Raw genomic sequence first — 41,941 nt, 5'->3', positions numbered from 1 at the left:
ACCCTGCCGATGACGGTTATCTGACGGCAGCGGAAGCGACGGGAATGGACCTGGAGGGAACGGAACTGGTGGTGCTGTCGGCGTGCGAGACGGGGCTGGGTGATGTGCGCAGCGGCGAGGGTGTGTACGGATTGCAGCGGGCGTTCACGGTGGCGGGGAGCCGGGCGACGCTGCTGAGCCTGTGGAAGGTGGATGACGCGGCGACGGCGGCGTTCATGGCGGCGTATTACGGGCGTCTGCGGCAGGGAGAAGGAAGGGCGGAGGCGCTGCGCGCGACGCAGGCGGACTTCCGCCGCCATGTGGATCCGCTGTACCGGGATGCCTATGTGTGGGGAGCGTTCCAGCTGACGGGGGACTGGCGTCCGGTTGAGCGGCTGGGCTCTGTAAGGGGAAGGAAGTAAGTGTGGTCGGTTGCGGCCATAGTGGGGAGCGGACAATGCGGGTTCTCAGTGTTGGCGTCCCGGGCAATGCGTGAACGAGCGGTCTCAGGGGGGATCGCTTCGCTGGCACTTGCGGCCTGCGGCCTTGGCCTCCCCCCCTTGGCCACCAGGGTCCACGCCGCGGATCTCGCCTCCGACGTGCAGCGCACCGCCCGGCAGCTACGCCAGAGCTGGAGCGCCGATCCCGCCACCGCCTCCCTGCCCTTTCCCAGCATCGAGCTGCTGCCGGCGGGCGTCGGACTCCAGAAAGCCTGCGGCGGCACGGCCCCGGTGGAGGTGCCTGGACGCGTCAGCGCCTGGTGCCGAGGCAGCAATCGTGTGGTTCTGGATCCCTCTCTGCTGGCGTTGCGTGTCAAGACCCATGGCGACTGGGCCCTGGCCTACTGGATCGGCACGGCGCTTGCCGAAAGCGTTCTCAGCCGCCAGAACGGCGCTGCGGCGCTGTCTCCCGCCGCTGCCAATCTCCAGGCCAATTGTGTGGGAGGCGTGTTGATCGCTGCCGTTCCAGGGAGGAAGCCCCCGGCTCAGGAGGAGAAACCGCTTGGCCCCGCCCTGGTGGCCTACGGAGCTTCCCAGACGACGCGCATGGGTACCCGACCCCAGCGGGCCTATGCGTTGCTCACCGGTTTCGGAGCCACCGGCGCCTCCTGCTCGGATGGCGACATGACTGCGCTGGCGAACGGGACTGTTCCCGATCCCGCCACCCTGGCCCAGCTGGAGCAGATGAGGGATGAGCGCGCCAGCAGCAGCCTGATGGCCGTCATCGGCAGCCGTTGCCGGCCCCGCGCCAACGCCCCCTGCCCCCGCCGGATCGGTGCCTTCAACGCAGCCTCCCCAGGCATTCCGAAGCCCTCCACCCGAACCCGATGAACTGATGCCGGGGCCTTCAGAGGGATTACCCAGAGCAGGAGCCAGCAAGGGATTCCTGCGATTCCGCCGTTGGATGCGGTCGGAGCAGACCCACGATTGGATTCGCTCCGGGGGCATTGTGGTGGCCTTCGTGTGGGGGATCTATACCTTTTATTGGCAGAGCGTCCTGGTTCCGTCCTGGGCCCCGGCCCACATCAACCTCGGCATCTCCCTGACGCCGGGCGAGGGGCGTGGTAGCAGCGCAGGTAGCCGGGAGATGACGCTGAAGCTGACGGCCACCAACCCCAGCACCCGCAAGATCTATCTGCTCACCAATGCCTGGCAGCTGTCGGCGATTGATCGACGCCAGGGCCTGCAGCCGGCTTTTCTTGAAGATGCCAACGGTGTCCTGCTCGGAAAGGCTCTGCTTCAATCAGAGAAGTACATCATTGACGACCAATATGCAACACTGGCCGCCGGGCGGATGTTCGATGACGACATGATCCACCCAGGAGAAACGATCGAACGTTCGGTTCTTGTGCGTATCCCTGATACGTACACGGCGGCGGAAGTCAGCCTGGTCGTCCCGGTGCTCACCCGACCTCCCGATCGCCACCTTCTCGACGGGAAGCGCATGATGTGGCAGTTGAACAGCAATGAAGATATGGTGCCGATCCTTTGCCATGTTGTCCCCCAGCCCGACATATCGTTTCTTGAATCAGAGATCTCATGCGAGAAGCCAGAGGAGCTCTCCTCCAAAGAGCTTGATCAGCGATTGCGCAAGTTTGACCCGCTGATGCGGGTCTTTTCCGATAGCGATCAGATCAATCTCTCAAAACCCTAGGACCTCAACTTCTCCACAGCCCTTTCCCGTCGCCGTTCTACGTTGGCCGGCGTGGGAGTGGTGGGCAGTTTGCTCAATAAAAGCCATCCACCACAGACTCAAGTCCTTGTCAGCTTCGTTCTCAACTGGTTGCGCGAAACGGAGTCAGATCAGAACCCCCTTTCTCAGCAGCGCGACCCATCCCAGATCCCTAACCATTCCTTTGCCTTGAGGCCTCATTTCTGCATCAGATCGATGGCTCATCGCTCCGTTGTTGACACGGCAGCAAGCGGTGTTTACCTTGAAATTCTGAGGGAGAACCTGGATTTGATGTCATCCACACATGCTGGAGGAGAAAGGCTGTTGTTCGAGCGTCGAAGCTCGCTCCGACAGGCTCTGCCGTCAGGGGTTCCCGCGAGCCTCCATCTGCCCTCCGGGCGCACAGGATTCGTTACCTTGGGCGACATCAGCAGGGCCGGCGCTTGCATTGTTCGACGGGGATCTCTTGACGTTCAGACCAATGACCACGTTTTCCTCAATATCAGCGATTATGGTCTTTTCCAGAGTGTCTACCTCTCCGCTTGTGTGAAGTGGATGAACATCTTGAGTCATCAAATCCTTGTCGGCCTTGCGTTCACCGATGGGCCATTGCTCCCTGGAACAATTCTCGATCAATACTTCGACAAAGCCCTCTTGGCGCCTGAATCCCTTGACGTCTGACTGCCGTTCGCAGGCGTGAGGTGTTGATCCAGAGTCGTTGCGGAACAAGTCGATGTCTCCATGCTGGACCCTGGCGAGAGGGACAGTTGAGCCCTCGTGGATGGATGTCGCGTCGCTCAGCAGGATGGGGCTTCCGCACTGGCGCCGACGTCGGGGGGGGCCGGATGGGGGGGAATCCTTCATGCTGGAAGACTTGCAGTTTCAGCGGTCACGGAGGCTTTCTCGCCCCCTGGGGACGTCGAGCCCTTGCCGTGTCGGGCTTTCCGTCACGGCAGGCCCACGCGCTCGGTCGTGGACTAAGGTGGAGGTAACGGGGCGTGGCGCAGCTTGGTAGCGCGGGTGCTTTGGGAGCACTAGGTCGCAGGTTCGAATCCTGTCGCCCCGACTGACTTTTCAGGGATTGGCCAACGACCGCGTACGACGGTGGTACGACGGGAGAGGTCTTTCCTGTCTCCGTCGTAAATCCTGGGTAGCCGTGCCTAATCCAGAAGGTCGCTCCAAATCCTTCGCCCGACAAATTGCACCCTGCTTCGGTATACCCGCTGGTTACTCCATCCGGGTTTTGGAGCAGCGATGGGGGATCAGCCGGAACAGCCTCAAGGCCCGAGCCCGCGCTCTACGGATCGATCTGATCCGCGTATCCTCCACTCTCACCACCTGGCCCGAGCTTTTGTCGAGCTCGGGGAGAGGCTCTACGACCATCTCCAGTTAGGGCAGCCCATGGGCACCTTCCCTGGCCTGAAGCCGGCGGGGAGTGATGGCTGTCCGACGGCAGTGACACCTACGGACTCCATGGCGATCGTGAAGGCCCCTGGCGGCGACCTGGCGGTGCTTGTGGCGGCCATCCGGGAGGCGGCCTCAGCCCCGCTGCGGATCCCCCTTCTGAGGGCTCGGGGGCTGGCGGAGTGGTCCTCACCACCACCGATCTGGGGGCCCTCCTGGGTCAGGGAGCGACGTCCTGGCGCAGCGGACATGAAGGCTTATGGCCATCGCTTTGAGCGACACCACTAGGGCCGGCAGGTGCTGTGGACGGTCGCCCGCGCCATTACTCCAAGCCCCCCAGCTGGAATGCGTTCCCTGTCAGGAGTCCATCCAACCACCAGCAGTGAGCGGCGTGTCGGATTCGCGGCCGAGGCGTTTAGCGATGTGCCATGGCGGATGGCAGATCCGACGGAGACGCGGCTGTTCCAGCAGAACCGCATCAGGTGAGTGGGGGGGGGATGAGGAGAGGGCATACCTAGGGAGTGCCGGGCTTGCTCCGCAGGAGTCCTCCCCTGTTCATGAACGGGTCACCCCGACTCAGTCGAACCTCGCCCACGGGTCCTCACCCGTCTCGTCCGTGAGTCTCACGTCCTCGGGGGATGCCGGGATGATGGTCTCCTCGCCATCGCGCTCCACCCATGTCTTCACCTCCGGAACCGGGACTCCAGACTCCCTCACGCGGGGTGCGGAGGGGTCTGCGTCAGAAATGGGTTCGCCCTCGGGATCCATTGCTGTGACTGACGCGGGAATACTGACGCACCCCGCGTCAGTATTCAGGTCGTGGAGCTTCACGTCAGTATTCAGGTCGTCCTCGGGGGGAAGGGTCGTAATACTGACGCGACCCTCCGGATTTCGAATACTGACGCGATTCTCATACCCTCGCGTCAGAAATGCCAAGACCTGTGGTGGCCATGAGTCTTGGTTGTCCAAGTCAATAAAGACGCGATCTCCCCCTCCCCCCGCACACGCGAGGCTGTACGCCTTCGGAGGCTGTCCCCTTCCCCCCGAGCCCTGCACCTGTTCCACCCGGACCATCCCGTTCACGATCCACCCGTGGAGGTACTTCCTGATCGCCGTCCTCTTCGGGATCTTGTCGTGCCCCTCGGCCTGGATGTACTCCTTGACCTTCTCCCGCACTTCCTCCTCCTTCAGCGGCTGCTCCGCAGCCCGCAGCACCTCCAGCACCACCCCCGCCGGATCGAGGTCCCCATTCCGGTTCACCCCCATCCGGTGCAGCGTCGGCGTCAGATCCTTGATCTCGTAGTTGAGGTTGTGGTCCCTGGTCACCAGCAGCCTGTCCCCAGACCGATCAAACCGGCTCTTCCCAATGGTCAGGATCCGGCTGTTGACCCCGTGCTCAGCCTCTTCTTCTTCCGTGAGCTCCCTGAGCCCCCATGTCTCCTCCACCGCATTCAGCAGCCGATCCGTCCCCCTGAAGTCAGACCCATCCTTCTTGTTGTGATGGATCCAGATGATGGCTGCAGCCGGGAACCCGTCCTCCATATCCACCGCCCCGTTCCTCCGAGAGATGTCGTAGAGCGGCGCTGCATAGGCCCCCTCGTTCTCCCCCGCATCCCCGAGGTCGGAAACACTCCCAAGAGAGTCCACCACGATCAGCGAAGGCTGCACCGCCTTCACGATCTTGTTGAACTCATCAGGAAGGTCGATCCTCCAATCAGAGACAAGATGAAACCAAGGGTCTGTGCTGTGAGACTCGATCCCCATCCGCATCAACTGAGCATTGAGGCGGATTTCGCTCTGGTCCCCTGAGATCCACAACACGTTCCCCTTCTGACACTGCACTGGGATCCCCCGGATCTTCATAACCTCCCCCCGGCCTATAGCTTTCGCCAGGGCCATCACCGACTCCGTCTTCCCCACCCCACCCCTGGAGTGAATCAAGATCTGCGACGGCTTCCTCAGGAATCCAGGGATGATGTACTCCTCTTCAGCCACCTTCGTCTGCCAGTTCTTCGGCCTCAGCAGCGTGTTGTCCTTGTTCCTCTGAAACTCATTGTCTCTCGCGACGAGAGCCCTGATATCCGAAGCCTTGTACTTGAACCTCCCACAGCGTTCCGCCAGATCTAGCAACTCAATAGACTGCTCAGCCGGGTTCGTGAAGTCCTTGATAATCCTCCTACAGCGTTCCAAGAACTCCCTGGAACTGACCTCCTCCCTTGGCGCCTCCATCGCCTTCTGCGTCTCCCGCAGAGCCTCCGGATACTTGAACCCCAGCTTCTCCGCTATCTCACTGACATACGTCTCCAGACTCTCTGGATCCGGCCTCCCGGCATACATATCCCCCGTCCTGATCTTATGGATGAAGTCCAGTTCATCCCCCGAGACCTTGCAAGCCTTGCAGTCCCACACCCCCACATTCTTCGCATACTGAAAAGCCGTCCCTGAACTGCTCTTATGCCAGGGGCACCCATTCTGCATCTGCGGGTTTTCCCCACTCCCCTCCACCCAGGTGTAGTTATCAAACTCCGGATGGTTGAATACCAACTCCTGCAGGCGGGGCATCAAAGCCCTCCGCACATCCTCATTCTTAAAGAACCACCCCCTTATCTGCTTCGGCGGAACCTTCGTCTTCGCAGTTTCATGCTGGATATCCTTAAGATCATCCTCATCCAGGAACTTCGACCCACTAGTCACCTTCGACCCACTAGTCGCCTTCGACTTCATGACGTCGATCAGCCATTGCGGAGCCTCCGCAGGCAGCCCTCCGTTGTAGTTCAAGAACCTATACCTCTTCTTCGTATCTGGATGGATACTCCCCGGCAAAACACTCATGCAACTGTTGTACCGAATAACAAACTCTTCATCAAGCTTCGTGTCCTTAATGAACGCTGGGTTGAAATACCCTTCATCCAAAAAGCCTCCCCTTTTAGCAAATGCCAGAGACTTGATCTCCGCAAACAACGGCAGCAGATACTCCGGCACCCTATACAGCAACTGCCTCCTCCCCTCTCTACCCGACGTCCACGCCATCGTCTTCTCCTCTCCATACGGCTCATACGCCTCCCCCGCCGTCTTCTTATATGCCTCATCAGCGATCCAGCCATCCAGGTCAATCGCCACCAATCCCCCCGAGAACGACCCCGTCACCACCCCCATCCCGGTGGCATATCCCGGATTCGTCAGCACATCGCAGATTGCGTCAACCTGTCTCTTCGGCTCCGAGTTCCACTTCTTCTTGAAGGCATCCTTCCCCTTCACCCCCAGCAGGTTCCACTCCTTCGGGAAGACCCCCTGCTGCGCCATCTGCACAGCCCTCAGCTTCCGCCACCCCTCCGGCAGCACCTTTCCTTCGGCGTTCGTCTCCGGGGCTGCCGCGTCCTGCGTCTCATGAGCCGCGTTTGCGGTCGAGTTCTCCTGGGATGTCGCTACGTCCTCTTCAGCTGCTCCAATCAATGGAGTCGACGCAGCTGCATCTATGTCGTTGGCTGTGGCGGTCGTCTGCATGATGGGGTGCTCGGGATGTTGTTCTGAAGGCTGAACCGGCGATGTAGTCGTCATGATCAGAGATGTACGGGGAATGGGGGAGACGGGCATAGTTGCTGATCAGTCTTGGACTACATAGTGGTGATGCATCAGGACTTCTTTGTTCTTCAACCCGAAGCAGATGAGATTCCTGGCCAGACGAGACTTGCTGCAGCCGAGAACGACGCAGAGCCGCTCCAGCGCCTGCAGTTCGGTTCTTCCAAGACGGACCCCAAGCATTGGTCGGCGGCCAGAGGGAGTGGCATAGGAGGACACCTTGTCAAAGGAATGGTTGAGTAGTCCTTCGGACGGAGTCATGGCGGGAGGGCTCACTGCCCCGAAAAGCTACTGACGGTGGTTAACCATCCCTGTTAGACCTCATCTTCGTCGGATTGGGGTCAGAGTGGACATGGTTATTGGCATCTTCTGTCATCACTTATTGCATATCCGATCTGCGATATGCAGTGGTTCTTCTGCCATGAAGTCCCTGTTCAGTGCTGGTCTTCATCCCTCCTGGGCTTCTTGCATGGACAAAGATCCATGAGACAACATCCAGCACAAGTGCCTAGATATTTCCCTTTAGATGCGGTCTATAGGCGTCGCTCGCTCAGCCAGTCAAAACTCATGTCGTTTGACCGCTGAAACCCTTGACTTGGATGAGAATGCGCCGGTCTGTCATGCAGTACAGATGCTGTCTGTCTCTCTGCATTGACTTGGTCGCCAATGTTTCCCCCGAGAGCTAAGCCACAGAACAGTGGTCTCCAACTCCTGTCCTGAGCAAGGCAATCATCATTTTTGGGCTGCTAGGCCGGGGGTATCCTTTGATTGTCAGATTCTGTCGCGAAGCTTGAGCCGCGGTCCCTCGGATCTGTTGCATGCCATCAGCGACCCGTTCACTGAGCTAGTCAATAGCAAATGCGATCAGTTTGCTGAGGCTGAAGAGGTGAGTCGTATTCGCGAGACTCTGATCTCCACTCGGCATATACCATGGCTTAGAAAAACGGTAACGTTGGCGATTTCTATTTCAAACTGACGATTCTATGACCTCAGCAGCCCTGAAGCCCAGGCAACGGAAGGCCGTCATGATGACGGCGCAGGGGATGCAGATGCGCCAGATCGCGCAAGAGCTGAGCATTGGCTACACGACGCTTCTGTCATGGGGACGCAACCCTGACTATGTCCGCGCGGTCGATGAAGCCCTGCAGCAACTGGAGTCGGAGGCAACTAAGGAGTTGCAGCAGGGCTACGGCGATGCGGTTCGAAAAGCCAGAGAGCTGCTGAGCTCGCAGTCCGAGTCGATCGCCTTAGGCGCAGCCAAACTGATCATCAACACTATGAACCATGTGGTTGAGCGGCGTGAGTCGGCAGCCCGCTGGGCAGAAATGTCGGAGCAGATGGAGGTCCTGGAGAAGCGTCTCGCCCTCATCGAGGTCATGCCCTCTGCGGTCGATATCGATTAGACCCAAGGGGGATAGAAGCGAGCCGCACTACCAAACGGGTCTTGGAGGCTGTTTTCCTGTGCTTCTACCGGGCTCAGCCGCAATAAATCTGAGTTCATTCACTTTTGGATAGTACTTCGCCATGGGATGGCTTGCTCCAACCTTTTGCCCCGAGTCCTGTGGTGCTTTCATTGATCGAGTTCATGAGACAAGAAGCCTGAGCATGAGAGGTCGTGGCATCCTCCATCAAGCTTTCTCACCAATGTGAACTCTCATCTATTCCGTGATAAGCGCCTTCACTCGATATACATATACTACTGTGTGTATATCTAGTCTTGCGTTGTAGTCATCATTCAAGCCCTCGAACACTGCCTAGTCCACAGTCACCCAGCCCTCCTCAATCGCTTGACTTCTCCACCACCTACCCCCTATGTTGCTTTCAACCGATGAGACAGGACTGCGCCGCAGTCGCTCACCCTCACCGGTCAGGCTCACAGCCTTGACGCTTAGAGCCGAATAGCCTAATCCCTCTCACTACATCAGCGCTACTTGCGCACCATGCCTATGCAGGATTGCTAGCGGCCGATTGTGCTGCGCCAAAACATAGAAACGCTAACCCGAGGTCGTACGGATCCGCAGTCTTCACCGGCTGCCGTGACGTCAACCGGTAGGTGCAAACGAGACGCCTGACGGTATCCAATCCGCTCAGCGCAGGGCATGCGGCCCAGTAGAGACACTCGTTCGGCCAAACGACGGAGGGGTTTAGCGGGAGGACGAGGGCAGCAGATGCCCGAGGACGGATCGAGCCGGTGCGCACCTTTGTGCGGGTCAACAGGCTTCCCGTGTCTAAGTCTCCCCAGCGTTGCGCCAAAACTCAACAGGCGCCCATAGATGCGCAGGACAGTATCAATAGACGCTAAGTCTTCCTCCTGCGGGGCCTTGCGGCCCTGACGCGCTACGCCCTTCCTATGCCCATTGGGGCCCGGTGTAGTCGTCGCAGCGAGATCGAGCACGATCTCCATCCCTCTCCCCATCTCTACAGATGATGGTTAACCAGGGATGCGGTGCAAAACCGGCTTCCAGTCTCCGGATGGGACTGATAAGAAGGGCAAGAACACCCGACGAAATCCATCCAAATCCCCAATCCACCTGCATGCATTCCAGACCTCTTGGAGGTCTCTGCATCGCAGGCAAGGCGCAGTGAGTGCCCACCAGTGTCCCTACCGGTGGGCCTTCTCTGTATGGCGGTTCAAGTCCGCCTGGATTGGTTCGCCCCGCCCCGTGCGGGGTTTTTTTTATGTCCTCTGACGCTGTGACTTCCATGCCTTCCCCCAGCCTCTACCTGCCAGATCCCCCCCTTTCTCCCCCCGAGCCCGTCTTCCTGACAAAGGCCGAGCGGGATGCCCGCCATCCCTCCCTGGTCAGCTATCTCCTGCCCACCCACTGGGCCTGCTACTTCATCAACGACGACTCCTCCGGTCTGGAGGACGATGAGATTGCTGCTGCCGATGACTGGTGGCAGGAGACCTTCTCTCACCAGAGCGCCAGTTGCGTCGACGCCGATGAGGAGTACGGCTTCACCAGGTATCACGACGCTGCCGGCTACTGCCTGGCGACCGACTGCACGGTCTACCGCTTCCTCCTGTCGGCTGCGCCGGCTTCCCCCGTTGGGGCTCCCTCGCCGCAGGCGAAGCCATGAGCGGCTTCTGCAAGATCCGGTTTCGCTGTGCCCGCAGCGGCAATGCCACCGCCGGCCTGGTCCTCCCGGCTGATCGCCTCCGTGGCGCCTCCTACTCCAGCCTTTCGCGCTACTTCCCGGCCGGTGCCTTCGCCCGCATCCGCTCCCCCTGGCTGGATGTCTCCCCTCCATTTGAGGAAGCCGCTGAGGCTCTGCGGTTCTGCTTCCCCGAGAACGGGCCCGGGCCCTCGGCCTCCTGACGGCTCTTCTGGCCAGCCGGCCGACTGCCTCTGGGCTGGTTAACCACCTGCCTCCCCTGCAATCCCCTCCACCGCCTGCACCGCAGGCTTTTTTCATGAATTTCCGCAGTGAGATCACCGTCCGCATGCCCGACGGTGTGTTCCTCCCCCCATTCGTTCTGCTGCACCAGGACACCGAGATCTTTTCCGCCGTTATGTTCCTGCAAACCATGGGCAATCAGATCGCCTGGCATCAAAACGGCAACCTCTACGGGCTGCAGCTCTTGATCGCCCCCATCCCCGAGCACGCCAGCGGCGGCCAAGCCACCCCCGTGGCCGACATGAACCGCCCAGCAGGCCCTCTCGATCCGGTCAGCGTGCCGCCCCCGAGCCCTGAGGACCTGGAAGAAGTCTTCTCCTTCCTCGATTCCCCTGCCTGCTGCCCCAACGGAGCCCACAAGCCGTGAATGTCACCGTGCTTACTGGGACCGCCCCCCTGCCGGTTCAACTCACCTTCTTTGACTGCGGAGCGATCCGCGCTGAGGTCCTTCTCCAGGTGCCAGGCGTCACCCCCCGCTGGGACGAAGAATCCGCCGGTGGCTTCTCGGTGCTGATCGAAGTCTGGGGGAAGCAGGCCCAGGAACTCTCAGACAACGCCACCCCCGGCATGCGCCTGGCGGCCTCAGGGCGTCTGTGCGGCAACCACTGCGGGGTGCGCCTGGTAGCCGATCGCCTGCAGCTGTTGACCCCAAAACCCTCTACCAGCTGATCCGTTCAACCGGGCCGGCGGGTGGAAGCCCCGCCCCAGCGCTCGCCGGTCTCTCCCCGAGGCCGGCTTTTTTGTCCTCTCTGGCGGCGGCCTACCGGCCGCTGCAATTTTCCATGTCTCATCAATTCAGCTCCGGTGTCTTCCTCCATAACCAGCCCGCCTGGCACCGCCTGGGCCTGGTCCTCGATGGCACCCTCCCGGCCCGTGAGGCGTTCCGCCTCGGTGGCGCCGACTTCCGTCTCGCCGGCCTGCCCGTCTACGACGCCGACATGCGGCCGATTGAGGGCTACCAGGCCATCACCCGGACCGACTCTGGCGCCACCCTGTCCGTGATGAACAGCACCTACGAGGTGGTGCAGAACGAGCAGCTGATCCGGGTCGCTGAAGCCCTCCATAGCGACGCGGTGATGGATGCCGTCTGCGTCCTGGCCGGCGGCAAGAAGGTGACCTTCACGGCCCGAGTGCGCCAATCAGAAGGGGAGGTCCTGCCGGGTGATCCGGTTAACCAGTACCTGGTGGGCTGCACCAGCCATGACGGGACGATCGCTTTCTCCGTTTTCTTCTCGCCGATTCGGGTGGTGTGCCAAAACACCTTGTCTGCTGCCCTGGGGCTTGCATCAGCGAGAAGCCGCCGCCAGCAGGGCTGCCGCATCCGCCATACCAGGAACGCAAATGCCCTGATCGACCGCCTCCCTGAGCTGATCGACATGCAGCGGCAGCAGTTCACCGGCGGGCTGGCAGAACTCCGCGCCATGGCCGCCGCCCCCTGCACGGCGTCGCAGTTCCGCCAGTACGTGGAAACCCTCTTCTCTGATCAGCTGCGAGGCAGCATCAACGACCGCCGGGGTGATGCTTCCACAAGCCGGCCACGGCGGCTGGAGGATCTCCCCGCCTGGGAGGGCCTCTCCGCCAAGTTCGAAGGCCAGGCCATCGGCAGCGACATCCCCGGCGTGCAGGGCTCGATGTGGGGCGCCTACCAGGCCGTGACGGAGCATCTGTCCCATGACGCCGGCCGGGCCCGGGATCCGGTCGAGGCCGCCCGCCAACGACTGGAGGGGCTGTGGTTCGGTAAAGCTGCCACCACCCTCACCCAAGCCCATGAGCTGGCGCTGGCGGCTACCCGCAGCTGATGGGGCCTACGGCCAAGAGGGGGGGGCCTACGGCCGGGGGTGTGGTGAAGACGGAAGAGGAAAGGGGCAAGGGCTCTGACCTCCTTGCCCGGCTTTGTCCACACCAGCGGGCTGTGACGACCGCCGAGGCCCCCCAATGGTGTCATGCATTCCGGTGGGCTTTTGCTTGGCCAGAAGGCTTTGCGCAGAGGGGGCGGATCTGGAGGTTTGTTCCCCTCGGTCCTGCCCATGCGGCCGAGCTGGTGCTGCCGCTATTCCCCCGAGCCCGTAGCTCCTGGCGCTCTGGCGCTGGTCAACCACCTGAGTCGTGCTGGCTTGCAAGCGAAGCCCCCAGAGCCCGAAAGCAGCGGATCCGATCCGTTGAGTCCAGTCCTTTCCGACCATTTCCAACACCTTCCGCACCTGATCGGTGCCAATCATTCCTATGACTTCCTACGAACCCAACTTCTGGAGCACCATCGCCACCTTCTGCCGTGAGCTGGCTCCGGTCAGTGGCGCGCTGCTCGATTCGATCGGCCAGACCGCTGCGGCAATCGATCGAGCCGGGTACGAGTCCTGCTCACTCAGACCAGAACTGGAAATGGAGAACCAGCAAAGTCTAACACCCGAGAACGAAGGATCAAAACGTGAGAGGCATAGTCGCAGGGATACTCACAGTGAATGAAGTAGTGGTAAGTAGAGGAAAGGTCTTCTAGGATGTGGCTGCACTAACATGCTAAATTGATGACCGGTGGAATTGATCAGCCCTACCGGCCTGATTTAGCAAGAAGAGTGCTCCTATAGGAGTGCGAGTATGAACTTCTAAGGTTGTGATGATCGCCATAGTTGCGTGCACATAAGAAGGCATTCTTGCGGATCTGATCAGCCCGAGTGGATTCTAATTGCCGAGAGAGGCAGGGTGCAGCTATTCAATGAAACCGTTCTTCAGAAAAATGGTAGACACCACGGGAAGAAGTATTCGCTCAGAACTTCGGCCGCGAAGTTCATGCATGGTTCAGCGACGATCCCCTTATGTATCCGATCTTACAAGTAGTACATGGGTCCGCATGGGAAGGTTTGCTCCGCGATGTGCCTCACAAAACTGTGCTATGAACGGAGTCCTCACTCGTTGGACTGCAAGGCTTGGTAGCTTGTGCGGGCCGATCAGTAACTGAGGAGCTCGATGCCGGACCAGCCTAAATTCTGTTCTACGCACTTGATTGTTCGCCAAAGCTCAAAACATGATTCTCAATCAGAAGACTCTTGAAAAGTTGAGGCAACTGATCAATGAAGAGACTGAGTATAGGACAGGGCAGAAGCTTGTGCAATTCTTCAACAACCTTGGATTCAGTGACAGCTATGGTCATGGTTTTCCATCACGATGGGCATACACTGATGAAAAGCTTGCTAGGCTCAACGGAACTCCTGGGATTGAAAAATGCTTACGGAATCTATTCTCACCGGTTAACTTTGTAGGCCAGTTTGATAATCTTGATAAGCTCCTAGACGAGTTCAATCAATATCTGGCTTTTGACACCTGGGAAGTCGTAAGAGAAGGTGCCGATCTGCGGTTTGCACGTGTTGATAAGAATCAGATTGCGGCCACTATGGTCAAGCCTGAGCTTGGCGAAGAGGATCAGTTTCTCAAACGAGAGTTTTCTGATTTATCCATTGATGCACTTGGACTTGAGGGGAGTTTAGTTGATGTGCTTAATCAGAGAGTAAATGAGATTGAGCAATGCTTCCAAGCAGGTGCTTACCTATCTGTACTAATACTAGCTGGAAGCACCTTAGAAGGTCTGTTGCTTGGAATTGCTGGAAAGCATCCACGACATTTCAATCAAGCTCAAGCATCCCCCAAGGGCTCGGATGGAAAGCCTATGAAGTTTCATAAGTGGAACCTGGAAGCTCTGATCGACGTGGCAGCTGAACTAAGGTTAGTTGAGCATGATACAAAGAAGTTTAGCCACACACTGCGCGACTTTCGAAACTACATCCATCCGTTTGAGCAGATGAGCAGTGGATTCACCCCTAGGGAGGGCACGGCAAAGATATCATTGCAAGTCTTAAAGTCTGCAATTCATGACATTAGAAAAGGTATCAGCATGCTGGCTGTATAGTATTTTAACTTATCCACGCCCCCTCCGCAGGGTCTTCTTGTGCAGCTGACACTCAATGCGGCTAGATAATGGCAAGCGATACACACCCAATATAGAAATGGAGCCGTGAAATGCCCTTGTACAGAGTTAACTTAGAAGAACTTAAAGAAATTCTGAATCCACTTGATGGCGAAATGTGGAAATGCGGAGCCATTCCTGAAAGTCAAATATTACAGGCTTTTTCCAGCAACGTCACAGAGCATAGATCTTGGGAGGGTGACAGAGTTGTAGCAGAGGTTATGACTCTGGAAGAGGCGCGAAGATACCACGTAAATCGTATTGCCACGCTGATGAGGCAGGAATCCCAGTTTGATCGAATCGTGTTAATGCTTGAGAATCATACCGAAAACATAAAGGCAACTCTCAACGATGGAAACCACCGGCTTGCAGCCGCTTATGTTCGTGGAGATGATTCAATTCAAGCGATAATTGCAGCCTCAAATCCAACAGGGATATTTACAATTCTTCCGAGATCGGTTCGTATAGATAACGAAGATGCGGCATCCTGAAATAAGGATAGATCGCGCGTAGCCACGATGTATCCGGTGTTGGACAAGCCCTTTGAAGCTTTTTAGCAGCCACATACGGAAGATACGTCTCGCCAGAATCCAGGTCTTGATCGGATTCCCCAGTCTGGAGAATGTTAGGCAGTTGGGTTTCACAAGTGCTGCTCTTATCTGTTGATCTTCCACAGCCACAATAGACCAGCGACTGTGACTGCTGACGTTGGTCACAATCGAAATAAAGCACAAGAGATGCTTTCAGGCTCTCAATCTACGGATATGATCAGCTTCTCATGATGAAGGCGGTATCTTCTATGCAGGCTTTCTCGATCGTGCAGCCTATCCCCCCCCCCCCCTAACCCTCGGACAGGCCGGACACCCCGGACAGGGGGGGGGGGCTGCCCCTCTCATAGTTTGCTGCTCTGCAGGAGAGAGGGGGATCTCATCTAAATGACTTGATTGGGGGGTGTCCACCCTGTCCGGGGTGTCCGGGGTGATGTGTGGACTGAAAAGAGTGAGCATGCGCTGCCCTGTTCGACCCTTGTCCGGGATCCACTTCGCCATGTCCGCTCGATGCCTGCATGGGTAAGCGCTCGGGAGCCTCTGTTGGCATGTGGCCACCAGCCTCGGCAATCTGCTGCTTGGCTGATCGATGGCACAAAGGCGATCACCCCCGTCAGCAGCATCAACACGCAAATGGTCGCCTACGCCGAGAGCGTCCTGGCGGAGTTCCCCCGAGGACGCCTCCCTCAAAGGACCGATGCAGCTGCTGGCCAGTCTGAACCGCTCCGGCATGGGGCCCGCCCAGATCGTGGCGGTGGAGAACCTGGAGGCCAGTTCCCGTGACGGACGCCCCCGAGCCCTCATCCAGATGGCATCCTGAAGGCTCAGACCTGCGCTCCCCGTTGACCCACGCCGCTGAAAACCCACAGAGCGACGCTGACGCCGACGAGGAGATTCACGACGAGTTCATCGGGTCTCTGGAGGCCCTGGGCGGCCGAGCGGCTAATGGCAGGCTTCGTGAACTGCTCGGCTGGGACGAGGCCGTCTATGACGCAGTCAAAAAGAAGTTGGTGAGCAAGGGGAGAGTGGTCCCTGGCCGTGGTCGAGGCGGCTCAGTCGCCATCGCCTCCGTAGCCGGCACAGGGGTTGGGGTGGCATCTTCTGGAGGCCCCCCCTCAACGTCGCCGCGTCCTGTGGTCAGTGCCCCGCCCCTCGGCCCCCAGCCCACCGGCAAGCAGAACCTCTCGGCCTTCATCTGGTCGGTCGCCGACCTGCTCAGAGGCGACTACAAGCAGAGCGACTACGGCAAGGTGATCCTGCCGTTCACGGTGCTGCGGCGGCTGGACTGCGTGCTGGAGCCCACAAAAGCTGCCGTGCTGGAGGAGAAGACCCTGCGCGAAGGCCAGGGCCTGGACCCCGAGCCCTTCCTGCTGCGCAAGTCAGGACAGAACTTCTGCAACACCTCGCCGATGGACATGAAGGTCCTGATGGGGGACCAGGACAACATCGGCGAGAACCTGCGGGCCTACATCCAGGCGTTCACCCCGGCGGTGCGGGACATCTTCGAGAGCTTTGAGTTCCACCTGCAGGTGGACCGGCTGGAGAAGGCAGGGCTCCTGTACATGGTCTCCGAGAAGTTCGCCCAGATCGACCTCCACCCCGACAAGGTCAGCAACGCCGAGATGGGGCTGGTGTTCGAGGAGCTGATCCGCAAGTTCGCGGAACTCTCCAACGAGACCGCCGGGGAGCACTTCACCCCTCGGGAAGTGATCCGGCTGATGGTGAACCTGATCTTCATCGAAGACGACGACGCCCTGACACAGCCCGGTATCGTACGAAGCCTCTATGATCCAGCCGCGGGCACCGGCGGGATGCTGAGCGTCGCTGAAGAGCACCTCACAAGTCATAACCCCACGGCCCGGCTGGTGTTGTCAGGTCAGGAGCTGAACCCCGAGTCCTACGCCATCTGCAAGGCGGACATGCTGATCAAGGGGCAGGACATCAACAACATCTGCTTTGGCAACACGCTGTCCGACGACCAGCTGCCGGAAGCGAAGTACGACTACATGCTCTCCAATCCGCCGTTCGGGGTGGAGTGGAAGAAGATCCAGAAGGAGATCCAGCGGGAAGCGGAGCTGATTGGCTTCAGCGGTCGTTTTGGCCCTGGTCTGCCCAGGGTCAGCGATGGCTCGCTGCTGTTCCTGATGCACCTGATCAGCAAGATGCGTCCTGCCATGGAGGGTGGCAGCCGCTTCGGGATCGTCCTCAACGGCTCGCCGCTGTTCACTGGTGGGGCGGGATCCGGGGAAAGCGAGATCCGCCGCTATGTGCTGGAGAACGACCTGGTGGAGGCGATCATCGCCCTGCCCACTGACATGTTCTACAACACGGGCATCAGTACCTACATCTGGATCCTCACCAACCGCAAGCCAGAGGCGCGCAAGGGCAAGGTGCAGCTGATCGATGCCAGCAGCTACTGGCAGAAGATGCGCAAGAGCCTGGGCAGCAAGCGCAAGGAGCTGGGCCCCGAGCACATCGAGGCGATCACCCAGCTGTTCGGCGCCTTCGAGGAAGCGGAGAAGGATGGTAAGCCGATCAGCAAGATCTTCCCCAACGAAGCCTTCGGCTACCGCACGATCACGGTGGAGCGCCCCCTTCGGGATGAGGCTGGCAAGGTGGTGATGGGACAGAAAGGCAAGGCGAAGGGCAAGCCGCAGGCTGACAGCAACCTTAGGGACACCGAGAACGTCCCGCTCTCCGAAGACGTGGAGACCTACTTCGAACGGGAAGTACTGCCCCATGTGCCGGACGCCTGGATCGACCACGACAAGACCAAGGTGGGCTACGAGATCCCCTTCAACAGGCACTTCTATGTGTTCACCCCACCTAGGCCACTGGAGGTGATCGACGCCGAGCTCAAGCAGGTGACGGATCGGATCTTGGAGATGATCGGGGGGCTGACGGCGTGAGCTTTCCGAGGTATCCGGCGCATAAAGACAGTGGGGTGGAGTGTCTGGGGGAAGTGCCGAAACATTGGGATGTCAAACCGCTTAAGCGACTTGCGGACATTCAGACTGGACTAGCCAAGGGCAAAAAGGTTGAACCCGAGGGCAGCATGGAGGTGCCATTTCTGAGGGTGGCAAATGTTCAGGACGGCTTCTTAGATCTGAATGACATTCACACAATCCAAATTCCGGAGACGGCTCTTGACAGATATCTTTTACGGCCAGGTGATGTACTGATGAATGAAGGAGGAGACTTTGACAAGCTGGGGCGTGGCTGCATTTGGAACGGCGAGATCAGACCTTGTATACATCAGAACCATGTTTTCGCGGTTCGCCCCCATTCGATTTCTTCCGCTTGGTTGAACGTCTACACCTCCTCCAAGCAGGCCAACTCGTATTTCATTGGCCGCTCCAAGCAAAGCACAAATCTGGCATCCATCTCTTCTTCAAATCTGATGGATCTTCCAGTCCCCGTTGCTCCGATTGTTGAGTCCACCCAGATCCTCAGCTTCCTCGACCACGAAACCGCCAAGATCGACACCCTGATCACCAAGCAGCAGCGGCTGATCGAGCTGCTCCAGGAAAAGCGCCAAGCAGTCATCTCCCATGCCGTCACCAAGGGGCTGAACCCTGATGCGCCGATGAAGGACTCAGGCGTGGAGTGGCTGGGGCAGGTGCCGGCGCATTGGGAGCTGAAACGACTCAAGCATATCTCGCCTAGCTTGACTGTGGGAATCGTCGTAGACCCAAGTTCGTATGTCACTGATGACGGCCTGCCGTTCATCTATGGCGGCGACATACGTGAAGGAGTAATCGACTGGGAGAACTCCAGACGTATATCATCCGAGTCAAGTACTAAGCAGTCTAAGACACAACTCCGCGCGGGAGACTTGCTCATGGTACGCGTCGGTGCACCTGGTGTAACAGCAGTAGTTCCCGCTCAATGTCAAGGCGGCAATTGCGCATCTGTCATGCTCATCCGACAGGGACTGTTTTCATCGCAATGGCTTTGCTGCGTGCTGAACACGCGTATTGTACGTTTTCAAGTCGAGGTTGTGCAATACGGGGCCGCCCAAGAGCAGTTCAATATCAGCCATGCGGTGAACTTCTGGGTTCCAATGCCACCCCGCGAGGAACAGGATCTAATTGCTGCAGCGTTAGCCCCCGAGTTGAAAAGAACTGATTCCTTGATGGGCAAAGCCCAACACGCCATCGACCTCCTCCAAGAACGCCGCTCTGCCCTGATCTCTGCCGCCGTCACCGGCCAGATCGACGTGCGGGGCCTGGTCGACATGACCGAGGCTAGAAACTAGAATGGCTCGCATGGACTTCATGGAATGCCTTCCGGCGGACTGCCCGCCTCCGAAAGCGGAAAGGCTCATCTCTGAGAAGGTTGTATATAGGATTGTCAATGAGTGCCCGCCAACTATCGATGACTTTCGTTCGCAGCGACAAGAAAGGCCACGTGCAAGATTTAATCTGCCTGAATGCTTGGTCTGCGGGGTGTCTGTTTTCGCAGATCAGAGTCGCGCAATGGAAACTGCAAAACTGCCTAAATTCAGGTCCAAAGGGATGCGTGTTGCAAAGGTAAAGCTTATGCCTGACTCTGGCTACATCCTAAAAACAGGTAGCGTAAGTCATTATACATTCTGGCCGTTTGCGAGTTTCAAGCCACTTGCAGTTGCCGAAGAGGTTTCATCATGAAAGCCATTGAGTTTACAAAGGTTCTGCTCTATTGTGATGGGCCTCAGATTGTAGAGGCTCAAGATGAGATTGGCGGCAGCTATATTGCATTGCTGGTCGATGACGTTGATGGCTTTGACAGGTACTTAGTATGTGGCGTTCATCCTCACCGCCTCAGAGGTTTTAGAATAGGGAGCCTTGATCTTAGGAGCTTGCTTCTTGAGAGCTCAGGTGTGGAATGGGGATTGGTCACGGTTACAGATGACATGGTGGGATCTTTTCTTCGCCCTGAAACTCGCACTGGTCGGATATGTGATGAATTCTTGCCGGACGAAGGCTTCTATTTGCACGAAGCCCATATTGTTGACGAAGCAACTGCTAAAGCACATGAACGAAATAACTTGGTTCTTGAGATTGGTGTTGAGCCGCCAGAGTCTGCAATTGGACATCGAATTCATGCTGAGACATTAGCGGGTCTGTTAATCAACTTTCAGACGCTTATCAAGCACTCGTACAGAAGAGTTATGCGGGATCTCCCAGGCGGCCTGCGCTCATCTCTTTCTCAACCGAATGGGCATGTTATGGACGTGTTTGTACCTGCTGCTGCTGGTTCTTTTGCTATTTGGCTTGAATCTTCTGACTCAGAAGGTGCATGTAGCTTTACCAATCTGTTTGAAGAAAGCCCACTGCACCAAGCACTAGATATAGTGCATGAATTCTTTTCTCATAGCGATAACATTGTTGAGACTATCAAGCTTGCGCGATCGTACAAAGGCCATCTCTCCGGGTCGTATCTTCGACTTCTCAACTTCCTGAAAGATAGCAATACTGGATTGGAGTATTCCTGGGCCACCCCGCGTTCAAGTACATCAAAGGTTGGCAAAATAAGCATTGATCAAGTTGCTCATTTGGTAGCCGCGCTTTCTGGTGTTTCAAATCTTGGCACTGAAGAGATTGAGCTAAGAGGTCAGGTTGATAAGGCAGATTCTACTGGGAGGAGTTGGCGACTTAGAGATGGCTCTATTATCTACTCTGGCTCTGTTAGAGATGATGGCCCAGATCTTGACGGAATCGTGATCGGCGAGCGATACTTGTTTCGATGCCTAGAAAAGATCGAGGCGATTGAAGGCACGGGACAAGAACAACGAAGTCTTTACCTGGTAGAGCGAGAAAGGTTAGACCAAGCAGCTGAAGCGTGACTCATGGATTTGCATTCACTTCACAACTCAACAATCCTGGGCTCCGTATCTTCTCGCATAGAGCGATATCTGTGACACTCCACAAGGAAATCAACTTTGAGGTGGAGATTACCCAGTACTTGGGCGCCAACGGCTGGCTCTGTGCCGAGGGCGACGCAGCCCACTACGACCGCAAGCTGGCCCTCTTCCCCCCAGACCTAATCGCCTGGGTCCAGGAGACCCAGCCCAAAGCCTGGGAGACGTTGCAGAAGAACCACGGCTCCAAGGCTGCAGACACTCTGCTGCAGCGGGTCCGCAGCCAGCTGGATCTGATCGGCACGCTTGATGTGCTTCGCAATGGCGTCGAACTGCTGGGTCTGAGCAAGGCCCTCAAGCTGGCCGAGTTCAAACCAGCCCTGGGGCTCAACCCCGAGATCCTGGCCCGCTACAAGGCCAACCGCCTGCGGGTCGCCAGGCAGGTTCGCTACTCCCTCCACAACGAGAACAGCATCGACCTGGTGCTGTTCCTCAACGGCATCCCAGTAGCAACCGTCGAACTCAAGACCGACAACAACCAGTCGATAGAAGACGCGATCTGGCAGTACAAGAAGGACCGCAATCCCAGGCCGCCGGGGCACACCCCCGAGCCCTTGCTCACCTTTCCCAGTGGCGCGTTGGTGCACTTCGCCGTCAGCAACCGCGAAGTCCGCATGACCACCAGGCTTTCGGGCTTTGGCACCGTGTTCCTGCCGTTCAACAAGGGCAGCGAACCCGGTGGCAAGAACTGCGGTGCCGGCAACCCCCTCACCAACGGCCACCGGACCGCCTACCTCTGGGAGGAGGTCTGGCAGCGGGAGAGCTGGCTGGAGATCCTGGGCCGCTATTGCATCGCCGAGCGCAACAAGAAGAAGCAGATCTCCCGGGTCCTCTTCCCCCGCTACCACCAACTGGTCGTCACCCGAATGCTCCAGGAGGCGGTGCTGGCCGAAGGGCCTGGCCAGAAGTACCTGATACAGCACTCCGCCGGCTCTGGCAAGACCAACTCGATCGCCTGGACCGCTCACTTCTTTTCCGAGCTGCACGACGCCAGCGAGCAGAAGGTCTTCGATTCGGTGCTGGTGGTGAGCGACCGCAACGTGATCGATACCCAGCTGCAGGAGGCCCTGGAGTCCTTCCAGCGCAAGAAGGGGGTTGTCGCTTCCGTCACCAGTGACGACGGCAGCAAGAGCACCAAGCTCGCCGAAGCCCTCAGTGGCGACAAGAAGGTGGTGGTCTGCACGATTCAGACCTTCCCGTTTGCCCTGCAGGCTGTGCGCGATCTGGCAGCCACCGGTGGCAAGCGCTTTGCCGTGATCGCCGATGAGGCCCACAGCTCCCAGAGCGGGGAAACCGCCAACAAGCTCAAGGAGGTGCTCTCCGCCGCCGAAGTGGCCGACTTGGAAGACGGCGGTGAGGTCTCGATCGACGATCTCCTGGCTGCCCAGATGGCATCGCGGGCCAGGGAGAGCGGCATCACCTACGTGGCCTTCACCGCCACGCCCAAGGCCAAGACCCTCGAACTCTTCGGTAGACGCCCCAACCCCAGCGAGCCCGCTGGTGAGGGCAACCTCCCCGAGCCCTTCCACGTCTATTCCATGCGGCAGGCGATCGAGGAGGGCTTCATCCTCGACGTGCTGCAGAACTACACCAGCTACAAGCTGGCTTTCCAGTTGGCCCAGCAGGGGCAGGTCATCTCTGATGAAGAGGTGGAGCGCAGTGCGGCCCTCAAGAAGCTAATGGGGTGGGTCAAGCTCCACCCCCACAACATCGCCCAGAAGGTGGCGATCATCGTGGAGCACTTCCGCCAGTTCGTCTGGCCCCTGCTGGACGGCAAGGCAAAGGCCATGGTCGTGGTCGGCAGCCGCAAGGAGGCGGTGCGCTGGAAACTGACCATCGACAAGTACATCACCGAGAAGGGCTATGCCCTCGGCACCTTGGTGGCCTTCAGCGGCGAGGTCACTGACCCCGAGAGCGGTCCCGATGGCTTCACCGAACGCAGCCAGACCCTCAACCCAGGGCTCAAGAGCGACATCCGCGAAGCGTTCAAGGGTGTGGACTACCAGATCCTGCTGGTGGCCAACAAGTTCCAGACCGGCTTCGATCAGCCCCTGCTCTGCGGCATGTACATCGACCGCCGGCTGGCTGGACTCCAGGCGGTGCAGACGCTTTCCCGCCTCAACCGCTGCTACCCAGAGAAGGAAACCACCTTCGTGGTCGACTTCGTCAACGACCCCAACGACATCCTGACGGCGTTCAAGACCTACTACTCCACAGCCGAGCTGGCTTCAGCGACAGACCCTGCTCTGATCCTTGACCTCAAGACAAAGCTCGACGTTCAGGGCCACTACGACGAGTTCGAGATCGAGCGCGTCGTGAAGGTGCTCCTGGATCCAGCCAGCAAGCAGAGTCAGCTGCAAGGAGCCCTGGAGCCTGTGGCCCAGCGGTTGATGAACGCCTACAAGGAGGCCCGCCTGGCCTTCAGGCAGGCCGAGGAGATCAACGACGCCGATGGGCTCAAGGCCGCCAAGGATGAGCTGGCCGCGCTGGCGCTGTTCCGCAGCGACATGGGCACCTACGTGCGCCTCTACACCTTCCTCTCCCAGATCTTCGACTACGCAAACACGGGACTGGAGAAGCGGGAGATGTTCTACAAAAGACTCTTGCCGCTATTGGAGTTCGAGCGGGAGGTCAACACGGTGGATCTCTCCAAGGTGGTGCTCACGCATCACCACCTGCGCGACCTCGGTCAGAAGAAGCTGGATCTGGAGCAAGGGGAAGCCGTGCCCATCCCTGGCATCGCCCCTGGTGGTGGGTCGGTACAGGACAAGCAGAAGGCTCTTCTCTCGGAGATCATCGCCAAACTGAACGATCTGTTCACCGGTGACCTGAGCGACGACGACAAGGTCATCTATGTGGGTACGGTGATTCGAAGCAAACTTCTGGAATCCAAAACTCTCCAGCAACAGGCGGCTAGCAACAGCAAGGAGCAGTTCGCCAATTCACCTGATCTGGCAAGGGCGCATCAGGACGCGTTAATTGATGCGCTCGATGCTCACCAGACTATGAGCACCCAGGCACTAAACAACCCTGATCTTCAGCGGCGGATGCTGGAGTTGCTGCTAGGCAGCTTTGGGCTGTGGGAGGAGCTAAGGGAAAAGAGTTCTGGGAAGACATGAGGCTTGACCACCCTCTGAGAGGATCACTCACCGGTGACTGTGACGATGCGTTCGAGGGGCCAGCCATCGGCATCGAAGTGCCAGAGTTAGCGGATCATGGTGGAGGAGGGGCTGGTTACAGGGCTCCCGGCGGCGTACAGGGCAAGCGTTGACGTCCGGTCCTGCCACTCACCCTCCCCCCCCCCGAGCACGCGACCCCGCTGACTCAGTCGCTGGAGGTGTTGATTACCGGCTGAACCGGACTGGGCGGACAGGGTCCGGACAGGGTATCGCCGCCCCGCTCTCCCCAGTTCCAAGCTCACTACGGACTTGCCGGACAAGGCGGACACCCCATTATCTGATATTTGATGAATCCTCCCGCCCTCTTGTAGATCCGAAAGCATTGAGAGGGGGGCAGTGCCCCTGACCGGGGAGTCCGGGCGGTCCGTCTCGGGTAGGAGGCGCCCCATTGTGACAGCAGGTGGTGGAGTTTCACCCCGAGCGGGAGCCAGTGCAGCCTCCAACGGCATCGGCCCAGACCAAGTTGCGTAGGATCGGCAATCAACCTTGCTCGGATAAGAGAATCAGATCAATGGGTATTTAGAGCTTGCTCCGCAAGGCGCTGGCCAATATCCTATTGACTATTGCTAGTCCGAGTTCCCCTCATTGGATCATTTAGCCTCTTCGGGGGCAGCATGTAACGTTCTGAGCCATAGATCTACTTACGTGCCTGCACTGACGGTCTAGAGGCAATAATTGGCCTCGCCCGCTACTTCCGGATGCCAAGCAATGTAATACCTTTCAGCGCATTGAGAGGCTGCGTCCCACTTAGGTTCTACATTAAACTGAACTCTGCTCCTCTTGGACTCATCAGTGATATCAAGCGCCCAGTCAATCCAAGAAAGCCATTAGATTCTCATTCCTAAAGGGACTTGGAGGACTCACGCCAAGGTCGTGAACGATCACAACGATCGCTGATCCTTGACATTTTGTTGCGGCAGATTCCTGCAGGTGACTCCCGATCAACCCATGGTCTGCAGAAGCCATTATCTTGGATTGGTTCCGTGTAGGAATAGACCCTACTCGGACATTCTGAGATGCTGATCAGGAGGTTGTGCTTAGGCAAAGACTTGTGCGGCCAGAGTAGAGTGCAGGTATTATCCCACGAAACCCTGCAGTAACTGCTGGTACTCATGGGAAGTCCTGGCCCAAGCAACGAGTTTTCAATGAGTGCCGCCGACGCTGCTAAGAGGATCGTGGAAGGGAGTGGAAATTCATTCCATGCCAGAGTGGCTCGGAGGCTGCAAAATAACGATTGGTTCGTTCTAATTAGCCCATACTACATGGATCAAGCGCAGAGCAAGGCCCGCGAGATTGATCTAATCGCTGAAAAGTCGGTTTCAATCAGAGATCACTTCGGGAAGCTAATGGGGAATGGAGTTGTACGACTTTGCATCGAGTGCAAGTTTATCGCCGCAACCTCCGTATTCTGGTTTACGGACAAGGACACAGTCTCCGCTCAAGAACTTGTTTGCCGCAGCGGCAAGTCCCTACGAGATAGCGCCTATACCAATAATCACCACTATTTGTCGACGTGCCAGTCGGTCGCGAAGATCTTTCAAACAGAGTCAAAGTCGCAAGAGCAAGAACCAATATACAAGGCTCTGAATCAAGTCTTAAGTGCTCATGTTAACATGAGGAAACGACCTCTTGCTGATCCAAGTCTTCGCACAAGTAGTGGCGGCATCAGATTTCTCCTGAACTATCCTGTTGTTGTTTGTAGCGACTTCTCAAGACTATATCGTACTGAATTCTTCGAGGATGCGGAGCCTGTCACTATTTCGGACAACTTTCAACTAGAGGTTCAGTATGCCTTTGCGGAATCAACTGGCAGTGTAAAGGACGAGTACTTCCTGATTGACTTCGTGGCATTCGAGCTCCTAGACGACTTCCTAGAAAAAGTCATCCATAATGCTGAGGTCTTGGCATCTATTCTCAAGTACAGGCCCTAATTCTTATGTGCTCACTGTGACCGAAGGCTCATGACCATTGTCGCCCGCATCGATGCACCTGAGATGGCGCAGTCGCCCTATGGGCAGTAGGCCCAACACGCCTTCCAGGCTCTCCTCCCTGTCGGCTCCACGGTGACGCTGAAGACCCAGACCAAAGACCGTTATGGCCGGACCGTCGCCGAGGTCTTCACCGCTGACGGGCTGAACGCCGGCCTGACCCTGGTTCAGCAGGGCAACGCCTTCGCCTACCGGCAGTACCTGAAGCAGTGCGATGAATGGGCCTACCTCGATCGGGAGAAACTGGCAGAGCGCTACCGGCTCGGCGTTTGGAGATCAGCAAGCGGCATCGAACGCCCATGGGGTTTCAGGGCTGCAAGGCGGGGTGGCCAGAGCCAGCCGGCGCCAAGACCTCAGCGCCCGGTGAACCTCACGATCATCAACGGTGCGCCTGCCTCAGCGCCAAGCTCAGGACGGCGTTGGTACTGCAGGAATGTTGGGTCATGGGAACGATCTCAGCAGCTGCTGAGAGAGGGGCATACGTATTTGGATGGTGACGGGGATGGTGAGGCTTGCGAAGCACTGAGGTGATTGGCACTAAGACAGCTACAGGTGGTCTTGTGGTCGTTCGGTGAGGACGAAGAAACCAACAGCCATCCACCTCACACCATCCTGCGGATGAAGCCATGGCACCGCTGCCCAGCTGACATTTGGTATTTTTGTAAGCAGATGGTTCTTAGATCGAAGCAGGGACTAGATTGATCCTATATGTTAGATGATTTCACCATGAGTGGCATGTTGGATCCTGGCGGATTAAGCCAAAGCCGTGAAATCAACGAAGCAGTGCGCAGATATAAGCAACCCTTTGCTATGGAGATTGTCAAATGCCATAAGCGATACCTTGCTGGCGATCACGAACAGCTCGACGAATTCGGCCGAAGCCATTACGCGACCAGTATTGGCACCATTGTCTTTTCTTTGCCTAAAGCCCCGCCATGGTTTGCAGTAGTTCAGCTACCGCAGGAACTGTAACTGACAAAAGTCTTTGCTTGATGAAGAAATGAAGTCTAATCGTATTACTGATTCAAGTAAGCCTTGAGAGGAATGTACATCTGCAGCTTAGATCCTGAGCTCACCTAGTCTCTATGTCAAGAAACCCGGTGAGTAATTCTCTAGTGGCTTTTCCTCAGGAGTGAAGTTTTATTGGCTGCTACTGCCTTGCAATGGCTGCTTGAGGGGAAACCCTATTCCTACCCAATGCTGATGGTTGCAGCACAGCTTCATACTTCTGAGAATGTGTTCTTTGCGAAGCGCCCGGCCCACAAAAAAGTTATACCTCCATTCGGTAGTGGGCTCCTCCTTGATGGTCCAGGAAATCTGCGAATGGGAAATTGACAGCCCGACGCCGCTAAGGCAGTGTCATGAGGGGCGTACCCGAGCGATACTCACAGCCTAAAGAAGGAAGTCGAGCTTACCCAAGATATTGGCGGCACTAGTATTATCTTTGATGGAACCTATGAAGCCCTTATCGCATAGCTGATCAAAACTGGAAACATTTCCTTGTTATTTAGAATGTCTTGGTGGTTGCTCATGAATGCGTGCGGCCTCTTGATTGCAAATAGATCTATTCAAGATCATCTCTTCTACATCGAAGCGTAATGGCTGTGGTAGGACTTTTTGAGTCGAGCATTCAGAGACAAGTGTGTTCTTCTGCTTTCGACTGCCGTTGACATTGCACTACAGTGACCCCAACACCCGTCTTACCTTATCTCATGAACATCTTACTAAGTGAATCTGCGGTTCGGGCTTATGCAGATGAATACATTGACTTCATCAAGGATTGTTTGCAGAGGTTTGAAGTCTTTTGCGCCTTGCGTTTAGGGAAGAGTCACAAAGAGTATGAAGACCGGCTAGGTGTTCTTGAACTCGGTTACCAGCAGCTGACTCGCGATACTCCTTCGCTTGGGAATAGGGTTTTGAGTATTTTAATCCGACAGATCTCCGAGCTTATCGAGTTGGGTGAGGCTTTAGATATAACTGCCGGTAGATGTGAAGTCTTAATCAGATGGTTTCTTACGGTTGACGAGAGCCTATTCCGTAGAGACTATCTTGACTGCAGAGCAAGAAGCTTGGCTAGAACTACGTACTCAGATCCTCTTTTTCTCGAGATCGACAAGTTGATTGAGGACGCAAACTATGACTCGGCGATTGTTGAGGTGTTCAAGATCCTTGAATGTAATTTGAGGCACTTAGTGCAACCTGCTTCTCAATTGCATGGTCAGAACCTACTGCGGAAGGCGTTTTCAGGTGAAGAGGGGACCTTGAAGGTTGCAGGGAATCTAGGTGAGCAAAAGGCGCTTGCAGATCTTGCTGCGGGTGTATATGGGCACTTCAGAAATCCATCAGCTCATAGGCATGTCTTTAGCCCGGATCTTGGAACACTTGTAAATATGATAATCTCCCATGACAAGCCTTTGACCTACCATGATGAAGTGACGGCTCAGACTGTTATAGCTGTTGCAGCCCTTTTGATTAAGTCATCAACAATACTCGCCATCCAGAATAACTTAGTCAATGAAGATGGACGTAGCATGCTTCCATTTGGATCTGTATAGCTATGTCCACTAACCGCGCTGAATGAGCTTAGCTGATTTGGGTGTACCGTTAGGATAAACCATTAACCTCTGGAGGGAGGGAATGCCCCTTACCTGGATGATCATGCACAGCGTAAAGTGCCCGACTCAATGCCTAGAGTCCAAGTCCAAAGTAGCAGTGTTGGCGTTTGGTGGCGTCAAGACGGTCCGGAGACTGCCATCAACCATGCGGCTGACACTCTCCAATTGGACCTGTGGATGAAGATGCATTACGCGCAAGCTAGCGCCACAACCAGGAAGGCAAGGCGAAGGCCAAATCGGCAGTGCTGTGGAAGCCTGGGGGCGACGAACAGCTCCGGTGGTTAACCACTGAGGCCAACCATGCCCCTCCCTGGACCTCCAGTCAGCACCATTCTCGCCACCACCCCACCGAGCACGAATGCGGATGTCCTTGAGGTCCATCACCGTTTGCCAGGCCCAGACCTTCGGATAAATTCCCCGAGCGCTCCCTCTCCGCGACCCGGCTCACCCAGTGCAAGATGGTTCTTCTGGCGACTGTCATTCTCTAGAGACATCGTTCTCGAGGCAGCAACAGCTACGCATACTCTTGGAAGATCGTAATCGTAGGGACGGACATCTGCTCGAACACCTCAGGCTTGCGCCGATTACCAAGGACGTTACCTTGCCTCTATTGATGCCCTTGAATCATGGCCCTCACTGGATCTGATCTCCTCGCCAAAGTCAAAGAGCTGGGAGACGCCTCGAAATCCGATCTCGTTCGAGCCGCTGGTTACCTCAGCATCAAGAAGGACGGCAGCGAACGGCTGAACTTCACTGCTTTCTACGAGGCCCTGCTGGAGGCCAAAGGCGTCAGCCTTGGCGAAGGTGGTGGCAATGGCAAGGGGAAGGGTGGCCGGCGTCTGAGCTACGTCGCCACGGTGCAGGGCAACGGCAACCTGCTGGTGGGCAAGGCGTACACCGCCATGCTTGATCTCAGGCCAGGCGATGAGTTCGAGATCAAGCTTGGCCGCAAGCAGATCCGCCTGATTCCAGTCGGCGGAGCCGATGAGGACGAGTGAGACGCGGCCGATGAGGTTTCAGGTCCACATGGAGGGTGTCAATTCATCACCGTCATGGTGACTCACCACTCTGATCCGATGATGAGCGCCTAATCCCTACAGTGTCTCCTTGACCACCAAAGTCCCACTCCACCCCCGAGACCTTGGGGATGGAGCAGGCAATTGGGCGCCCCCCATCCTGGTGGCCACGCCTCTCATCAGGCCCGCCAGTGAACAAGAGGACGTGTTGGCCTGGCTCTCTGTTGATTCGTTAGAGGTGCCAGCCAGCTGCGTCGAGGTGCCAGAGGAAGCGGGGCATGGTGGTGGAGAGGCTGCTTACAGGATTCCCAGGGGCGGACAGGGCCATGGATTTCTTCCAGTCCTCCTCCTCGCCCCCCCCAGCACCCGAACCTGTCGACCCAATTGCTTGGTTGTCGATCGGCGGCAGGCTCGGACATGGTGGACTGGGAGTTGCCCCGGTCTGGATAACTTCGCACTTACGCTTACTCTCCTCCTCCCAGCTGCACATCTGCCATGGATATCTGATTCAAACAGGATCTAGACTAGAATCTAATCTGGCCTTTGTGGATATAGCCGAGACTGCCACAGTAATCAGTTTTGTACCAATCACCTTCTCTACCCTGAATAGGGATTGTGCCACGTGAAGTGACAGAGCAAAGAATACTGCCGTTCGGGGTTGATCGGATGTTGCTTGGAGGGTCAAAGACCACTGCTGCCCCAGAGGAGGAGACCGTGGGTGCATCTCCACTCGATATATCCCTGCAGACACGGGTGATCATGTTTCTGGTTGCCGCGGACTTGGGTCTGTGCGTTTTCATCTCAGGAAGGGTGACCCAGGTGCCCTCCGAGCAATTTGCGATCGATGAGATTCTCTCGTTTCCAAGGTAGTAAGCAAACTCGGCTTCTCCTCTCTTCGAGATCTGTCGAATTGTAGACAGATCTACACTTACCGTTTGTCCATCTATTGCAGTTCCTGCTTCATACAGACTAGAAGACGATGTGACCGACCTTGCTGGAGGTGCTTCTGATTCTGGCAGGGGCGGTGGAACTGAGGCCGGTTGGCGGATTACTTTGGCCTCCTCTGACGATTTATCTACTACTGAAGAATACGCATAAAAGATACCAAGATAAAAACCGTTGATTGCGATTGCGCAGGGAATACCAAGAATGAACCAGGGTGTCCATTTCCCCTGAACGCCACGGATTGCTGCCCAGGAAGCCAATGCACCGAGAGGGCCTGCCGTAAAAAGTCCTGCCAAGGCAGCAATGCCTTGCTCTAACCCTGTGACGGATCCCCGGACCAGAGTGGGAAACTGTTTCTCATCTATGGGGGAATTGATCCTTGACATAAAGAGATACTTGATTCTGACTACAACTTACCACGACCGGGAACGAGGTCTAATCAGGTATTTCTCTACTCCTGAATTAAGCCCATTGTTAGCTGTGTAGTGCCACCAGGTTGTTCCGGCTGACAAAGGGGTGTGAGGCCGACAGGGTTGTGGTGCGACCCAACAGCCCAAGACCTCACAACCCATGCATACACACCCCAATGCCCGCCTTACACAGATCGGTCGGGAACGCCTGATCCGGCAGCATCTCGATGAGGGCAGGAGCCTCGCTCAGCTAGCCGCAGACCACGGGATCAATGAGCGCTCCGCCCGCAAGTGGCTGGCGCGTTTCCGTTCAGGTGGGCCATCGGCCCTGGTGAATCGACGCAGCGTGCGACGGAGCCAGCGGCGGACGCTCGATCCGGAGCAACTGCAGGAGGCCGTGGAGCTCAAGCACCAGCGCTGCACCCTTCCGGATGATCGCTCGGCTGCTGCTGGTGCCGATCAGCACCATGGACCGGGCGATGCGGTGCCTAGGGCTGAACCGGCTGCGGAACCTCGACCTAAACCGCCGGTGCAGCGATACCAGTGGGAGCAACCGGGCGACACAATCCATGCCGACTTCAAACGGCTGGCCCGGTTTCACCGTGTTGGACACCGGAACGCCGGTGATCCACCCGAAGAAAGCTCCTCCGGCGGGGCTACGAGAAGGTGCAGTTTGCAGTGGATGACGCCACCTGCCTGTCTTACGTCAAGGTCTTAGCTGACGAGTAGGCTCCGACCACGGTGGGCTTCTTGAGTGAATTGGTGGCTTGGTTCGACAGACTGGGAATCGATTGCCGACGGGTGCTCAGCTAAAGCGGCCCTGTCTAAAGGGCCCAACGCAGTCTCCAGACTTGTCAATTTGACTTGCCTTGTGTAAGTTGACGAATCTTGACAAGTCTGTCTCTGGATCACCTGCATGAACCGAAGACCATGAGCCTTGCTGACAAGATTGCTAACAAGCTGTTCACATCTGCATTGTATGGAACGAAGCATGGAATCAATAAGCTACTCCATGGGAAGGAAAGGGCGGATGAAATCCGACTCAAGAAATACTTAGAGAGATTGCATTTTAACCGTAAGTTTTCCAGATACTTTGCATTCGCCATCACTTTGCCTTTTGCTCTTTTGGGGCTTTTCTCTTCCAGGCCTTGGTTCTTTCTAGCATTGCCAGTGGTCTGGGGGCTAGCGTATTCGCTTGCACGTGTTCACTGCAAAAATCCCTATAAGTAGATTCTGAGTTTCTTGCTGTCTAGTTGACTAGTCTCAGTATGTTGTTTGCTAACACGAGGATATTGGTCGCTACAGGGGTTGACTGGTATTGCTGGACCGCCCAAGTCGAGATTCTCTGAGATTGCTCACCACCCTTGAAGAGGTCCTGCAACTGAAAAGGAAGAGCCGGATCCACTGCCGCGAGTTCAAGGCCAGACTTGCCTTGTAAGCTCTCGGTTGTCGAATGAAGCCCTAGGACATCGTCGCCAATGGCGCGAAGTGGCTGGTTCAGTTGAGCCAGAGGAAGAAGCAGACGATTGAAGCATCGCCTCCACGCCCTCGGGGGGCCCGCAGGGTTGGTCAACCACGGAGGCCGGCCCGGCCCTTCCTTCCACATCCCCCACACAGCCTCGCCAGACCCACTCCACCCCCGAGACCTTGGGAATTGAGCAGGCCTTTGAGCAACCGCCGTCCTGAGGTTGGATCGACTCCTCAGGACTCCCAGTGAAGACCAGGACGTTCTCACCCTTGAGGGTGTCGATCCTTTCGATGGGTCAGCCCTCGGGGGCGAGGTGCCAGAAGTAGCGGGTCATGGTGATCGAGAGGCTGTCTACAGGGTTCCCATTGGTAGACAGGTCCAGCGACTATGGGCTGTAACCCATCCCCCCGAGCACGCGAACCTGTTGAATCATTGGCCTGGGCGTCTATCGCCTGCAGACTCGGACAGGGCGGACAGGTTGTCATCAAGGACCGGACACGGCAGGGCATCGTGCCTCTTCCCAGTCGCCTCCTCACTCCGGACTGCCCGGACAGGGCGGACACCCTCATCACAAGCCAATTAATGTGATCCCTCCCTCCCGTCTCCAGCAGACATACATAAGAGGGGCAAGCCCCCCCCCGTCCGGGGTGTCCGGGTGTCCGGCTCAGAGATGGGCGGGAAGCTCCGATCCCTGGCACCCGTGGATGGAACGTCTCCCCCCCCCCGAGGGCGGGATATTTCAACCACCATCTGCACCAGTTCTGGGCAAGAACCCTATCGGTACAGCCCAGGGAGTTCCGCTTGAAGCCGGGCCACCTTTGGCTTGTCGTGAAACACCACGTAGGGATGGGTGGGGTTGCGGGCCACGAAGTCCTGGTGGTAAGCCTCGGCGGGGGTAAAGCCTCTCGAGGTCTCCACCGTGGTGACGATCGGCTTCGTGAAGACCCCGGAACGGTTCAACTGGGCGATGTAGCCCGTAGCCACCCGCCGTTGCTCGGGGTTGGTGGGGAAGATCGCCGAGCGGTACTGGCTGCCCACGTCAGGCCCCTGGCGATTCAGCTGTGTGGGGTCGTGGGCCACCGCGAAGAACACCTTCAGCAGCTGGCCGTAGCTCACCCGGGCGGGGTCGTAGGTGATGCGGATGCCTTCGGCGTGGCCGGCAGCGCCTGAAGCAGTGCGATGAGTAGGCCTACCTCGATCGGGAGACGCTCGCCGAGCGCTACCGGGTTGGTATTTGGAGCTGGACGCTCAGCATTAGGCCTTGGCCAACCCCAAGCCATTGGCTCCAGCGGTGGCGATTCCTTGGCCTGCAACCCTCGACCTGCTCGAACAGTGGCTCTGAGTGCGGTCAATCAGGCGTGCCAAAACCTTCCGGTTGTCAAAGAAGGGCAACACATGCGCTCTCCAGCCGAACTGCTGTTAAATCTTAAATGAAATGGAAGACTCTGACGCTTTAACTGATCGTGGTAAAGTCTGGAAATTGCTTCAAAGGTCTCCTTTGCAAGAGCGTGTACGAAGACTTAATTTCAAAGTTAGAACGTGCTAGATCTTCAGAGATTCGGGCCAACGAACAGGTAAGGCAACTTGACAGTCAAGCTTCAGATTGGGAAGAAAGGGCTAGGCGCGCTTTGGCGCTTGGTGAGGAGGATCTGGCGAGGGTGGCTATAGCACAGCGATTGAAGTATCTGCAGGTCAGAGAAGAGCTTGTAGCTAAGCTTCCCGAGATTCAGTCTCTAAAAATCGAGTGTGAGGAAAACCTTAGAAGGGCCATCGAAGGCGATTCGAGAGAGACCGTAGTGAAAGTTGCCGGAGAGATTGAGAAATTGCTGGAAAAGCTGCAGGCCGCTAGGGCTTTTGGTGATGACCTTCTTGTTTTCATCATAGAGGAGAAGATCGAGGCTCATTTAAAGCTTGGTAGACAGGCATGGGAAGTCGCTTTCCCCGACAGTCCGTCTCGGCAGCAGTCTCCTAGGAACAGCGAATCAGGCCTGTTTGGTAGACAAGTGGTGGATTCTTCCAACAAGGAGATCGACCAAGCGCTTGAGCAATTGAAAAGACAGACTGACTCGCTATAGGAGGTGAGTCTGGCTACTTCACTTGCTAAAGGCCTGAGGTGGTCTGGCTGTCCTGGTTAGGGTCCATAGTTAACCTGTGAGTCGGGGCCCTGCCCCTGAGAAGGGTCCACCTCCCTTGAGCAATCCCCACACCCACCGCCCTGAGTTCAAGGCCAGGAACGCCATGGAGTCGATCAGTGGTCGCAAGACACCCCAAGAGATAGCCGCTGACCATGCGGTGCACCTGATCCAGGTGGCCCTGGGTAAGTTGCCGCCCGCTGAGGCAATATCGCAACGGCTTCGGGGAGGTGGACCGCATAGTTGGTCAACCACGGAGATCGGGTCGACCCAGCCCCTTCCTTGGCATCCCGTCCGCAGTCAGCCACGCCTGCCTCTTCCCCCTGAAGAACAGACTACAAAGAGAGGTGCCCAATCCGCCTCTCCAGCGTGTCCAGTCTGTTCGGTTCTTGGGAGGGTACATATGTCGGTAGGCCGACCCCTCATCACATGTGTCCAACTTTGGCGATAATCGGTCCACTTCCCAGCCTAGTGTCGGTTCTTTTGAAATCCAGCCACGTTGTGTCTCTCTTTATGGGTTTCCTCGATTGACATGTTTTGGGCGAGCTCCGCTGTTGCATCAACTGGATCTGCAGCATGGGGGACCAAAGAATGGTCGGCCAAGGCAATCGATGCCTGCACATGAAGCAGAAGGGCATCAAGCCAATGTACTTCGCGCAGTGGAATGAAACTCAAGTTAGAGTGAAGATCATTGAAGAGGCTTCGCCATGGGTTGCCTCGATGTGATCATGTCTGCCAGTCAAGAACTTACGATACTCCGCGCTTGCTGAAGATATTTATGTGTATATGGCAAGAGCAAATGATCACTTAGTAACCTGTACCGACTATTCGGATATGGTAATGACAACACCGTCTCCACCGCCCCTGTCCGGTAAGAGTCAATTCTGAACCTGCAAGCCGATCGTGAAGATGACACAGCGGAGTCTTCCTTGGTACTCGTTGGCTTCCCGAGGACGCGCCGCAAGCCATCCCGCGGTAGGGCACCGATCGAAACAATCAGCTTGGGGCTCAACTCCGCCAGAAGATCAGACCAAAGATTGTCACACCAGCTGAGCATAAGCTTGTAGTGAGGGTTCTGCTTCAGCTTCGCTTCCCCTTCGGAACGAAACGGCACGAAGTTTGAGATCGCGGCGGTACGGATGTCCAGCCCCGCTGTTTTAAATAACTCCGGCACCGGATCCTTGACCTGTGAGTTAGAACCCCACTGCTCAACCATGTAGGCGCAGCCTCCTTCCTGACTATAAACTCCATGGTTGGAGTTGTGGGCGCTCCCGCCAGGGTTGATTCCAAGAAAGAGCACCTGTGGACTTTTCTCGAGTACTGATATCGGGTGGTACCAAAGTCGCCATCCCTTGTCGAAACCGTACTCTGTATACTTAAGCTGAATCTGTTGTTGGAGGTAAGTGTGGTTCATTGGAGGACTATGGGAAGTTGCAGTCGTTTTGTTGTTGCAGGCCAAGAGGCCTTGGCAGCTGAGCACCCTGCTTGAACCGTTTTTCAATCTTGTCAATCGAACGACAATCCGACGGGGTCATTGGAGTGACAACAATCTGGTGGTTGGCTCTGTGCTCCCAAACCATGTGGCGCTTGCAGCGCTTTAGTCGATAGTCATACTGCTTGGCTAATTGTTCAATTGTCGTTTGGCGGCGCATGGCAATGCTTGGATGGAGGAGAGGTAAAGCCCGGCCGAGTTCCATTCGGACTATCCACGGTTCTCATCAAATCCCCGTTGAGGATTCTTTGATGAACGACTCGCTTCTCTCTGTTCGAGTGTTGGATAGCCCGTACCCCAGACTAGATAGGTCTTGAGAGCATCTTCTCCAAGAAGAGAGCCAAGCTTTTCGTCTAGCACGATTTTAATGATACGCATGAGATCTGCGTCGTCCCATGGGCGAACATCAGGAAAGTCCTCGTCAAGACTTTCCCTGTTGGCCCAGATTGAATGAGAGAATACCGAACAGGTTTGGTCGTCGAAAATCGGCCCTTTGTTTTCTGTCCCAAGGCACGTATCGCATAGGCAATCCATAAGCTCTTGTGGCTCAATATCCTTTACTTCATTTAGCTGTAGATGGCAGTAGAGCTTAAAGACCAGCATGTCATGATCTTGAATAGCCTTATCAATGAGATGGTCCACAAGGTCTTGGGCGGCCTTGACCAAGACAGCAAAGTCTTCTCTGTAAAAGGCCTTTGCTCTCTCAAGAAGTGCTGTGGCTTTCGTTTTATCTTCCTTGGGGCTCAGAAGTTCGGCTAGTTCTGCCTCGAGTGATTTTTGCATGATTGCGGAGAGTGAGAGTTGGTCTTTGAATGGTTCGATCCGTTGAGCAAGCTCGTCAGGAAGCGAGATGGTGAACCGTTTGGCCATGAGACCGGCTTACGTACGGCTTGCATAAGCGTACAGCTAGCTTGCATACGCGGTAAGTAAGCCTTGTGACGCTTCACAAACTGTTATGCATGCCTTATGCAAGCCTTGGCCTCCTTTGGCTATGGGACGTCCTTGACGGCAGTGGGCTCTACGAGACGCTGATCCGAGTGCCCAAGACCATGTGTCGCTGAGACCAGCTGGGCTGGTGGGCTACTCGCGGCGTATGCCCCTCTCCCCCGAGCACTCGACGCTGGCCCCAAACAGCCAGGGGGGCCTCTACTACCTCCTCATCGGAAATGGCCGGACAGAGCCCGACGTAGGCGGCCAGGGTTCGGACAGAACGGCAGAATCCCCTTTCTCCGCAGTCCCCACCTCACCCCGGACTATCCGGACAGGGCGGACACCCCCCTCATCAGACAATTGATGGGATCCCTCCCTCCCTTCTCCAGTAGACAAACATGAGAAGGGCAAGCACCCCAGTCCGGGGTGTCCGGGTAGTCCGGCTTTCGGAGGGGGGGGGGCCCCTCCAGCGAGCATTCGTCGATAGGGGGAGTGACACCAACCCCGAGAGCGACCCTGACCCTCTCCCGCAACCCTCGGTTGAGCATCAGATCCACACGCTGCCCCCTCTCCCTCGTCCATAGGCCGCCAAGATCTCGTCACTCCCAGCCCCCCCCCCCGAGCCCTGATGCGGGTCGTCCCATTCCTCTCCTTCCAGGGCCTGGCTCTGCTCCTCCCTCTGCTCACCTCCCTGTCAGCCTCAGCCGCCACGGTGATCTCAGTCGGTGATGGCGACACGCTCCGCGTTCTCGATGGCGGGAAGAAGCTCACGATCCGCGTGGCCTGCATCGATGCGCCCGAGATAGCGCAGTCGCCCTACGGGCAGCAGGCAAGGCAGGCCCTCCAGCAGCTGCTACCGCTCGGTTCCACGGTGACGCTGAAGTCTCAGACCAGCGACCGCTACGGCCGAACCGTCGCCGAGGTCTTCACCGCTGACGGGCTGAACGCCGGCCTGACCCTGGTTCAGCAGGGCAACGCCTTCGCCTACCGGCAGTACCTGAAGCAGTGCGATGAATGGGCCTACCTCGATCGGGAGAAACTGGCAGAGCGCTACCGGCTCGGCGTTTGGAGATCAGCAAGCGGCATCGAACGCCCATGGGGTTTCAGGGCTGCAAGGCGGGGTGGCCAGAGCCAGCCGGCCCCAAGACCCCAGCGACCGGTGAACCTCACGATCATCAATGGCGGAGTCCCCCCGAGCTCTGGGCGGCGGTGGTACTGCCGGAACGTGGGGTCTTGGGAGCACGCCCAGCAGCTACTGCGGGAGGGGCACACCTACCTCGATGGCGATGGGGACGGTGAAGCCTGCGAGGCGCTGCGCTGAAACGATGCCAGAACCGGATCCACGCCGTATTCGTCTCGCCGAGCTTCGGCAGCAACTTGCCGAGCTGGCACGAAGGGGCAAGGCGGCGCCTCTTGGCTCGCAGCAGCGTGATTCCCTCGCGGAGCAGTACGGGCAGGTGCTGGCGGGGGTGCTCGCCCTAGCCGAGGAGCTTGAGGGCTGAAGGTTATCTGTTACTGATACTCGACAGTCTGAGCCACGTTCTGCCGGTGGGGAGGCCCCATCCGCCGACGGACATCAGATTGTACGGCTTCGCGTTATGTACGCATCGATCGGTTCGATCAGGCCCACTGGTGGTGGGAATTGTCGGGATGGAGAGGCGTCATCTCTCCTGGCAGAGGGTGTGGATCAACAAGCCGCCACAAGAGCTGTAGAAAACTCCGGCTTTATCATTGCCTTAGGCCGCTTGAAGAGCAGCTGAGGAGTAACAATTTGCCTGAATGTCAACGCCTACCCAGCCAATCATATGAATCCTAAATTCAGGCCATGCTTCACAGACTATACTGCGCGTACATGTTCATGTCCTACATATAATATAACCTACTTAATTCGGTCAGCGCCACGTGGCATCAAGAGGAGCGTCTTCATTATCAACTAGCCCTATCACTTCATGACTTGCTTCATACAGTGACTTAACATGCAAAATCTCCTCCACTAGGATTCGAACAGTATTCTCATTGAGAAAAACAGACATCGGGTATGCCTTAATTGCTCCTATTTGGATGCTTGTTCCAGGCACCTTGAATGTGCGAGACGCCGTAAATGTGAAACTTATTTCGTTTAGCTTATTCTTTAGCAGCACGAACGTCGCGAACTTGATATTATAGTTTCTAATCTCCATGATGTCCTCTTTGGGCAGTTTTAGTATTTCATCCAAGGAGAGACACATATAATTCTTTGGCTTAATAATGAAAAGTGTAGCTATACCCTCAGTTCTCTGATTAATCACTAAAAGGGAGTTACTCTGTGCCAGCAAGGATCTCAGCAGGTCTGTCATTGCTACGAGGTTTCCGATTAGAGTCTGATACCCTTCAATTCCTAGACTCCTCAGAGTGGCTAAAGCCGAAATGGACCCAGAAGCACTCCTTGAATATTCGAGTGAAGTTTCAAATGGACTATAGCTACCAAATTGCATTTCCTGTAGTGAGACTGCGCTCTTCTTGCCAAGCAGGAAATAGTCGTTCCTATTCTTGACAATGAATAGGCTTGATATATATGGACAAAACCCAGTTTTATGAAAGTCTGCTCCAAATGAGTCTGCATACCTTAGCTCAGAGACTCTCCTAGTCATATTCTTTATCTTTGCCAGGGATGCGTCAGGCAACTTTAGTGGGTTTGCTTCAAAGTCATAAGATGTAAAAAAGAGCCATGCCCATCCTAGGACAGCATCGACATGCAAGTGAGGAACATATTTCAACCCATGCTTGGCGACTACCCTGTCTCTAAGGTCAGCAACCTCTTTAATCGGATCAACGGTATACTCAGCAGTACTTCCCCCATTAATATTGAGACCTACAAAGATCTTCCCAGACTCTATATTGCTGGATATAATATGCTCTGCCTCCCGAATAATTAACCTATCGTCTCCGCCGCATGGGAGCGGAATGCAGTTTTCAGATCCGAGACCTAGCCACCCAAAGATCTCTTGATGACATGGATGACCTTTACTGCTAGTCACCATGAAGAAGTCCTTATCTTTGTATCCCTTAAGACTGCCTTCTGGGTAAGCCTTAGCAAGGGCTATCTTGGCTGGGTATAAGTTTGTACCCAGACCACCAATGGTAAAAATTCCATGTGTCAATGTCCAGTCCCAGCCTGCCAAGTCGCTGATGTACTTAGTGACCTCTAACTCAGACGCAATCAATAATCCACAGAATGTGTCTTGTACAAAATTTGGATTAAACATATTTGAGTATGCTGAACTCGCTAGACCCACCAAATTCACGGGTGGAATAACGTTTATCATGGTACCGGGATTATTCCAGTTTGGAAGATTCTGAAAAAGTGGGGAGATGTAATCTAAAACTTCTTCAGGCTTGGCAGGTTTGTCATTTAGCTTACATTCTCTAAGATATTCATAGTATGAAAATTCATAAGACCCCTTGAAAAAAGGCTTTGACGGGTTGAAGTATGGAGCAACTTTATCATTTAATACTCGCATGAGTTCAACGAGTCTCTCAGTATTGTTAAGTCGATAGTCGCCAAAGTAACTTTCTAAATCCATCTATGCCCCCTCCAAGACTTCATCTTGATAGTGTTCAAGATAATTGCTGCTCAATTCAAGTAGAGAGCTCGCCATATCATACATATCCCCATCGGCTGTAAGCATAAGTGTATTAATCTCCGCTTCGCGTAGAATCAGAACTGTGTTCATCTGATACTCAAGATGTTTATACAGAGACAGTGGATACATTCGGTTGTATATAAACAACCACTTCAAGAAGTAGTGTCTATAGCTATAAATAGTGTCGATTATGTCTCGACTCCTGAGATGAATGAGCACTTCTAGTCTCTTCGAGTAGGTAGCCAGTCTGTTACAGAGTTGTGAAAGGCGCTTGCGGCGAATGCCATCGCTGTAGAAGGGGATAAGGTTTTCGCTTACGAATTCTTTGTGCGGTACCTCGCCAAATAAGGAGACGCCATGAATGTATAAAGCGCTGATAAGCATGTCGATTCCATCACGGCAAGCATTTATCTCGATCTTGGAAATATTTGGAATTCCTGGTGAGAAAAGCGTTATATCAAGGACCACTTTTGGTGTTCTTACATAGAATTCGATCCGCCTGCCTATATTATCGTCGATCGCATAAGGCATCTTATCCAAGAAGTCTTTACTTGAGTTGCATATCGTCTTCACGATTTCATTGGCTGGGAGGGTATTCATGAGTTCCGAATAGACGCATATATCAATATCAGAAACTCCTTCGATAAAACCCTGCTCATAAGTTGAGGAACCGTATATTATGCCAGAGGTTAAGCGGAGGTCACTTAAATCATCGAGAAAGAAATTCTGTGCGAACTCAAGCTCTGTCTTATAGGAGTCTAAAATAGCCATAGTGCTCTTAGGGGCTATCAAGCCTTTGATTCATACTAGTACCCTCTCGGCAAAAATAGCTGTTGGCACGTTAACCTTTGCCTCAGCTTCAGCAGCATTTTTGCATTCACTAACATCGTCGCTTCGATTCAAGTTGGTCAATGGTACTACCGGTCACCAACCATGTCCGTTGCGCAAGGCAAGCTGGCTCGCTCTTGGATAACCTGTTCAGCAGTCTATAGTTGGGCCTCAATTATGCACGTCAAGTCTGAGTCTCAGTAACCTTGACTTGCCCGAAGCTTTTTGGTCTGATGGCTTTCTAAGCTGTTAAAAGCAGATTTCCATGCAACTACTGGCCCTTTTGGTATAGCTTCCTGCATTTGTTATTGGGCATTAACTGGCTGGCAATAGCCATAGAGAGCGACTAGCCGTTCCCAAACTCTTGCACATACTAC

The 41,941-nt window shown here is 56.0% G+C and carries 31 protein-coding genes and 1 tRNA gene (1 of these 32 running past the window's edge); 26 read left to right on the top strand and 6 right to left on the bottom strand.

Annotation, left to right across the window (positions count from 1 at the left end; genetic code table 11):
* The 5 genes from KBY81_RS01000 to KBY81_RS00980 all read left to right on the top strand — a co-directional run.
* On the top strand, nt 1–401 hold a 401-nt coding region (locus KBY81_RS01000), incomplete at its 5' end, for a CHAT domain-containing protein (RefSeq protein ID WP_254975246.1).
* A gap of 138 nt (nt 402–539) precedes the next feature.
* Nucleotides 540–1,310, top strand: coding sequence for a hypothetical protein (locus tag KBY81_RS00995; protein WP_254975245.1), 771 nt, complete (start codon nt 540–542; stop codon nt 1,308–1,310).
* A 73-nt stretch (nt 1,311–1,383) separates the two neighbouring features.
* Nucleotides 1,384–2,133, top strand: coding sequence for a hypothetical protein (locus KBY81_RS00990; RefSeq protein ID WP_254975244.1), 750 nt, complete (start codon nt 1,384–1,386; stop codon nt 2,131–2,133).
* A gap of 60 nt (nt 2,134–2,193) precedes the next feature.
* Entirely contained in the window at nt 2,194–2,832 is a 639-nt protein-coding gene (locus KBY81_RS00985; protein ID WP_254975243.1) for a PilZ domain-containing protein, read from the top strand.
* A 311-nt stretch (nt 2,833–3,143) separates the two neighbouring features.
* Nucleotides 3,144–3,217, top strand: a tRNA-Pro gene (locus tag KBY81_RS00980).
* 914 nt (nt 3,218–4,131) lie between these two features.
* On the opposite strand, the gene KBY81_RS00975 is transcribed toward KBY81_RS00980, so the two are convergent.
* Complete coding sequence (locus KBY81_RS00975; protein ID WP_254975242.1) at nt 4,132–7,059, bottom strand: bifunctional DNA primase/polymerase; 2,928 nt, start codon at nt 7,057–7,059, stop codon at nt 4,132–4,134.
* A 1,058-nt stretch (nt 7,060–8,117) separates the two neighbouring features.
* Here KBY81_RS00975 and KBY81_RS00970 point away from each other — a divergent pair.
* The 19 genes from KBY81_RS00970 (at nt 8,118) to KBY81_RS00880 (ending at nt 31,809) form a co-directional block, all read left to right on the top strand.
* Nucleotides 8,118–8,537: an RNA polymerase subunit sigma-70 gene (locus KBY81_RS00970; protein ID WP_254975241.1), complete on the top strand. Its 420-nt coding sequence runs from the start codon at nt 8,118–8,120 to the stop codon at nt 8,535–8,537.
* Nucleotides 8,538–9,837: 1,300 nt separating this feature from the next.
* Nucleotides 9,838–10,215, top strand: a complete 378-nt coding sequence (locus KBY81_RS00965; RefSeq protein ID WP_254975240.1) for a DUF6926 domain-containing protein — start codon at nt 9,838–9,840, stop codon at nt 10,213–10,215.
* Complete coding sequence (locus KBY81_RS00960) at nt 10,212–10,454, top strand: hypothetical protein (protein ID WP_254975238.1); 243 nt, start codon at nt 10,212–10,214, stop codon at nt 10,452–10,454. Before KBY81_RS00965 ends, KBY81_RS00960 begins: the two co-directional genes overlap by 4 nt.
* Before the next feature lie 95 nt (nt 10,455–10,549).
* Entirely contained in the window at nt 10,550–10,900 is a 351-nt protein-coding gene (locus tag KBY81_RS00955) for a hypothetical protein (RefSeq protein ID WP_254975237.1), read from the top strand.
* On the top strand, nt 10,897–11,202 hold the full coding sequence (locus KBY81_RS00950) for a hypothetical protein (protein ID WP_254975236.1): 306 nt from the start codon (nt 10,897–10,899) through the stop codon (nt 11,200–11,202). Before KBY81_RS00955 ends, KBY81_RS00950 begins: the two co-directional genes overlap by 4 nt.
* 113 nt (nt 11,203–11,315) lie before the next feature.
* A complete protein-coding gene (locus KBY81_RS00945; protein ID WP_254975235.1) occupies nt 11,316–12,332 on the top strand; it encodes a DUF932 domain-containing protein in 1,017 nt (338 codons plus the stop codon).
* A 424-nt stretch (nt 12,333–12,756) separates the two neighbouring features.
* Nucleotides 12,757–12,996 carry a hypothetical protein gene (locus KBY81_RS00940; RefSeq protein WP_254975234.1) on the top strand — a complete coding sequence of 80 codons (240 nt, stop codon included), beginning with the start codon at nt 12,757–12,759 and terminating at the stop codon, nt 12,994–12,996.
* Nucleotides 12,997–13,552: 556 nt separating this feature from the next.
* Nucleotides 13,553–14,431, top strand: coding sequence for a hypothetical protein (locus KBY81_RS00935; RefSeq protein ID WP_254975232.1), 879 nt, complete (start codon nt 13,553–13,555; stop codon nt 14,429–14,431).
* Between the two features lie 116 nt (nt 14,432–14,547).
* Complete coding sequence (locus tag KBY81_RS00930; RefSeq protein WP_254975231.1) at nt 14,548–14,979, top strand: hypothetical protein; 432 nt, start codon at nt 14,548–14,550, stop codon at nt 14,977–14,979.
* A 754-nt stretch (nt 14,980–15,733) separates the two neighbouring features.
* Complete coding sequence (locus KBY81_RS00925; RefSeq protein ID WP_254975230.1) at nt 15,734–15,856, top strand: hypothetical protein; 123 nt, start codon at nt 15,734–15,736, stop codon at nt 15,854–15,856.
* A 313-nt stretch (nt 15,857–16,169) separates the two neighbouring features.
* Complete coding sequence (locus KBY81_RS00920; protein WP_254975229.1) at nt 16,170–17,945, top strand: class I SAM-dependent DNA methyltransferase; 1,776 nt, start codon at nt 16,170–16,172, stop codon at nt 17,943–17,945.
* The gene (locus KBY81_RS00915; RefSeq protein WP_254975228.1) at nt 17,942–19,294 is read left to right on the top strand and encodes a restriction endonuclease subunit S; all 1,353 of its coding nucleotides are present in this window, start codon (nt 17,942–17,944) and stop codon (nt 19,292–19,294) included. The genes KBY81_RS00920 and KBY81_RS00915 overlap by 4 nt, the downstream gene beginning before the upstream one ends.
* Nucleotides 19,295–19,681: 387 nt before the next feature.
* Nucleotides 19,682–20,863, top strand: a complete 1,182-nt coding sequence (locus KBY81_RS00910; RefSeq protein WP_254975227.1) for a hypothetical protein — start codon at nt 19,682–19,684, stop codon at nt 20,861–20,863.
* Nucleotides 20,864–20,982: 119 nt separating this feature from the next.
* Nucleotides 20,983–24,057, top strand: a complete 3,075-nt coding sequence (locus KBY81_RS00905) for a type I restriction endonuclease subunit R (protein WP_254975225.1) — start codon at nt 20,983–20,985, stop codon at nt 24,055–24,057.
* A gap of 2,123 nt (nt 24,058–26,180) precedes the next feature.
* Nucleotides 26,181–26,636 (top strand): thermonuclease family protein, encoded by a 456-nt coding sequence (locus KBY81_RS00900; RefSeq protein ID WP_254975223.1) that lies wholly within the window; start codon nt 26,181–26,183, stop codon nt 26,634–26,636.
* A gap of 177 nt (nt 26,637–26,813) precedes the next feature.
* Entirely contained in the window at nt 26,814–27,077 is a 264-nt protein-coding gene (locus tag KBY81_RS00895; protein WP_254975222.1) for a hypothetical protein, read from the top strand.
* 710 nt (nt 27,078–27,787) lie between these two features.
* Nucleotides 27,788–28,660, top strand: coding sequence for a TIGR02391 family protein (locus KBY81_RS00890; protein ID WP_254975221.1), 873 nt, complete (start codon nt 27,788–27,790; stop codon nt 28,658–28,660).
* Nucleotides 28,661–29,346: 686 nt separating this feature from the next.
* Nucleotides 29,347–29,718, top strand: a complete 372-nt coding sequence (locus KBY81_RS00885; protein WP_254975220.1) for an AbrB family transcriptional regulator — start codon at nt 29,347–29,349, stop codon at nt 29,716–29,718.
* A gap of 1,533 nt (nt 29,719–31,251) precedes the next feature.
* A complete protein-coding gene (locus KBY81_RS00880; RefSeq protein ID WP_254975219.1) occupies nt 31,252–31,809 on the top strand; it encodes a helix-turn-helix domain-containing protein in 558 nt (185 codons plus the stop codon).
* A 1,524-nt stretch (nt 31,810–33,333) separates the two neighbouring features.
* Here the strand turns inward: KBY81_RS00880 and KBY81_RS00875 are convergent.
* Nucleotides 33,334–33,696: a peptide-methionine (S)-S-oxide reductase gene (locus tag KBY81_RS00875; RefSeq protein WP_254975249.1), complete on the bottom strand. Its 363-nt coding sequence runs from the start codon at nt 33,694–33,696 to the stop codon at nt 33,334–33,336.
* 371 nt (nt 33,697–34,067) lie between these two features.
* Between KBY81_RS00875 and KBY81_RS00870 the strand changes: the two genes are divergently transcribed.
* Nucleotides 34,068–34,634, top strand: coding sequence for a PspA/IM30 family protein (locus KBY81_RS00870; RefSeq protein WP_254975218.1), 567 nt, complete (start codon nt 34,068–34,070; stop codon nt 34,632–34,634).
* 1,759 nt (nt 34,635–36,393) lie between these two features.
* On the opposite strand, the gene KBY81_RS00865 is transcribed toward KBY81_RS00870, so the two are convergent.
* Nucleotides 36,394–37,053 carry a hypothetical protein gene (locus KBY81_RS00865; RefSeq protein ID WP_254975217.1) on the bottom strand — a complete coding sequence of 220 codons (660 nt, stop codon included), beginning with the start codon at nt 37,051–37,053 and terminating at the stop codon, nt 36,394–36,396.
* Nucleotides 37,054–37,741: 688 nt separating this feature from the next.
* Between KBY81_RS00865 and KBY81_RS00860 the strand changes: the two genes are divergently transcribed.
* The gene (locus KBY81_RS00860) at nt 37,742–38,434 is read left to right on the top strand and encodes a thermonuclease family protein (RefSeq protein WP_254975216.1); all 693 of its coding nucleotides are present in this window, start codon (nt 37,742–37,744) and stop codon (nt 38,432–38,434) included.
* 571 nt (nt 38,435–39,005) lie between these two features.
* Here KBY81_RS00860 and KBY81_RS00855 read toward each other — a convergent pair.
* The 3 genes from KBY81_RS00855 to KBY81_RS16670 all read right to left on the bottom strand — a co-directional run.
* The gene (locus KBY81_RS00855) at nt 39,006–40,676 is read right to left on the bottom strand and encodes a pyridoxal-dependent decarboxylase (RefSeq protein WP_254975214.1); all 1,671 of its coding nucleotides are present in this window, start codon (nt 40,674–40,676) and stop codon (nt 39,006–39,008) included.
* A complete protein-coding gene (locus KBY81_RS00850) occupies nt 40,677–41,528 on the bottom strand; it encodes a hypothetical protein (protein WP_254975212.1) in 852 nt (283 codons plus the stop codon).
* 341 nt (nt 41,529–41,869) lie between these two features.
* Nucleotides 41,870–41,941 carry the 3' end of a sulfotransferase family protein gene (locus KBY81_RS16670; protein ID WP_396103641.1) on the bottom strand. 726 nt of this gene lie beyond the right edge of the window, so 72 of the gene's 798 nt are visible here — the last part of the coding sequence; the start codon falls outside the window, past its right edge; its stop codon occupies nt 41,870–41,872.

This window comes from Cyanobium sp. Lug-B (genome assembly GCF_024345635.1).
GTDB classification, from domain to species: Bacteria; Cyanobacteriota; Cyanobacteriia; order PCC-6307; family Cyanobiaceae; genus Cyanobium; species Cyanobium minutissimum.
The sequence above is the reverse complement of the archived record's forward strand: the minus strand, read 5'-3'. Positions and strand labels throughout refer to the sequence as shown.

What these genes read in the sequence shown, in the direction of transcription:
- KBY81_RS00975 (WP_254975242.1), bottom strand. Translation starts at nt 7,059, where the DNA reads ATGCAGACGACCGCCACAGCCAACGACATAGATGCAGCTGCGTCGACT.
- KBY81_RS00955 (WP_254975237.1), top strand. Translation starts at nt 10,550, where the DNA reads ATGAATTTCCGCAGTGAGATCACCGTCCGCATGCCCGACGGTGTGTTC.
- KBY81_RS00940 (WP_254975234.1), top strand. Translation starts at nt 12,757, where the DNA reads ATGACTTCCTACGAACCCAACTTCTGGAGCACCATCGCCACCTTCTGC.
- KBY81_RS00945 (WP_254975235.1), top strand. Translation starts at nt 11,316, where the DNA reads ATGTCTCATCAATTCAGCTCCGGTGTCTTCCTCCATAACCAGCCCGCC.
- KBY81_RS00855 (WP_254975214.1), bottom strand. Translation starts at nt 40,676, where the DNA reads ATGGATTTAGAAAGTTACTTTGGCGACTATCGACTTAACAATACTGAG.
- KBY81_RS00965 (WP_254975240.1), top strand. Translation starts at nt 9,838, where the DNA reads ATGCCTTCCCCCAGCCTCTACCTGCCAGATCCCCCCCTTTCTCCCCCC.
- KBY81_RS00895 (WP_254975222.1), top strand. Translation starts at nt 26,814, where the DNA reads ATGTTAGATGATTTCACCATGAGTGGCATGTTGGATCCTGGCGGATTA.
- KBY81_RS00935 (WP_254975232.1), top strand. Translation starts at nt 13,553, where the DNA reads ATGATTCTCAATCAGAAGACTCTTGAAAAGTTGAGGCAACTGATCAAT.
- KBY81_RS00860 (WP_254975216.1), top strand. Translation starts at nt 37,742, where the DNA reads ATGCGGGTCGTCCCATTCCTCTCCTTCCAGGGCCTGGCTCTGCTCCTC.
- KBY81_RS00880 (WP_254975219.1), top strand. Translation starts at nt 31,252, where the DNA reads ATGCATACACACCCCAATGCCCGCCTTACACAGATCGGTCGGGAACGC.
- KBY81_RS00960 (WP_254975238.1), top strand. Translation starts at nt 10,212, where the DNA reads ATGAGCGGCTTCTGCAAGATCCGGTTTCGCTGTGCCCGCAGCGGCAAT.
- KBY81_RS00865 (WP_254975217.1), bottom strand. Translation starts at nt 37,053, where the DNA reads ATGGCCAAACGGTTCACCATCTCGCTTCCTGACGAGCTTGCTCAACGG.
- KBY81_RS00885 (WP_254975220.1), top strand. Translation starts at nt 29,347, where the DNA reads ATGGCCCTCACTGGATCTGATCTCCTCGCCAAAGTCAAAGAGCTGGGA.
- KBY81_RS00910 (WP_254975227.1), top strand. Translation starts at nt 19,682, where the DNA reads ATGAAAGCCATTGAGTTTACAAAGGTTCTGCTCTATTGTGATGGGCCT.
- KBY81_RS00925 (WP_254975230.1), top strand. Translation starts at nt 15,734, where the DNA reads ATGCAGCTGCTGGCCAGTCTGAACCGCTCCGGCATGGGGCCCGCCCAG.
- KBY81_RS00990 (WP_254975244.1), top strand. Translation starts at nt 1,384, where the DNA reads ATGCGGTCGGAGCAGACCCACGATTGGATTCGCTCCGGGGGCATTGTG.
- KBY81_RS00970 (WP_254975241.1), top strand. Translation starts at nt 8,118, where the DNA reads ATGACCTCAGCAGCCCTGAAGCCCAGGCAACGGAAGGCCGTCATGATG.